At 52.0% G+C, this 55992-nt stretch carries 63 protein-coding genes and 3 riboswitches (1 of these 66 only partly in view); of the genes, 17 read left to right on the plus strand and 46 right to left on the minus strand.

All coding sequences use genetic code 11. The features are described from left to right. Together I4V53_RS13860 and I4V53_RS00250 are read left to right on the plus strand one after the other, a co-directional pair. The coding region (locus I4V53_RS13860) for a hypothetical protein (protein WP_207747799.1) at positions 1-187 on the plus strand (187 nt) is incomplete at its 5' end. A gap of 245 nt (positions 188-432) precedes the next feature. Then, the gene (locus tag I4V53_RS00250; protein WP_195983434.1) at positions 433-885 is read left to right on the plus strand and encodes a tyrosine-type recombinase/integrase; all 453 of its coding nucleotides are present in this window, start codon (positions 433-435) and stop codon (positions 883-885) included. Here I4V53_RS00250 and I4V53_RS00255 read toward each other — a convergent pair. After that, positions 855-1094, minus strand: coding sequence for a hypothetical protein (locus tag I4V53_RS00255; protein WP_195983435.1), 240 nt, complete (start codon positions 1092-1094; stop codon positions 855-857). The genes I4V53_RS00250 and I4V53_RS00255 overlap by 31 nt on opposite strands. Next, on the minus strand, positions 1094-1975 hold the full coding sequence (locus I4V53_RS00260) for a protein rep (protein ID WP_195983436.1): 882 nt from the start codon (positions 1973-1975) through the stop codon (positions 1094-1096). Before I4V53_RS00260 ends, I4V53_RS00255 begins: the two co-directional genes overlap by 1 nt. Positions 1976-3112: 1137 nt before the next feature. On the opposite strand from I4V53_RS00260, the gene I4V53_RS00265 reads away from it, so the two are divergent. Continuing rightward, positions 3113-3541: a hypothetical protein gene (locus tag I4V53_RS00265; RefSeq protein WP_195983437.1), complete on the plus strand. Its 429-nt coding sequence runs from the start codon at positions 3113-3115 to the stop codon at positions 3539-3541. A gap of 275 nt (positions 3542-3816) precedes the next feature. On the opposite strand, the gene I4V53_RS00270 is transcribed toward I4V53_RS00265, so the two are convergent. From I4V53_RS00270 to I4V53_RS00290, 5 genes are all read right to left on the minus strand, one after another. Further along, complete coding sequence (locus tag I4V53_RS00270; RefSeq protein ID WP_195983438.1) at positions 3817-3975, minus strand: hypothetical protein; 159 nt, start codon at positions 3973-3975, stop codon at positions 3817-3819. 56 nt (positions 3976-4031) lie between these two features. Beyond that, a complete protein-coding gene (locus I4V53_RS00275) occupies positions 4032-5216 on the minus strand; it encodes an ABC transporter permease (protein WP_195983439.1) in 1185 nt (394 codons plus the stop codon). Continuing rightward, positions 5209-6198, minus strand: a complete 990-nt coding sequence (locus tag I4V53_RS00280; protein WP_195983440.1) for an efflux RND transporter periplasmic adaptor subunit — start codon at positions 6196-6198, stop codon at positions 5209-5211. Before I4V53_RS00280 ends, I4V53_RS00275 begins: the two co-directional genes overlap by 8 nt. Before the next feature lie 321 nt (positions 6199-6519). Next, entirely contained in the window at positions 6520-7890 is a 1371-nt protein-coding gene (radA, locus tag I4V53_RS00285) for a DNA repair protein RadA (RefSeq protein WP_195983441.1), read from the minus strand. A 72-nt stretch (positions 7891-7962) separates the two neighbouring features. After that, positions 7963-8694, minus strand: a complete 732-nt coding sequence (locus tag I4V53_RS00290; protein WP_502709346.1) for an N-acetylmuramoyl-L-alanine amidase — start codon at positions 8692-8694, stop codon at positions 7963-7965. A gap of 410 nt (positions 8695-9104) precedes the next feature. Here I4V53_RS00290 and I4V53_RS00295 point away from each other — a divergent pair, with 410 nt between their 5' ends. Both I4V53_RS00295 and I4V53_RS00300 read left to right on the plus strand, forming a co-directional pair. Then, complete coding sequence (locus tag I4V53_RS00295; protein ID WP_195983442.1) at positions 9105-9668, plus strand: RNA polymerase sigma factor; 564 nt, start codon at positions 9105-9107, stop codon at positions 9666-9668. A 55-nt stretch (positions 9669-9723) separates the two neighbouring features. Further along, complete coding sequence (locus tag I4V53_RS00300) at positions 9724-11025, plus strand: anti-sigma-I factor RsgI family protein (RefSeq protein WP_195983443.1); 1302 nt, start codon at positions 9724-9726, stop codon at positions 11023-11025. 185 nt (positions 11026-11210) lie between these two features. Here I4V53_RS00300 and I4V53_RS00305 read toward each other — a convergent pair whose 3' ends face one another. Then, positions 11211-12593 (minus strand): sodium-dependent transporter, encoded by a 1383-nt coding sequence (locus tag I4V53_RS00305; RefSeq protein ID WP_195983444.1) that lies wholly within the window; start codon positions 12591-12593, stop codon positions 11211-11213. Between the two features lie 213 nt (positions 12594-12806). Here I4V53_RS00305 and I4V53_RS00310 point away from each other — a divergent pair, with 213 nt between their 5' ends. From I4V53_RS00310 to I4V53_RS00330, 5 genes are all read left to right on the plus strand, one after another. After that, a complete protein-coding gene (locus tag I4V53_RS00310; protein ID WP_195983445.1) occupies positions 12807-13250 on the plus strand; it encodes an RrF2 family transcriptional regulator in 444 nt (147 codons plus the stop codon). Between the two features lie 292 nt (positions 13251-13542). Further along, positions 13543-14829 (plus strand): O-acetylhomoserine aminocarboxypropyltransferase/cysteine synthase family protein, encoded by a 1287-nt coding sequence (locus I4V53_RS00315; protein ID WP_195983446.1) that lies wholly within the window; start codon positions 13543-13545, stop codon positions 14827-14829. A gap of 192 nt (positions 14830-15021) precedes the next feature. Next, positions 15022-15900 carry a methylenetetrahydrofolate reductase [NAD(P)H] gene (gene metF / locus I4V53_RS00320; RefSeq protein ID WP_195983447.1) on the plus strand — a complete coding sequence of 293 codons (879 nt, stop codon included), beginning with the start codon at positions 15022-15024 and terminating at the stop codon, positions 15898-15900. After that, entirely contained in the window at positions 15897-16541 is a 645-nt protein-coding gene (locus I4V53_RS00325; RefSeq protein ID WP_195983448.1) for a vitamin B12 dependent-methionine synthase activation domain-containing protein, read from the plus strand. Before metF ends, I4V53_RS00325 begins: the two co-directional genes overlap by 4 nt. A gap of 4 nt (positions 16542-16545) precedes the next feature. Continuing rightward, on the plus strand, positions 16546-18927 hold the full coding sequence (locus I4V53_RS00330) for a homocysteine S-methyltransferase family protein (protein WP_195983449.1): 2382 nt from the start codon (positions 16546-16548) through the stop codon (positions 18925-18927). 82 nt (positions 18928-19009) lie between these two features. Here I4V53_RS00330 and I4V53_RS00335 read toward each other — a convergent pair whose 3' ends face one another. The 15 genes from I4V53_RS00335 to I4V53_RS00405 all read right to left on the minus strand — a co-directional run bounded on the left by I4V53_RS00335 (position 19010) and on the right by I4V53_RS00405 (position 34768). Next, the gene (locus I4V53_RS00335; RefSeq protein ID WP_195983450.1) at positions 19010-20035 is read right to left on the minus strand and encodes a rod shape-determining protein; all 1026 of its coding nucleotides are present in this window, start codon (positions 20033-20035) and stop codon (positions 19010-19012) included. 108 nt (positions 20036-20143) lie between these two features. Then, complete coding sequence (locus I4V53_RS14105) at positions 20144-20836, minus strand: ComF family protein (protein ID WP_195983451.1); 693 nt, start codon at positions 20834-20836, stop codon at positions 20144-20146. Then, entirely contained in the window at positions 20833-23064 is a 2232-nt protein-coding gene (gene recD2, locus I4V53_RS00345; RefSeq protein ID WP_195983452.1) for an SF1B family DNA helicase RecD2, read from the minus strand. Before recD2 ends, I4V53_RS14105 begins: the two co-directional genes overlap by 4 nt. Before the next feature lie 89 nt (positions 23065-23153). Further along, positions 23154-23507 (minus strand): hypothetical protein, encoded by a 354-nt coding sequence (locus tag I4V53_RS00350; protein WP_195983453.1) that lies wholly within the window; start codon positions 23505-23507, stop codon positions 23154-23156. 66 nt (positions 23508-23573) lie between these two features. Continuing rightward, positions 23574-24758 (minus strand): methionine adenosyltransferase, encoded by a 1185-nt coding sequence (metK, locus tag I4V53_RS00355; RefSeq protein WP_195983454.1) that lies wholly within the window; start codon positions 24756-24758, stop codon positions 23574-23576. Between the two features lie 101 nt (positions 24759-24859). Beyond that, positions 24860-24958, minus strand: a riboswitch (SAM riboswitch). Between the two features lie 107 nt (positions 24959-25065). After that, complete coding sequence (locus tag I4V53_RS00360) at positions 25066-25635, minus strand: ECF transporter S component (protein ID WP_195983455.1); 570 nt, start codon at positions 25633-25635, stop codon at positions 25066-25068. A 79-nt stretch (positions 25636-25714) separates the two neighbouring features. Continuing rightward, positions 25715-25844: riboswitch (FMN riboswitch) on the minus strand. A gap of 39 nt (positions 25845-25883) precedes the next feature. Then, positions 25884-27164 (minus strand): CapA family protein, encoded by a 1281-nt coding sequence (locus tag I4V53_RS00365; RefSeq protein ID WP_195983456.1) that lies wholly within the window; start codon positions 27162-27164, stop codon positions 25884-25886. 253 nt (positions 27165-27417) lie between these two features. Further along, entirely contained in the window at positions 27418-27876 is a 459-nt protein-coding gene (locus tag I4V53_RS00370; RefSeq protein WP_195983457.1) for an S-ribosylhomocysteine lyase, read from the minus strand. Between the two features lie 20 nt (positions 27877-27896). Then, positions 27897-28781, minus strand: coding sequence for a zinc dependent phospholipase C family protein (locus tag I4V53_RS00375; RefSeq protein ID WP_195983458.1), 885 nt, complete (start codon positions 28779-28781; stop codon positions 27897-27899). 82 nt (positions 28782-28863) lie between these two features. Continuing rightward, positions 28864-29598: an amino acid ABC transporter ATP-binding protein gene (locus tag I4V53_RS00380; protein ID WP_195983459.1), complete on the minus strand. Its 735-nt coding sequence runs from the start codon at positions 29596-29598 to the stop codon at positions 28864-28866. Then, positions 29585-30310, minus strand: coding sequence for an amino acid ABC transporter permease (locus tag I4V53_RS00385; RefSeq protein ID WP_195983460.1), 726 nt, complete (start codon positions 30308-30310; stop codon positions 29585-29587). The genes I4V53_RS00380 and I4V53_RS00385 overlap by 14 nt, the downstream gene beginning before the upstream one ends. Before the next feature lie 73 nt (positions 30311-30383). Beyond that, positions 30384-31169: a transporter substrate-binding domain-containing protein gene (locus I4V53_RS00390; RefSeq protein ID WP_195983461.1), complete on the minus strand. Its 786-nt coding sequence runs from the start codon at positions 31167-31169 to the stop codon at positions 30384-30386. Between the two features lie 113 nt (positions 31170-31282). Further along, a complete protein-coding gene (locus I4V53_RS00395; RefSeq protein WP_195983462.1) occupies positions 31283-32188 on the minus strand; it encodes an RluA family pseudouridine synthase in 906 nt (301 codons plus the stop codon). A 67-nt stretch (positions 32189-32255) separates the two neighbouring features. Then, positions 32256-33326 carry a branched-chain amino acid aminotransferase gene (locus tag I4V53_RS00400; RefSeq protein WP_195983463.1) on the minus strand — a complete coding sequence of 357 codons (1071 nt, stop codon included), beginning with the start codon at positions 33324-33326 and terminating at the stop codon, positions 32256-32258. A 104-nt stretch (positions 33327-33430) separates the two neighbouring features. Next, the gene (locus tag I4V53_RS00405; protein WP_286166965.1) at positions 33431-34768 is read right to left on the minus strand and encodes an RsmB/NOP family class I SAM-dependent RNA methyltransferase; all 1338 of its coding nucleotides are present in this window, start codon (positions 34766-34768) and stop codon (positions 33431-33433) included. Between the two features lie 76 nt (positions 34769-34844). Between I4V53_RS00405 and I4V53_RS00410 the strand changes: the two genes are divergently transcribed. Continuing rightward, positions 34845-35096 carry a hypothetical protein gene (locus I4V53_RS00410; protein WP_195983465.1) on the plus strand — a complete coding sequence of 84 codons (252 nt, stop codon included), beginning with the start codon at positions 34845-34847 and terminating at the stop codon, positions 35094-35096. Between the two features lie 157 nt (positions 35097-35253). On the opposite strand, the gene I4V53_RS00415 is transcribed toward I4V53_RS00410, so the two are convergent. From I4V53_RS00415 to spoIIIAA, 19 genes are all read right to left on the minus strand, one after another. Further along, positions 35254-36192 carry a YitT family protein gene (locus I4V53_RS00415; protein ID WP_286166966.1) on the minus strand — a complete coding sequence of 313 codons (939 nt, stop codon included), beginning with the start codon at positions 36190-36192 and terminating at the stop codon, positions 35254-35256. A gap of 30 nt (positions 36193-36222) precedes the next feature. Further along, a complete protein-coding gene (locus I4V53_RS00420) occupies positions 36223-36621 on the minus strand; it encodes a Mini-ribonuclease 3 (protein WP_195983466.1) in 399 nt (132 codons plus the stop codon). 5 nt (positions 36622-36626) lie between these two features. Then, the gene (obgE, locus tag I4V53_RS00425) at positions 36627-37898 is read right to left on the minus strand and encodes a GTPase ObgE (RefSeq protein WP_195983467.1); all 1272 of its coding nucleotides are present in this window, start codon (positions 37896-37898) and stop codon (positions 36627-36629) included. A 127-nt stretch (positions 37899-38025) separates the two neighbouring features. Continuing rightward, positions 38026-38310 (minus strand): 50S ribosomal protein L27, encoded by a 285-nt coding sequence (gene rpmA / locus I4V53_RS00430; protein WP_050698087.1) that lies wholly within the window; start codon positions 38308-38310, stop codon positions 38026-38028. Between the two features lie 3 nt (positions 38311-38313). After that, positions 38314-38634: a ribosomal-processing cysteine protease Prp gene (locus I4V53_RS00435; protein ID WP_050698086.1), complete on the minus strand. Its 321-nt coding sequence runs from the start codon at positions 38632-38634 to the stop codon at positions 38314-38316. Continuing rightward, positions 38634-38942 carry a 50S ribosomal protein L21 gene (gene rplU, locus I4V53_RS00440; RefSeq protein ID WP_195983468.1) on the minus strand — a complete coding sequence of 103 codons (309 nt, stop codon included), beginning with the start codon at positions 38940-38942 and terminating at the stop codon, positions 38634-38636. The genes I4V53_RS00435 and rplU overlap by 1 nt, the downstream gene beginning before the upstream one ends. Before the next feature lie 123 nt (positions 38943-39065). After that, positions 39066-39944: a polyprenyl synthetase family protein gene (locus tag I4V53_RS00445; RefSeq protein WP_195983469.1), complete on the minus strand. Its 879-nt coding sequence runs from the start codon at positions 39942-39944 to the stop codon at positions 39066-39068. After that, a complete protein-coding gene (locus tag I4V53_RS00450) occupies positions 39941-40150 on the minus strand; it encodes an exodeoxyribonuclease VII small subunit (protein WP_050698083.1) in 210 nt (69 codons plus the stop codon). Before I4V53_RS00450 ends, I4V53_RS00445 begins: the two co-directional genes overlap by 4 nt. Further along, complete coding sequence (gene xseA, locus I4V53_RS00455) at positions 40125-41387, minus strand: exodeoxyribonuclease VII large subunit (protein WP_195983470.1); 1263 nt, start codon at positions 41385-41387, stop codon at positions 40125-40127. Before xseA ends, I4V53_RS00450 begins: the two co-directional genes overlap by 26 nt. Before the next feature lie 11 nt (positions 41388-41398). Beyond that, the gene (locus I4V53_RS00460) at positions 41399-42325 is read right to left on the minus strand and encodes a tRNA (adenosine(37)-N6)-threonylcarbamoyltransferase complex transferase subunit TsaD (RefSeq protein WP_195983471.1); all 927 of its coding nucleotides are present in this window, start codon (positions 42323-42325) and stop codon (positions 41399-41401) included. Further along, on the minus strand, positions 42318-42725 hold the full coding sequence (gene nusB / locus I4V53_RS00465) for a transcription antitermination factor NusB (protein WP_195983472.1): 408 nt from the start codon (positions 42723-42725) through the stop codon (positions 42318-42320). The genes I4V53_RS00460 and nusB overlap by 8 nt, the downstream gene beginning before the upstream one ends. Positions 42726-42892: 167 nt before the next feature. Then, complete coding sequence (locus I4V53_RS00470) at positions 42893-43477, minus strand: SpoIIIAH-like family protein (protein WP_195983473.1); 585 nt, start codon at positions 43475-43477, stop codon at positions 42893-42895. 102 nt (positions 43478-43579) lie between these two features. Further along, complete coding sequence (locus tag I4V53_RS00475) at positions 43580-44137, minus strand: SpoIIIAG-related protein (protein ID WP_195983474.1); 558 nt, start codon at positions 44135-44137, stop codon at positions 43580-43582. Beyond that, a complete protein-coding gene (locus I4V53_RS00480; protein ID WP_195983475.1) occupies positions 44118-44606 on the minus strand; it encodes a stage III sporulation protein AF in 489 nt (162 codons plus the stop codon). The genes I4V53_RS00475 and I4V53_RS00480 overlap by 20 nt, the downstream gene beginning before the upstream one ends. Beyond that, positions 44606-45745: a stage III sporulation protein AE gene (locus I4V53_RS00485; protein ID WP_195983476.1), complete on the minus strand. Its 1140-nt coding sequence runs from the start codon at positions 45743-45745 to the stop codon at positions 44606-44608. Before I4V53_RS00485 ends, I4V53_RS00480 begins: the two co-directional genes overlap by 1 nt. A 30-nt stretch (positions 45746-45775) precedes the next feature. Then, positions 45776-46165 (minus strand): SpoIIIAC/SpoIIIAD family protein, encoded by a 390-nt coding sequence (locus I4V53_RS00490; protein ID WP_195983477.1) that lies wholly within the window; start codon positions 46163-46165, stop codon positions 45776-45778. Between the two features lie 30 nt (positions 46166-46195). Next, positions 46196-46390: a stage III sporulation protein AC gene (gene spoIIIAC / locus I4V53_RS00495; protein WP_050698074.1), complete on the minus strand. Its 195-nt coding sequence runs from the start codon at positions 46388-46390 to the stop codon at positions 46196-46198. A 182-nt stretch (positions 46391-46572) separates the two neighbouring features. Next, positions 46573-47013 (minus strand): stage III sporulation protein AB, encoded by a 441-nt coding sequence (locus I4V53_RS00500; RefSeq protein WP_242846280.1) that lies wholly within the window; start codon positions 47011-47013, stop codon positions 46573-46575. Continuing rightward, positions 47000-48019 carry a stage III sporulation protein AA gene (spoIIIAA, locus tag I4V53_RS00505; RefSeq protein WP_195983478.1) on the minus strand — a complete coding sequence of 340 codons (1020 nt, stop codon included), beginning with the start codon at positions 48017-48019 and terminating at the stop codon, positions 47000-47002. Before spoIIIAA ends, I4V53_RS00500 begins: the two co-directional genes overlap by 14 nt. Before the next feature lie 151 nt (positions 48020-48170). On the opposite strand from spoIIIAA, the gene I4V53_RS00510 reads away from it, so the two are divergent. From I4V53_RS00510 to I4V53_RS00530, 5 genes are read left to right on the plus strand one after another with little or no spacing between them, the layout of a single operon-like run. After that, positions 48171-48815: a TetR/AcrR family transcriptional regulator gene (locus I4V53_RS00510; RefSeq protein ID WP_286166967.1), complete on the plus strand. Its 645-nt coding sequence runs from the start codon at positions 48171-48173 to the stop codon at positions 48813-48815. Continuing rightward, the gene (locus tag I4V53_RS00515; protein WP_195983480.1) at positions 48815-49294 is read left to right on the plus strand and encodes a flavodoxin domain-containing protein; all 480 of its coding nucleotides are present in this window, start codon (positions 48815-48817) and stop codon (positions 49292-49294) included. The genes I4V53_RS00510 and I4V53_RS00515 overlap by 1 nt, the downstream gene beginning before the upstream one ends. A gap of 50 nt (positions 49295-49344) precedes the next feature. Then, positions 49345-50115, plus strand: coding sequence for a MerR family transcriptional regulator (locus I4V53_RS00520; protein WP_195983481.1), 771 nt, complete (start codon positions 49345-49347; stop codon positions 50113-50115). A 42-nt stretch (positions 50116-50157) separates the two neighbouring features. Beyond that, the gene (locus I4V53_RS00525; protein ID WP_195983482.1) at positions 50158-50871 is read left to right on the plus strand and encodes an ABC transporter ATP-binding protein; all 714 of its coding nucleotides are present in this window, start codon (positions 50158-50160) and stop codon (positions 50869-50871) included. A gap of 3 nt (positions 50872-50874) precedes the next feature. Further along, positions 50875-51618 (plus strand): ABC transporter permease, encoded by a 744-nt coding sequence (locus tag I4V53_RS00530; protein WP_195983483.1) that lies wholly within the window; start codon positions 50875-50877, stop codon positions 51616-51618. A gap of 100 nt (positions 51619-51718) precedes the next feature. Here I4V53_RS00530 and I4V53_RS00535 read toward each other — a convergent pair whose 3' ends face one another. The 3 genes from I4V53_RS00535 to thiD are packed head-to-tail and all read right to left on the minus strand — an operon-like array spanning position 51719 to position 54543. Next, positions 51719-52360 carry an HAD family hydrolase gene (locus tag I4V53_RS00535; protein WP_195983484.1) on the minus strand — a complete coding sequence of 214 codons (642 nt, stop codon included), beginning with the start codon at positions 52358-52360 and terminating at the stop codon, positions 51719-51721. Between the two features lie 14 nt (positions 52361-52374). Beyond that, on the minus strand, positions 52375-53697 hold the full coding sequence (gene thiC / locus I4V53_RS00540) for a phosphomethylpyrimidine synthase ThiC (RefSeq protein ID WP_195983485.1): 1323 nt from the start codon (positions 53695-53697) through the stop codon (positions 52375-52377). A 30-nt stretch (positions 53698-53727) separates the two neighbouring features. Then, positions 53728-54543: a bifunctional hydroxymethylpyrimidine kinase/phosphomethylpyrimidine kinase gene (thiD, locus tag I4V53_RS00545; protein ID WP_195983486.1), complete on the minus strand. Its 816-nt coding sequence runs from the start codon at positions 54541-54543 to the stop codon at positions 53728-53730. Between the two features lie 72 nt (positions 54544-54615). After that, positions 54616-54715: riboswitch (TPP riboswitch) on the minus strand. Positions 54716-54862: 147 nt separating this feature from the next. Here thiD and I4V53_RS00550 point away from each other — a divergent pair. Next, positions 54863-55822 carry an RluA family pseudouridine synthase gene (locus I4V53_RS00550; RefSeq protein WP_195983487.1) on the plus strand — a complete coding sequence of 320 codons (960 nt, stop codon included), beginning with the start codon at positions 54863-54865 and terminating at the stop codon, positions 55820-55822. A 58-nt stretch (positions 55823-55880) separates the two neighbouring features. Here I4V53_RS00550 and secF read toward each other — a convergent pair whose 3' ends face one another. Next, positions 55881-55992: the 3' portion of a protein translocase subunit SecF gene (secF, locus tag I4V53_RS00555; RefSeq protein ID WP_195983488.1), read on the minus strand. The gene runs 860 nt beyond the window's last position; only the last 112 of its 972 coding nucleotides appear in the window; its start codon lies beyond the right edge, outside the window; its stop codon occupies positions 55881-55883.

A 55992-nucleotide genomic window follows, 5' to 3' on the forward strand; every position in this document is an offset into this window, starting at 1 on the left:
TTTATTTTGTCTAATTGTCTTCCTTACAAAAAACAGGGGCCCTTCGGGGCTCCTTTCCTTTTGCTCCGTTTCCGGCGCTTCCGCCGCCCGGCATGGCCGACAATTTCCGCTGCGCAGACAAAATAATCGTTTTGCACAATCCGACGCTGCCTTCCTCCTCTCCATCAGAATTGCAGCATCTGGTTAAGAGCTTATCAGAAACCCGCAATCACATGCAAAAAATACCACCATTTGGTTGCGCTCATTTTTTCTTCCTGCGCACCTCCAGCTGGTCCGCCATGGCGTACAGCATTGTCACGGCTTCGTCGTCATGGTTCAGCAGCTCCTTCACGCGCTCTCTGTTGGCAAAAAAAGCAGCGCGTACACCCCTCAGGTAGACGGAGTTTACTTTTTGGGGATTGGAGACTGAACAGAAAAATGAGATCAGGCTGGATGGAAACATCAGAATTTGAACATGTACTCGCGGCTCTGACGCCGCCAAACCGCCTTGCCTGCGAGCTGAGCGCCTGCACCGGGCTGCGTATCTCCGACGTGCTGAATCTGCGCTCTGAGAGGCTTCAGGAGCGCATGACCGTAAGAGAGCTGAAAACGGGTAAAACGCGCCGGATTCGTGTCCCTAAGACGCTGTTGGACCGCCTTACGGCGCAAAAAGGCAAGATTTACGTTTTTGAGAATCGGCTCGACTACCGCAAGCCCAGGACGCGGCAGGCTGTTTATAAAGACCTGCGCCGGGCGGCGAAGCTGTTCCGGGTGACGGAAACTCATTTGAGCCCGCACAGCGCCCGCAAGATTTACGCAGTTTCTGCGTACCGGCAGACCGGCAGCTTGCAGCGGCATACTCAATACAAAAAACCTCAGTGGAGCGCTGTCCATTTCTGCCAGTAGGCGGCGTCGCCGCGCGTGCTGGCCATCAGATCGTGCAGCGCGCCGAAGATCGTGCACCCCTTGCCCATGGCTTCGTGTCCGTCGAGGAAGCGCACCGTAATCAGCGCGCAGACCTCATAGACGCCCGCGGTGCAGTCGTACGTCAGGCTGACTGTCGAGACGGGCCTGCGGGCCGCCGAAAGGATGTACAGCACCAATTCCGAGCTCATCAAAACACCTCCCTGTATTGGCCGTCCACATAGCTGAATTTGCGGGTCGGCCCCTGTGATACCGCAGCTTCCTGATCGTCGTTGAGGTTGATGCGCAGCTGTCTGGCGGCGTCCGCGAACACGCCAAACAGCTGGATCAACCGCCGCCCGGCCATGGCCTCATGGAGCACGGGCAGCACTTTCTTATAGCCTTCGATGTCCAAATCCATGTGAAAAGGTTTCACCGCATACTTGGCAACCTCCGCGACCGCGTTGTTGCGTTCGCCCTCCTTGATGCGGGAAACGTAGACCTGCCAGAGGCCGTCGGGCGGATCCCCGAACATTCCGGCGCTGTAGCCGGTCCAGAGCAGGCGCAGCGTCTCCTGCGAAACGTAGTCCCGGCTCTTGAAGTAGGACGGGCGGACCGCCACCAGACAATGCAGATGCGGGTGATAGTCGTCGCGGTCGGGGTTGTAGGTGATTTCAAGGCTGCGCAGCACGCCCTTGAAGCTCCGCTTGAAATGGCAGAATCTGGAAAGCTGGTCGGTCTTCCCATAGAGCCGGTCGGAGAACAGGGCGGCGCTGCGCCAGAAGAGCCATTTGCATTGGGCCTTGAGATCGGCGGCGGAACAGTTTGGAATCGTCAGCGTCAGATGCAGATATGCCAGACCCTGCGGTTCCAGAAAGGAGAGAATTTTCTGCGTCTGCCCATAGACGCGGAGACTGCGCCGCCACTGGCACATGGGGCAGAACCGTTCGCGGCAAAGGTTGGATTTGACGACGTGACCTTCCTCATCCAGCTCCAGATAGGTGCCGCACTCAAGCAGGTGCCGGGCTTTGGACTCCCAGCCGGGAAGCTCCTGCATGGCCGTAGCCACAAGGAACGCGTATTCTTTGTGCATGCCATATCTTACAAGGATACTATTTTCTATTTTATTATTATTTTCAACGGTTTCAACAGGTTTTGAACACACGTTCGGTTTACAGGCCGATTCCCGGAAAACCCAGGCCCCATGCGGATTTTCAGCGTTTTTTGTTCTGAGAGCTGTTTCTATAGTATCAAGATAAGGAAGGGACGCCGTCAGCCGGGTGCGAAGCTTTGGAAGGAGCGCAGCACTTGCGCGGTCCCCTCGGCCCACCCCCGCTTGGCCGGGTGCGGATCAAAAGGCCGGGCGCAGCACGCCGCGTCGGGGGCGCTCGCGTTCCGCGTTGTGTGCTTGCCGCCGCAAAGGGAAAGGCAAACCGCTGCGGCGGCGGCGGGATACGCCGTCCTTCCCCTGTGCGTCGGTCGCGCACACTTCTTCGGTATGCGCCCAAGGCGTCGCGGGCCCTGCAGGTCCGCCAAACGGGGCCCCATCCCCATTTGTCGTCCCCTCCGGCCCCTTGCGCTGGGCGCCCGCTCACGCTCGGCACGGCCAGTGCCCCCCCGCCTTAGCACAGCCCATCGTCAGGGGCAAGGGCCTGCGGCCGCTGCTGCGGCGGCGGGGTTCGCCGCCCTTGCCCCCTCCTCGGCCTACCGTCGGCGGTCCTCTCCCGCGCAGGTCCCGGCAGCCGGGCAGCCCCGCCTCCGGTGCCGGGTTCGCTCCGCGGCGGGGGGGCTTTCGCGCCGGCCTGCGGGCCGTCGCTCCCGGTGTCGTTGGCGCACCCCCCGCCGTGCTCCGTCCGGGCTTGCTGCCCCTTGTCCTCCGCTCCCTCCGGTCGCCCGCTCCGTCCGGCTGCGCCTCCCGTCCCGGCTTCCCTCCGCCCTCCCGGGCGCGGGGCCTCCCTCGGGCTCCGTCCGGCTGCGCCGTCCTCCGCCCTCCGGGCAGCTCCCCACCCTGCCGCCGTTTCGGTCTCCCCATGGTAGCGCCTTGTCAAGGACGGCTGCGCCGCCGCCTGTGGCGGTCAAGGCTCGGTAAGCGCGCGCTTTGGAGCGCGTGCCAACCTCCCCTAAATCCTTGACCGGCGGCGCTGTCGCCAGACCGCCAAAACGCGCGGAAGCGCCCCCATCGCCAAACAGAGCCGCTCCGCGCCAAACACACAGAAAGGAAGTACCAACCATGACACAAGCCGAAACCAACGCCATCCTGAACGAGCGCCGCCACATCGCGGCAATCATCGCGCGCAACCAGCAGAAGCTCCACGACCAGATGGGCCTGTCCCGCGCCGACTGGTCGCGCTGGGCCCTTGCCAACCAGTGGCTGGCGCTGGAAAAACAGCGCCTCCAAATCCTCGGCAACCCAGACTACCGCGAAACCGCCCTTGACAACTACCACGCCCACAAATTCCCGCCCCCGCCGGAAGAAGAACCTCTCGGCAACCTCCCCAACTTCAAAGACCTCCAGCCAGAACCACCCAAACCCAAGCGGGGCCGTCCTCCCAAAGCTCGCCCCACCCAGCCGGCAAAAACTGCGCCCCAGCCCAGCGCCTCTCCGGCCGATGCTGCACAGCAGCCCTCAACCCCCAAGGCACAAAAAAAGACGCGGTGAAAATCCACCGCGTCGAAATTATCCAAAACTTTTATTTATTTTGTCTAATTGTCTTCCTTACAAAAAACAGGGGCCCTTCGGGGCTCCTTTCCTTTTGCTCCGTTTCCGGCGCTTCCGCCGCCCGGCATGGCCGACAATTTCCGCTGCGCAGACAAAATAAACGTTTTGCACAATCCGACGCTGCCTTCCTCCTCTCCATCAGAATTGCAGCATCTGGTTAAGAGCTTATCAGAAACCCGCAATCACATGCAAAAAATACCACCATTTGGTTGCGCTCATTTTTTCTTCCTGCGCACCTCCAGCTGGTCCGCCATGGCGTACAGCATTGTCACGGCTTCGTCGTCATGGTTCAGCAGCTCCTTCACGCGCTGCAAGCTGCCGGTCTGCCGGTACGCAGAAACCGAAAAAGGAACCCATGTGGGCTCCTTTTTCATAATTTTATTATTACTTTTAGAAAAAGGAGCTTCCTGCTGATGCTATCTCCTAAAATCTATTCCATGCGCAATGCGTCCACCGGCTTTAGAGCCGATGCCTTAATCGCAGGATAAACGCCGAAAATAGTACCCGTACTCAATGAGAATATTATGGACAACACAAAGATATCCCAGCGCGTTCCCAATGCAATTCCAAAAAGTGAAGCGCCAGTATAGGAAATTCCATAGCCCAGTACAATTCCGATGACACAACCAAAGATAGAAATGAAAATGGCTTCCAGCATAAATTCCAACATGATATCTTTTCTCTTGGCTCCTATAGCCTTTTTAATGCCGATCTCCCGTGTACGTTCGCTGACAGAAACCAGCATAACCGTCATAATACTTAAACTTGCCACAAGCAAAGAAATGGCGCCCACTGCGGATAATATCAGCGTTACAATGTTCAGGATGTTATCCAAGCCATCCTTTTGCTCGGCCAAATTATTGGATACAAACGTATCTGTTGTCCCATTATTTTGATTTAACGTGGCAACAATGGCTTTACCGGTACTGTCTAAATCACTGGAGGAAGCAATCTTTACTGCTATCTGGTCAAAGCTGCTCCTGCCGGAGGCGGTCTGCATGGTTGTATATGGAACATAAACAAATGTGGGAATATAATTTCCCAGCATGTTTTGCAGCAGCCCGCTGCCTGTCTTAATTACTCCAATAACTTCAAAATCTTCCAAAGTACCACCGCATTGAACAGAAACATGCTTTCCGATAATATTGCTTCTCATATAGGCATTTCTGGAAAACGATTCATCCACAAGGCAAACATTTGCATTGGTACTGATATCTTTGCTGGTAAACATCCTGCCGTAAAGAATTTGTATGGAAACAATTTGGCTGGCCGTCGTATCTATTCCCCAAACCAGTGCTTTCGTCTCTGTCTCCCGCGCGGAAACCGTAGTGCTTTGCATCAAGAGAGGGGTAGCCTGATCCACCCCATCGCAACTTTTCACTAGGTTTAAATCCGTATCCTTTAAAGTAATGCTTGATCCAGCCTGACAGGATATGGATAATCCATTCAGTCCCAAACTATCCAACTCGTTAGTCAAAGCATTTGAACCGCATTGGCTGATGTTTCCAATCAGGATAACCGAGGCAACTCCTATGGTAATGCCCAAAATCGTCAAAACTGTCCTTCCTTTTTTTCTCCCCAAATTATGATATGCGGACCGGATTACATCAATCATCGGAGCGTTCCTCCTCCCCCTGAGGAATCACTCTTGTTCCATTGGATACGGAGTCCGGATTGACTACAATTTTATCGTTATTGCTTAGCCCCATCTGCACTTCAAACCCGTCTTCATATTCGCCGCTCGTTTGAATCGGGGTTTTTATAACTTTTTGCCCTTCCAATTTATATACATATTCTGAGCCGTCTTTTTCCGCCCGCACGGCTTCATAGGGAGCAATCAAGACGTTATCATTCTGCTCTGTAATAATTTTAGCTTTTGCGGAAAAACCAGGTTTAATATCGTCACCGGGACTGTCGACACTGACGACTACCTCCACGACTGTTTCCTGCCCTGTTGCAGAAATCAGCTGTTTTGCCTCAGAGGAAATACTTTTTACAGTTCCAGTATAAACGGAATTTTTAAAGCCAACCCCGGTTATTTCCGCTTGTTGTCCGACCTGTATTTCGGAAATCTGAGACTCGTTAACAGACAGCCGAACCTGAAGTCCTTCATCACTGGCGATCGTCACCGCTGGTTTGCCAAACTCCAAGGTCCCCTGGCTGGAAACAGAGACAGCAGTAATCTCACCGGAAATAGGCGCCGTTAAAACCTGTTCTTCCTCTTCTTCCACATCGCCAACCGCTGGAACCTCTCCCTGTGTCGTGTATCCGCTGAGAAGAGCGGCATAAGTTTCCTGAAGAGATGTAGTATCCGGAACGACAGGTGTAGACACAATGCTCAGCAAAGGAGAACCTGCCTCCACTTTATCTCCTACTTTTACATATGTCTCCTTTACAGCCGCTGCAGTAGGCGGATATACGCTTCTTACAGCGACGCGTTCTACCTTGCCAGTACATGTAACAGAGCTTTCGACTGTAAGTGGTTTTACCTTTACAACAGTAGCCTTTACCGCACTATTCCTGATAATTCCGCCTATTAACCCAATTGCTGCGATCAGTACACATGTAAAGGTAACTAACTGTACATATTTCTTCATGCTGATTCCCCCATTCCGTTCTATTCTGTGAACGGGACGGAGAATTATACCTGTGAAACAGATGCATTTCCGGCGATTATTTTTCCATGATTCCTTCAACTGATCATGTATATTTCTATCAGGATTCACCAAAGATAATCCCAGTTTAAGCAAAGGAAGGGTGTAAAAATATTATGAGCATTATTCAATGCGACGTAGACTGCATCTATCAGCACGATGGTTATTGCAGCCTGGAAATGCCTTCGGCAATTACCAATTATAAGGGGGACGGCTGCGTTCATTGTATCAAGGTAACGCCCCGTGTTTATCCAGAGCAAACCGTTATTCCGCCAACGCCTCAAATGCCTCTTTAATGTTTTTTACCCCAATCAGCTGCATTCCACTGTGGTTGCTGCGGACCTGCTTTAAATTATGATGCGGCAGAATACACTTTTGAAAACCGAGTCGGAACGCCTCACTGATCCTGGCATCCGCGCTGGAAACCGACCGTAATTCTCCTGCCAGTCCCACTTCTCCAAATACAACGGCGTCTTCACTGAGAGGAACATCTTTCAAGCTGGAAACCAGTGCCATTGCTACTGCAAGATCTGCGGCAGGCTCGTCCAGCCGCAACCCGCCAACGACATTCAGATATGCGTCTAAGTTAGAAAAATAGTAACCGGCACGTTTTTCCAGAACGGCCAACAGCAAAGACATTCGGTTATAATCAAAGCCAGTCGCCATCCTGCGCGGATTTCCAAACCCGGTGGTGGAAGCCAATCCCTGGATTTCTGCGAGAATGGGGCGTGAACCCTCTATGACGCAGGTGACGCAGGTTCCGGATACGTGGATCGGCCGGCCGGACAACATTGCCAGGGACGGGTTGTCCACCTGCTGCAACCCGCTGTCTCCCATATCAAACACACCGATTTCATTCGTTGATCCATACCGGTTTTTTACTGCCCTTAAAATACGATATGGCATTTGACGGTCCCCTTCGAAGTACAGGACTGCATCGACGATATGCTCCAGGACCTTTGGGCCTGCAATCGCTCCATCTTTGTTTACATGGCCTACTAATATAGTGGGAATCTCAAGAGCCTTAGCCGTGTGCATCAATGCATTGGTACATTCCCTCACCTGTGTGACGCTTCCCGGGGAAGAATTCAAATCAGTAAAATTCATAGTTTGTATGGAGTCGATCATTACCAGGTCCGGTTTATCGCAGCGAATTTGCTCCATGACATTCTGCACGTCGGTTTCCGTTAAAATGTAAAGGTTTTCGCTGTTTACTCCCAGGCGGGTCGCGCGCAGCTTAATTTGCCGGCTGGATTCCTCTCCCGATACATATAAAATACGCAGGGATTGTCCCAGATATTCGCAGATTTGCAACAGAATGGTCGATTTACCAATGCCCGGTTCACCGCTGATTAAAATAAGGGAACCTTTGACAATACCGCCGCCCAGCACACGATCCAGCTCTGTCAGCCCGGTGTGATACCGGGCTTCTTCCGTTGTATCTATATTGTTAATTGCCACTGGCCGGATAGAGCTTTGATTCGATGCGGAAAGGCCGCTTCTTTGTGGAACTGCCTCTTTGATTTCCTCTGTCATACAATTCCACTGGCCACAACCCGGACATTTTCCATACCACTTAGCCGATTCAAACCCACATTCCGTACATCTATATACATTTTTGATTTTTTGTGCCATTTTGTCTGCCTCGTTCCCTATGTATTTCTTTACATTATACGGGAGGCTGACTGTGAAAACAAGACAAAGGTTCTAGTGAATCGATTGATAGTAGTCTAAAAATCCGTTATATATAGCAAAAGCCATTTGTTCCTGGTATTGCGGATCATTTAAACGCTGTGCTTCACTTTCGTTTGAGAGGAAACCACACTCCACCAAAACAGCGGGAACCTTTGTATTCCAAAGTAAATAGATGGAACTGGTCGCCGGTTTGCACTCCCGGGTATTTTCAGGTTGTAAAAGAGGAACTACTCTTGCCCGGATATTCTCCGCCAGCGTTTTGCTGTCCGGATGGTGGTTGGAATAAAACACCTGTGTGCCGTAATACCGGCTGCTGGTAAAATGATTCTGATGAATGCTCAGAAATATGCAGTCGCCTTGTTCTTCAATCACCTTCAGCCGGTTGTGAATATCAGAAACTTTACGTTCTTTTACCGTATCCAGTGCAGTGTCGCCAATCGAAACGTCTTCATCGCGGGTCATTACCACACGAAAGCCCGACAATTCAAACATCTTTTGCAGCTTCAAGGAAATTGCGAGGTTGATGTCCTTTTCCAACATTTTGGATACGCCTTCCGCGCCGCCGTCCTCCCCGCCATGGCCTGGATCCAGAACAATGACCGGCTGTTCTTTTGCCGCAAGATTAGACGCCATTTCGTCAATCTTCTGGTAGGATAAATAAGATAGCAGCAGAAAAATCAGGCAGCAGATAATTAAAACCGCGACCGGGGCAAAATATCCTTTACGTCCCTCCAATGTAATCACCTCACATGGAATATATATGTGAAGCAAAACATTGTATGCCTTGGGATAGAAAAACGGCGTTATAATTCATATAAAGTTTTATATTTTAGCCTTGATTTTTTTGTATTTGTATAAACTGCTCGCTTACTTTAATAGAAAAAGCCAGTTGGTGTAATGATTAGATAAAAATTGTCTGCAAATTTATCACTTTGTTTTTCATAAGGGCCTTCCCAAACAGGACAACTTCTTATATAATAGAATAGAATGTTTCCGCATCTGAGCATGAATTTGAACGGAGCAAATGGAGGCCCGACGGCTTATTTTCTAAGTCGCAGCCCTATTTTTTTGCAGTTTCAAAGTTTTTTTTAATTTTTTTAAAATGGATGCAATAAAAACAATGAGTTTTTCATTATGTTGATAGAGGGATGAAAATGTTGGTTCCAGGAAACCGGGACAACAGGAAAAAGGAACAGCTGACAGACACGCTCATGCGTGAGGTCGCAAACGGTGACAGGACCGCTTTTGAAGAACTGTACCGCATGACGCAAAATTCTGTTTACTGTTATCTTTTGTCCATTGTCAAAAGCCACTCGACTGCGGAGGATTTGATGCAGGATACCTATCTCTCCATCCGTAAGTCGATACAACATTATATTCCTCAAGGAAAGCCCCTGGCGTGGATTTTTACGATTGCTAAAAATCTGGCCTATATGGAGCTTCGCCGGGTCCAAAAGCAGGAGACCTCCGATTTTTCTGACGAGGAAAATCAAATCGGAGTCGACGTGATTTCCAGCACTGTAGACAATCTGGTATTGAAGAAGGCGCTGGAGATCCTGAATGAACAGGAACGGAAAATTGTTCTGTTACACGTAACCCAAGGGTTTAAGTTCAGAGAAGTTTCCTCCCTGCTTGCGATTCCGCTTGGCACAGTTCTTTCCTGTTACAACAGAGCGATTAAAAAGCTTAATAAAGCAGTAAATGAAAGCTCTGGCTGATTTTTGGATCTTGGTCTAAGCACTGTCTACAAGGAATGTAGGTGCGTATGAGACTATGACAAGAAAAGAAATGAAGCAATCCTTGAAGAATGCCGTTCTGACAGCTACTCCCGATGTACTGGGCGAGATCCTGGCAGTACAAAATGATTACGCTGTTGTGGAGTTTAAAAAGGAGAGCAAACCCAAATCGCATATCTCCTTTAGAATGGCTAGTTGTGCGATTGCTGCGGCGTTTATGTTGATTATCGGTATCTTCTATATAGTACAGCCTACAGTAGATTCCATCGTCAGCATCGACGTTAACCCTGGTATTGAGCTATCTGTGGATCCTCAGGATACGGTGGTGAAATACAGGGCGCTGAATGAAGACGCCGTAAAAGTTTTGGACGGTATGAACCTGCAAGGGACTGAGTTGGGAGTTGCCACGGATGAAATTATCGATTCGATGATTCACAAAGGGTATTTGTCCCCAGAAAGTCCAGAAAACACAATTCTGATCTCTGTAGCCAATGATGATGCCCAAAAGGCGCAGCGGTTGCAAAACAAGCTTACCACCAGTGTTGACAGCACTTTGAAGCGGAACAATGCGAAAGCAACGATTCTGCAGCAAAATGAATCCTTGACAGACGATGTCAAATCCCTTGCCAAGGAAAACAACATTTCGGTAGGAAAAGCAGATTTTGTAAAAAAACTTGCGGCAACGGACGAAAGTCTGAATACCCAGGACCTCGCTGCCATGTCCATCAAAGAGCTCACCTCTCTGGTAGATATTCATCAGATTGAACTAAGCGGTGTTGTTACAACAGATACCTCTTCTGAAGAGCCGGCGGATAATGATTTTGTATCGGATGGCGACGATATCATTGTCAAAGATCCTCCCCCATCGGAACCGGAATCTGATAACAGCTCGAGCAGTTCTTCTCCGGATAAAAAGCCGGATAAGAAGCCGGGTAGTGACAACGACGACACGGTCAAGGACAGCGGTATCCCTCCGGTAACACCTCCAGAAAGCAGCGAGCCTGCCGAGGAAGAGCCGTCGGAGAACAGCAGTTCGGCAGTAACCAGTGATCCAACAGGTGCCCCCCCTATCGGTGATCCGGATCAAAACGTACTCATAGAGGAAGGCAATATCGGCCCCTATTGTGAGTATTGTGGAAACTTGCTTTCCATCTGTGAAGGCAAATGTGACCAGTCCGAAGGAAAACAGTTTTGTCAAAATTGTGGTCAATTACTTTCTGTTTGCAATGGCGCCTGTACTGAGGCGGTAGAGCCTGTACAGCCATCGTCAGTTGCGGAAGGCAATTTGGGCAAGAATCCTGGCAGCATCGAAGGTGCAGTAATGCAAAAGGGTACATAAAGTACCTCCATAAAGAAGAAGCTATGGTAAGTTTCCATAGCTTCTTCTTTTTTGTACCAAAATCAACAAATGTGGTAATACGATTCCGGCTGAAATCAATGGGTATAGAATTTCAGTTTACAACTAAGGTAATATAAAAACGGGCTCTTCCGCTATGAATCGGAAGAGCTCGTTTTCTGTTTCACTTACCCAAACAGATTTGGGAAAAACTTTGCAAGATATCCCTGAACAAAGATAGCTAGAACGATCAGCGGCAGAATAAACGTCACATAAAAACGAATCCATTTGGGGAACTTCATACCTTTGCCTGTATTGGCCTCTGTAAGGAAATTCTTCCAACCCCAGCCGCCTTTGGATACGCAGAAAAGCAGATACACAAGCGATCCCAATGGAAGCAGGTTATTGCTGACAATAAAATCTTCAATATCCATGATATTACTTCCCGGCCCCATCGGCTGGATACCGCTTAACAGATTGAAGCCCAGAACGCAGGGCAGCGAGAAGATAATGACAATTACAATATTAACCAAAACCGCTTTTTTACGGCTCCAGTTCCACAAATCCAGCGCATAGGAAATAATGTTTTCGAAGACGGCGATGATGGTGGACAGCGCGGCAAAAGACATAAATACAAAGAAGAAGGAACCCCAAATCCTGCCCCCTGCCATGGAGTTAAACACGTTGGGAAGCGTTATGAAAATCAGATTTGGACCGCTGTCCGGGCTCACGCCGAACGCAAAACAGGCGGGAAAAATGATTAATCCGGCAACCAGAGCCACGCCGGTATCCAACAGCGTTACATTGATTGCTTCACCGGCCAGCGACCGTTCTTTTCCGATGTAGCTTCCAAAAATTGCAATGGAACCGATTCCAAGGCTCAATGTAAAGAATGCTTGTCCCATCGCCGCAAAGATCGTATTGGATATACCGTTCTCTGCAAGCTTTCCAAAGTCCGGATACAGATAGAAACGCAAGCCCTCTTGCGCGCCGGGCAGTGTAACCGACCGAATCGCCAACAGGATCATAATGATAAACAAGCTGACCATCATGACCTTGGTTACCTTTTCAACGCCCTTCTGCAGACCAAACGAGCAAATTCCAAAACAAAGTACAACCACAAAGATCATTGCAATTGTCATAATACCAGGGCTCTGTGTGATCTGTTGGAACGCGCCTTGCACTTGGTCTTTATTTAATCCTTCAAAATCTCCGCGCAGCATTTTAATAAAATAAATAAACATCCATCCGCCAATAGTGGTATAGAACATCATTAAAAGATAGTTGCCAAACATTGCAAAGTATTTATGAAGATGCCACTTTGTACCTTTTGGTTCCAATACATCAAACGAAAGCGCCGCACTTTTCTGGCTTGCACGTCCTACGGAAAATTCCATTACCATGATGGGTAAGCCCAGTATTAATAGAAAGAACAAATAAATCAGAACAAAAGCCGCGCCTCCATACTGTCCTGTCACATATGGGAACCTCCAAACGTTTCCCAACCCGATTGCGCAGCCTGCGGATATCAACAGAAATCCAAGCCGCGAAGAGAACTTTTCACGCTGCATGTTAAAACTCCTTTACGCTCCTCATTTTCCCCATTAACCGCATATTCTATGTATCGTCACATTCCGCATCTGCACATGGGGAATTTTATTATATACAATCTTCCCAATGTTATTTTACGAAACAAGCAACTATCTTGTTTCTATACAAAATTTTTCATTGAAGTTTACTATATTACTATGTTACAATAGAGGTAATCTGAGAGGAGGATTCCCATGAAAATATCGACCAAAGGACGTTATGCGCTGCGCTTGATGTTGGAACTGGCAGAGCAGTACGACGCATCCTATATATCCATAAAAGACATTTCCACCCGGCAGGCAATATCCGGTAAATATCTGGAGCAAATCATCGGTCAGCTGACGAAAGCCGGTTATGTCAAAAGTGCAAGAGGCGCTAACGGCGGGTATCACCTGACCAAACCGCCAGAAGCCTATACCGTCGGCATGATTCTAAGACTGGCGGAAGGCAGCCTTTCCCCCGTCGCCTGTCTGGATACACCGGAAAATCCCTGTGCCCGCGCAGATACCTGTGTGACGCTGGAGGTCTGGATGAAGCTGAAGGATGCCATTGACAACGTGGTAGATCACATTACCCTGCAAGACCTTCTGGATCGGAAACATGCGATTGCAGAAAAAGAAAATTGCAGGGACTCTTGACAAATCCTGTAATCTGCGTATAATAGCATTATCCAATAAATTCCTATTATTTTTATAGGATTACTATGTTAAGGAGGGATGCAGCGTGACGACTTATTCTGTAAGGCGACTGCTATGCAGTCGTATGGTGCTGGCTCGAATGTGCCGCTGCATTTCTTTCTGTACTTTTATATGAAAACAGTTGCGTTTTTCCAGTCTCTGAGCGATTTCCGATTGACCTTGCAGAAAATTTTTCTGTTGCGTTCAGAGGTAGAAAATTTGGATTAAATTTAAGAACGAAAGAGTGATTGCAATGAGCCGCACCGATCATAAATGGAAATTTGAAACCTTACAATTGCACGCCGGGCAGGAAACGCCCGATCCGGCGACAGGCGCGCGTTGTGTGCCGATTTATCAGACAACCTCCTATGTATTTCAGGACTCCGCACAGGCTGAAGCGCGCTTTGCTTTAAGCGATCCCGGCAACATTTACTCCCGAATCACCAATCCCACCACCGACGTTTTTGAGCGGCGTATTGCCGCACTGGAAGGCGGCGCCGCAGCCTTGGCAACGGCCTCTGGAGCCGCCGCAATTACATATGCGGTGCAAAACATTGCACAAGCGGGTGACCATATTGTCGCTGCAAACACGCTTTATGGCGGTACTTACAACCTGTTTGCCCACACCCTTCCCTCATTCGGTATTACTACGACCTTTGTCAACCCGGATCAGATTGAAAATTTTGAGCGGGTAATTCAGCCCAACACCAAGGCGTTTTATTTGGAAACCCTGGGCAACCCCAATTGCAGTCTGATTGACATAGAAGCGGTTGCAGCTCTTGCCCACCGCAATGGAGTACCGCTCATTGTAGATAATACCTTTGCAACTCCGTACTTATTCCGCCCCATTGAGCACGGCGCGGATGTTGTAGTCCACTCCGCCACCAAATTCATCGGCGGTCACGGTACATCTGTTGGCGGCGCGATCATCGATTCCGGCCGGTTCGACTGGACCGCCTCGGGGAAATTTCCGTGCCTGACGGAGCCTGATCCCAGTTACCACGGCATTCGTTTTACGGAAGCCTGCGGTTCCGCTGCATATATTACCCGCATTCGTACGGTACTGCTGCGTGATACCGGCGCAACGCTCAGCCCGTTTCATTCCTTCCTGTTTTTGCAGGGACTGGAGACGCTCTCTTTACGTGTGGAACGGCATGTGGAAAACACGGTTCGTGTAGTCGAAGCGCTGCAGAAGCATCCAAAGATTGAACGCGTCAATCATCCCTCTCTGCCGGAAAGCCCTTATCATGCGCTGTACCAGAAGTATTTTCCAAACGGCGGCGGTTCTATCTTTACGGTAGAGATAAAGGGCGGCGCGGAGGAAGCCAAACAGTTTATAGACCGATTGCAGGTTTTCTCTCTGCTGGCCAATGTTGCAGACGTCAAATCCCTGGTCATTCACCCCGCCAGCACCACGCATGCACAGTTGACGGAGGAGGCGCTGCAGCAGTCCGGAATCAAGCCGAACACGGTCCGTCTTTCCATTGGAACGGAGCATATCGACGATTTATTGTACGATTTGGAGCAGGCGTTATCTTGATTTTCCAAAACCTCTGACATAAGATGAAGTGAAATCCGTCGATTCCATGCGGATTTTATTTCATCTTATCTTTATGTATGTTATAATAATTTCATCTGTCTACGAAGCCTGTACAGCTGCAAACGAGACTCTTACAGGCCGAGCGTTCGGTACATAGCTTGATAAACCGTTAAAGAAAGGATGTATTCCATCTTGAAAATAAAAGAATTGCTGCAAAGCGACCGGGTTACCGTATCCTGTGAAATCTTTCCACCTAAAGCTGGCGCGGACATCAGCCGGATTGATGCGGTCGTCCAGAAAATTGCCTCTCTTCATCCGGATTTCATCAGCGTCACCTATGGCGCCGGAGGAAGCACCTCCAAACGCACTCTGGAAATCGCCACAAAAATACAGAGCACCTATCACATTCCGGCACTGGCGCATTTGACCTGCGTGTCCTCCACAAAAGAAGATATTTCCTCCATGCTTGGCACAATGAAAGAAAGTGGGATTGAAAACATCCTGGCACTGCGCGGCGACATTCCTCAGGATTCCGATTTTCCCTCTCCGGCGCAGTATCATTACGCCAGCGAACTGATCCAGGATATCAAAGCGCAGGGGGATTTCTGCATTGGCGGAGCCTGCTACCCGGAGGGCCATGTGGAATGTGAACACAAGGAAGACGACATTGATTTTTTAAAGCGCAAGGTCGACTGCGGCTGCGATTTTCTGACGACGCAGATGTTCTTTGACAACAATGTGCTTTACAATTTTTTATACCGTGTCCTTTCCAAGAAGATCAACGTACCAATTGTCGCGGGCGTTATGCCGGTGATCAACAGCCGGCAGATCAAGCGCTCGTGCGAGTTGTCCGGTACGGCGCTTCCCCCGCGTTTTAAGGCGATCGCCGATAAATTTTCGGACAAACCCAAAGCGATGAAACAGGCCGGAATTGCTTACGCGACGGAACAGATCATCGACCTGATTTCCAACGGCGTCAACCATATCCACCTCTACACCATGAATAATCCGGAAATTGCCGCAGAGATTATGGGCAACCTCTCCGCCATTATCAGGGACGAGGAAGCATGAACATCGACCGGCAGGAAGTCCTGCGATATTTGGGGTATCGTAACACTGATCCGGGCCCGGAGGTGCTGCATCACATCGCGGACTGCACGGAGGAACTGTTGCAGGTGTGCACGCCGCATCACATTTTTCACCGGGAGACTCTGCAGCTTGCCGCACCGGATACGGTGTTGTTCTCCGGAATCACCGTACACAGCAGGAGTTTATACCAGCATCTGACGGGATGTACGGAGATTATCCTCTTCGCCGCCACACTGGGGGCCCCTGTTGATCTGCGGCTGGAGCGCTGCTCCAAGCTCTCGATGAGCCGGGCCGTGATTATGCAGGCGTGTGCGGCGTCCCTGATCGAGTCCTTCTGTGACGAATGCCAGGAACCGATTGCGTCGGAAGCCGCCGCCAAAGGGCTATATCTGCGGCCGCGTTACAGTCCCGGCTACGGGGATTTTGATATTTCGCACCAGCATGATTTTCTGGCGATTCTGGACTGTCCAAAACGCATCGGCCTGACGATGACGGACAGCTTCATGCTGGCCCCTTCCAAATCCGTGACGGCAGTAATCGGTTTAACGGCGGAACAGCAAAGCTGTCACATCGCCAAGTGTATGACCTGCCAGGCAAAAAACTGTCCATTCAGAAAGGGTTGAACCTATGGGAATTTTCGATCAGTTGGGTAAACGTATGCTGTTCTTTGATGGCGCAATGGGAACCATCCTGCAGGAAAACGGGCTGGGCGCCGGAGCGTTGCCAGAGCTTTGGAATCTGCAGAGACCGGAATTGATCCAACAAATCCACCGCTCCTACCTGGAGGCCGGCGCGGATATCATAAAAACCAATACCTTTGGCGCGAACGCAGTAAAACTGCGCGGCTGTGGACATTCCGTTCAGGAAATAATAGAAAGCGCGGTAAACGCCGCAAAAAAGGCTGTGCAAGCCAATGACGGCACAGGGCTGATCGCTTTGGACATCGGCCCTACCGGAAAGCTCCTCCGGCCGCTGGGAGACCTCTCCTTTGAAGACGCATACGCGGCATTTCAGGAAGCTGCTGTCTGCGGGGAGCGCGCGGGAGCGGACCTCATCCTGATTGAGACCATGAGCGACACATATGAAGCGAAAGCGGCACTTCTGGCAGCAAAGGAAAACACATCCCTTCCGGTCTTTGTCACCCTGATATTCGACGAACAGGGAAAGCTGTTGACCGGCGGTAATATTGCGGCTGCAACCGCAACCCTGGAAGGGTTGGGCGCCGACGCGATTGGATTCAATTGTGGCCTCGGCCCGGAACAAATCAAAGAGCTGCTGCCGCAGATGAAATCCTGCTGTTCCATCCCCATGATTGTCAATCCGAATGCAGGGCTTCCCCGCTGTGTCGACGGCAAAACGATTTTTGACGTATCGCCAAATGCATTTGCATCATCCATGGCGGAGCTCGCTTCCATGGGGGCTTGGATCGTCGGCGGATGCTGTGGAACCACGCCAGCTCATATTGCGGCGACTGTACAGGCCTGCAGGGAAATTCCGCCCACGCCGCTGGAAGCACACGAGCTTACAGTGGTTTCTTCCTACTCGCGGGCTGTTTCATTCGGAAATCGTCCCATCCTGATCGGTGAACGCATCAATCCCACGGGAAAATCCCGTTTTAAGCAGGCTCTTCGGGAAAACGACATGGACTATATCCTGCGGGAGGGTATCGCGCAGCAGCAGAGCGGCGCGCATATTCTGGACGTCAACGTGGGTCTGCCGGAAATCAACGAGACCGAAATGATGTGCCGCGCTGTCACAGAGCTGCAAAGCATCATCGATCTTCCCCTGCAGATCGACACCGCCAGCGCAGAGACGATGGAACAGGCGATGCGGATATACAACGGAAAGCCGTTGATCAACTCCGTAAACGGCAAACAGGAGAGCATGCATGCCATTTTCCCATTGGTTAAAAAATACGGCGGCGTTGTAATCGCCCTTACGCTGGATGAAAGCGGCATTCCGGAAACGGCGGAAGGACGCTTGGCAATCGCTCAAAAAATTGTCGATACCGCCGCGTCTTATGGAATCAAGAAAAAGGACATTATTGTGGACGTGCTCGCTATGACGATCAGTGCGGGGCAAGGGGCCGCCGCCGTCACGCTGGATTCCCTGCGCCTGGTGCGTGAGCGGCTGGGGCTGTACACCTCCCTGGGCGTATCCAATATTTCCTTTGGTTTACCACAGCGGGAAACCATTAATGCGGCGTTTTTTACAATGGCGCTGCAAAACGGTCTGAGCGCCGCTATCATTAATCCAAATTCCCAGGCGATGCGAAGGTCGTACGACGCATATTGTGCGCTCAGCGGCTGCGATGCGCAATGTATGGACTATATTGCCCGCTATTCTCAGCAGCCTGCAGAAACAGCCCCCAAAACCGCAGCACAGATGACATTATCGCAGGCAATTGTCAGCGGCCTGAAGGAAAGCGCGCACAGTGCGGCACAGGAGCTGCTGCAAACAAAAGAGCCGCTTGTTATCATCAGCGAGGAGCTGATTCCGGCGCTCGATCGGGTGGGGAAAGATTTTGAAAAGGGAACGCTGTTCCTCCCCCAGCTTTTAATGAGCGCAGATGCGGCAAAAGCCGCATTTGAGGTCATCCGGGCACAGATGGATTCGTCCGGTTCCGAATCGCAAGTAAAAAGGGATAAAATTGTTTTGGCAACCGTCAAGGGGGACATCCACGACATCGGCAAGAATATCGTGAAGGTTTTGCTGGAAAACTACAGCTACGACATCATCGACCTTGGCAAAGATGTGCCGCCTGAAAAAGTAGTAGAAGCGGTAAAGGAACACCGCGTCAAGCTGGTGGGCCTCAGCGCCCTGATGACGACCACCGTGGTAAGCATGGAGGAAACCATCCGGATACTGCGGAAGGAAACGCCCTCCTGCAAAGTCATGGTCGGCGGCGCGGTGTTGACGCAGGAATATGCAGATATGATCCATGCGGACCGCTATGTGAAAGACGCGATGGATTCGGTACGCTATGCACATGAGCTCTTTGGGGAATAAATAAAGCCGCCGGCTTCCGCCAGAGGCTTTCTATCAGAAAAACCGTCTGATCGGTAGATCAGGCGGTTTTTCTTTTCTCTATTTAATAGGCCGCGCTTAATGGGTTTAACACACCATACGCTTTGTTTTCTATATCTTCAATGTAGGGGATTGCTTTTCCCGCCCCAAGCGCCACGCAAATATCCGGCTCATCTGCAATGTGGACCGGCATCTTCGCCTTTTTGGAAATCAGACGGTCAAATCCGTAGAGCTGTGAAGAGCCGCCCGACAGGATAATACCGTCCGTGTAGACGTCGCCCATCAGTTCCGGCGGCGTTTTCTCCAGCATTTCCTGTACCGTCCGGATAATGGCCATGGCAGGCTCAATCAGCGCCTCCAGCATCTCGTCGCAGGAAATGTCCGCCCACTGCGGCAGGCCCGTCATTGCGTTCCGGCCCTTGACACGGTGTTTAACCATTTCCTTGCGCGGATACACGCAGCCAATCGCAATTTTTACTTCCTCCGCCATGCGTTTGCCAATAATCAGGTTATACTTCCTGCGGATATATTTTATGATTGCTTCATCAAACGTATTGCCAGCCGTTTTGATGGAGCGGGAAATTGCAATACCGCTGAGGGAAAGCACCGCCATATCCGTCGTACCGCCGCCAATATCCACAATCAGTGTTCCGTGCGGCGTTGAAATATCCACGCCCGCTCCCATCGCCGCCGCAACCGGTTCTTCGATCAGGCAGATTTTTCGCACGCCTGCGGCACTGATCACATCCACGACCGCACGCTTTTCCACCTCTGTAATCAGCGAAGGGACGCTGACCACCACGCGTGGCATAAACACCTTGCTGCCGCTGATTTTTTTAATGTAATGGCCGATCAGGTATTGCGCCATGTCAAAATTTGAAATGACGCCGTTACAGAGCGGCTGCACAACATCGATGCGGTCCGAGGTACGCCCCACCATTGCATAAGCTTCTTTGCCAATGGCAACCACTTCTTCGGTTTCCACATTAAACGCGACTGCGGAGGGCTCTTTTAAAATAATCCCTTTTCCATCCAGATAGATTTTTGTTGTGGATGTTCCCAGGTCTATTGCAATGTCTGTTCCAAGCATTAACAATCACTTCCAATCAAAATCCCATATATTCTATACCCCTACTGACTATTGTACACGAGTAGGCTTTTATTATAATGCATCCGTAAAAAGTTTTCAACAAACATCTTATTGCACCACGGCGATTACCGCACATAAGACAGACGCCGCTCCATGGCACAGCAGAACATCCGCACATTCCTGCAACGTCGCTCCGGTCGTCATAATGTCGTCGATCAAAAGGATCCGCTTTCCCGTTATTTCTTCGCCCGGCAGAAACCGATACACACCACGGACGTTCTTCGCCCTGTTCCGGCGGTCCAGCTCGTGTTGAATCCTGTTTTCTTTATACTTTTCCAGTATGACCCGATATGGCAGTTTCAAAAGCTGTGCGGCCTCTTTTGCCACCAGCGCGGACTGGTTGTAGCCCCGCGCACGCATGCGGCGTTTGGAAAGCGGCACCGCTGTTACCACATCTACCCGGCTCAAAAACTTCTGTTCCGCCAGTTCCTCACAGATTCCTTTTGCATAGACCGGCGCATGCTCCCGGCATCCGTAAAATTTAAAGCGCAGGATAGATTCCCGAACTTTTCCCTCATAGAGATACGGCGCCACGCACCACATGGCCTTTCCGCCGGCGCTTTCATTCAAACGGCTGAGCCTGTGGACGCGCTGGACTTCCCTGGCACACGCTTCACAGATCGGACAGCCGGGATACGTCACCTCGTCACAAAACACACAGTGTGGTGGAAACAGCATATGGAGCAGCATGGAAAAGAACGACCCATGTCCTGTTTTCTTCGCATTTTTAAAGTGTTTCACAGGATCAACCCTTGTTGCAGCTCCTCTTCACCGGTGAGGAAGGAAAGCAGCCCAGAATACCGTCTGGTTTTCCGGGCATTTGCCACCATTGCCTGTACCGTTCTCTGCGTGCCAACCAATACCAACAGGGTTTTGGCGCGCGTAATGGCAGTATAAAGCAGGTTGCGGTAACAAAGCTGCGGCGGCCCGGAAAACATGGGGATTACCACAGCCGGAAACTCGTTGCCCTGGCTTTTGTGCACCGTCATCGCATAGGCCAGCTCCAGTTCGGCCGCCGCCTCAAACTCATATAAAACCAGACGGTCGTCGTCCATCAGGACCGTGAGTACGGAAGCGTTGCGGTCAATATCATATAGAATTCCCATATCGCCATTGAATACGCCCTCCCCCGTGGTTCCGTCCGATTTGTTCCAGGTAAGATCGTAATTGTTCTTAACCTGCATGACCTTATCGCCCTCCCGGAACAGGACGCCGTTGATCATCGCCTCTTTTTTCTTTTTATCCGGCGGATTCAGCACCGCCTGTAACCGCCGGTTCATCTCGTTGGTGCCCAGCTCTCCCTTCCTGCCCGGGCACAGGACCTGGATGTCCGTCATGGGGGAATAGCCGTAGCTGGCGGGAAGACGGCGGTTGCACAGGTCCACAATGGTGGATGAAATCTCCTGCGCGTCGTTGAACGGAAGGAAAAAGAAATCGCTGGAATGCACGCGAAGCTCCGGCATCTCCCCGGATACGATCCGATGCGCATTGGTCACGATCAGGCTCTCCATGGACTGCCGGAAAATCTCATTCAGGCGCACCACCGGGAACCGCTCGGAAGCGATCAAATCGCCCAGGATATTGCCGGGGCCCACACTCGGCAGCTGGTCGCTGTCCCCCACCAGAATCAGACGGCAGCCCAGCGGCAAAGCCCGCAAAACCGCTTCAAAAACCGTGACGTCCACCATGGAAAGCTCGTCTATTACCAGGACGTCGCAGTCCAGCGCGTTTTTCTCGTTGCGGGAAAAGACGGGGACGTCGTTGTCGTCCCACTCCACCTGCAGCAAACGGTGCAGTGTCTTGGCTTCTTTTCCGGTCAAATCCGCCATTCGTTTTGCCGCGCGCCCCGTGGGGGCCGCCAGCAAAACCTTTTCACCCTTCATTTCCAGAATCCGGATAATTGCGTGCAGCGTGGTTGTTTTACCCGTGCCGGGACCGCCCGTCAAAATCAGCATGCCCTTGGACAGCGCCTCTTTGATTGCCAGCTTTTGCAGCGCGGCGTATTGGATCCCGCACTCCCGTTCCATAGCGGAAACATATTGGTCGATTCCCACAATCGGCGGCGCGGGATAGCATAGCAGCATCTGCATCCGTCCCGCGATATACACCTCTGAACGGTGCAGTTTCGGGATGAAAATAAACTCCTTGCCCTTAAGCGGCTGAGACAGCACGGAGCCGTCCTGCTTGAGCTGCTCCAGCGCCTCTTCCGTCAGGGAAACTTCCACTCCCAGCATGCCGGAAGCCGCTGTAATCAACTTTTCCGCAGGCAGGCAGGTATGTCCATTATTGACGTTGTGTTTTAAAACAAATACAATCCCCGCGCGCAGGCGGCACAGATCATCCTGCGGACGCTCCATAGACGCCGCAATGTCGTCCACCCGGCTGAATTCAATATTTAACCCTTCTTCGCAGAGGCAGTACGGGTTTTCCTGCACGCGGTCCGCAGCCTGAGCGCCGAACTGCTTCCAGATGCGCACCGCCTCCTCCGGCGTAATGCCATAACTGCTGAAATAAAGCATCATTTCCCGGATACCGTGCGCGCGCTGAAACTCCTCTCCGATTTTCAGGGCCTTGGACTTTGTAATTCCTTTGATCGTACACAGGCGCTGCGGTTCGTTTTCCAAAATGTGCAGCGTGTTGTCCCCAAAGGTATCGACAATGCGGGCGGCAGTTGCCGCCCCCACGCCCTTGATTGCGCCGGAAGACAGATATTTCAACATGGCGGCCGCTGTGGCCGGCTTGGAACGCTCGAACGTCTCCACCTTAAACTGCGTGCCAAAGGTGGGATGGCTGCTCCAATTGCCGATCACGCGCAGCTCTTCGCCTGCGCTGACCCACGGCATGGTCCCCACCACGGTGACCAGCTCTTCCCCGTTGTTCATTTCCAAAACGGTATATCCATTCTTTTCATTTCGGAAGACAATCCGGTCGATCGACCCGGTCATCTCCAAAAGCGTCTCTTTATGCATCCTCAAAATCCTTCCGGCGCAGCGGGCTCCTGCCTGATACGTCCCCATGTTTTTATAAGGTTCTCTAAAACTTTAGTATAATCGATTTTCTATGTATTTGCAAACTCTTGTGCGATCCTCTCCGCAGCTTCTTCTGGCTGATACAGTTCCATGCCGGGGATTTCCTCACAGATCATCGTGCAAATTTCTTTTGTTTCCTCATCCATTCCCCGGTCAATGCAGACAACTTCTTTTTCCTGTGTTCCACCGAACCACCGCAATTTTTCAACTGCATTTTTCAGCGCGATTTCTGCTTCTTCATCATGTCCTTTGAAGGAGAGTACCCAGTAAATCTTTCCGCTGTTCTTAGTGCGGAGCAGCCAGAAGAAAAAGGACCGGAACAGCTCCATGACGCCGACAATCGCCAGCAGAACCAATATAACTTTGAAAAACAGTCCCCACATAAAAAATCACCTCACCACATTCTATGTGGCAAGGTGATTTCCGCGCATGAAATTTATAAACAAACCTTATTGTAGCGCCGCTTTCAGCGCATCCACCTTGTCCCTCTGTTCCCAGGGCAGGTTCAGCTCTTCGCGGCCGATCTGTCCATAGTTGGCAATCTGCCGGTAAATCGGCCTGCAGAGGTCAAAATTGCGGATGATCGCCGCAGGACGCAGATCGAATACCTTGCGCACCGCATTCTCCAGCTGCTCGCTGGTATAAGCGGACGTTCCGTAGGTATCCACTGCGATGGAGATCGGATGCGCTACGCCGATCGCATAGGCCAGCTGTACCTCGCACTTTTTCGCCAGGCCCGCCGCAACGATATTTTTCGCCACATAGCGCGCCGCATAAGCGCCGGAGCGGTCCACCTTGGTCGGATCCTTGCCGGAGAACGCGCCGCCGCCGTGACGTCCATAGCCGCCGTACGTGTCCACGATGATCTTCCTGCCGGTCAAGCCCGTATCGCCAGCCGGTCCGCCTACCACAAAGCGCCCTGTGGGGTTAATATAATACTTGGTGCGCTCATCCAGCCATTTTTCCGGAATGGCTTTTTTAATCACATGTTCCAGCACATCTGCACGGATCACTTCCAGAGAAACGTCCGGGCTGTGCTGGGTAGAAAGAACAACCGTGTCGACGCGCACTGGGGCGCCGTCTTCGTATTCGATCGTCACCTGAGCCTTGCCGTCGGGACGCAGGTACGGAAATTGGCCGTTCTTCCGCACTTCGCTCAGACGCTTGCAGACCTTGTGTGCCAATGAGATCGCCAGCGGCATCAGCTCCGGCGTTTCATCGCACGCAAAACCAAACATCATCCCCTGGTCCCCCGCGCCGATCTGGTCGAACTCGTCCTGCCCTTCACCGTTTTGCACCTCATAGGACGCATTAACGCCCATTGCAATATCCGGAGACTGCACGTCGATAGACGTGATTACGCCGCAGGTATTGCCGTCAAAACCATAACGGTTGCTTTTGTATCCCACATCGATCGCCACCTCGCGCGCAATCGACGCGATGTCCACGTAACAGTCGGTGGAAATTTCCCCCATAATGTGCAGCATCCCCGTGGTGGCGGTTACCTCACAGGCCACATGCGCCTTTGGGTCTTTCTCCAGAATTGCATCCAGAACCGCATCGGAAATCTGGTCGCACAGCTTGTCCGGATGTCCTTCCGTCACCGATTCGGATGAAAAGAAATATTTTGCCATACTATAAAACCTCCTGATATTCTGCCATATGTCCCAGCTGAGTTCCTAAATTGACTTCTGCATCTAAAAAAGCCGCCCGGAAACCGAGCGGCTTATCAGCAACCTCATCTTTCGGTTTACCCGCAGGATTTAGCACCTTGCCGTTACAGCAGGTTGCCGGACATCACAGGGCCTGTTCCCTCCGTCGCTCTTGATAAGGACATATTCAGTTGATGGTATTTACTATAACATAAACGATCATCCGTGTAAATGTGCAAATGTAGGAAATATTCCTATTCCATTCGACAAAAAATCAGATGCTTTGCACTTACTGCTGCCCGACCATACTTTTATTCCGGCGTACAAACGGCTGCAGCGCCTTAAACAAAACACCCGTGATCACACAGTTCAGAGACGCTTTGATCAGATTAAACGGGATAATTACCGGAAGGATCATATCTATGATTGCCTGCATCGGGACGCCCTGGAAATACCCGGTCAGCAGCAAGTTCATCGGGATCATCATGGCGGTCATCCCCAGGGTTCCCAGTACCATCCCCAGAATCGTTTCACCGGTTTTATGATGCCAGCGCGAGAACTGCCCGACCAATACCACCAATACGCCGGAAGCTACAACATGCATAACGAGGCCCACCCAACCGTCGCCGCCCAGCAGAAACGCCTGCACGAGGGAAACGACAAACAGGATCACCAACCCCGGGATGGTACCGAACAGCAAGGTACCCATCAGAATCGGGACGTCTGCCATATCATATTTCATAAACGGTGCCGCCGGAATGAGCGGAAACTGCGTCACCGTGACGAGGACCAGCGCAATGGCCGCTAACATGCCCATCTGCGCCATACGGACAATTTGCGATTTGGTGTTTGTTTTCATAGAAACCTCTCCTTTTGTTGGGCTGTCTACGAAAAAAGCCCCGTGACAAATCATCACGGGGCAGTATACGCAAAAATGCGCGGTTCTTCTTCCATCCGGACTATACCGTCGGCTTTGGGATCTCACCAAAATCAGCTTACGCTCGCGGGCTCATCGGCTGACGCCGTATTACCGCCGGTGGGGAATCTCACCCCGCCCCGAAGACAGCTCTTAAATTGTTAATATTATAACATGCACGATTTTTCCTGTCAATCGTTTGTCAAATATTTTTTAGGGATATTGTGGTCTACGATATTCTGAATGTATGAAAGGCTGAAATTGGGCGTATTTGCCTTTACTCCATGGGAAGAAGCCAGCTCCTCCGTATATACGGAGAGCGGATAGATTGTAATATTCTGAAAATTTTTGCCGTAATGTGTTACAATGGGCTCAAAGTGCATATCGGTAAATACCGTCTTCCCTGTTTCAAAATCCTTGGTCATCGTGACGCGCAGCATGCCTGCGACCATGTTCAGCCCGTCCGCCTGTGCGGAAACGAAATTTCCCAGGGCATAAACAACCGGACACTCCGTCCCGTCCGCACGCTTCAAAACCGTGAGCGGTTGGAGCGTATGTGCGTGGTTGCCAAAAATGATATCGGCGCCCCAATCCACCATTTGCTGTGCCAGATCTGTTTGCTTCTGGGTCGGCTTATGCGTATATTCGTTTCCCCAATGGACGGAAACAACGACGACGTCCGCCATAGATTTTGCTTTTTTTATCATGCTTTCCAGAAGTTCTGTTTCACTCGTCAAGAGGATATGGTATGGGGTCTCCTTCGGAAGCTGGAGGCCGTTGGTCATTTCAGTTACGCCAATGTGCGCCGTCTTAATGCCGTTCACCTCCACCAACCGGATATTTTCCATATCCGCGTCGCTTTGGTAGGCGCCGACCACTGGAATGCTTTTGGAGTTCCAATAGTCCAGTGTCGCTTTGACGCCTTGTTCCCCTTTATCCAGTATATGATTGTTCGCGTGGTTGATCACATCAAAGCCAATTTTAATCAACTCGTCTCCCACTTCGGTCGGCGAATTAAAGCGGGGATAACCGGAGGGAGTCAAAATGTCACCGGCCAGCGGCGTTTCCTGATTGATGACAGCAATATCCGCTTCTTGTATGTACGGGGCCACGTGCTGGTACACCGGGGAAAAATCATACCCCTTTCCCCCTGTCCGTTTTGCCGCCTGTTTATAAATCCCGTCGTGAATCAGGTTGTCCCCCACGCCCAAAATCGTAATAGTGGCCGGCGGGACTTTTTCTGGCGGCGAGGATGAGATTGCCTCCGGTACGGAGGAAGCGGCCTCTGAGGATTCTGTTAGAGAGCTGCTGGGCGCCTCGTCAGTGTTCCGAACCTGCAGAGTTCCAGCCAAAGAATAAACGGACAGTGCACAGAAAAGCAGCGCCAGCCCCGCAACAAAAACATGCAGTAAAATGGAAGGTACCCGTTTTTTCATCGGGACTTTTTTGTATCTTCTTGCTTTTTTCATCATGGATCCCTCGTTTAATCTCTTTATCCTAAGTAAATTATTTTTAGTATACTATAAAACATTCTTTTTTTCTATATTAGTAACAGAACTGTAAAAATGCCGTTTCCTTTACATATTTAAAAGCGAGCTGTCTCACAATTGGCAGAAAACACAAAAATCAGCTAAATAAGAGTCATTCCCTCCGCCGGAGACGGAGGGAATGACTCTTATTCTGTCAACATTTTCAAAAAAGCGCATTACAATATAGCCATCTCGCTCAGCACGGATACTTTAAGTTTTCTTCCGTCCAACCGGCAATCACGGGCAGGAATTCCTGCGCTTCTTTTTTGGCGCCGGCAAGGTCATGTTCCAGATAATTGCCGCACTCTACGGCAGTAGTTCCGGGAACTACCCCTTCAAAATCCGCAATTTGCTGAAACACCTGCTGGATCAGCAGGATCACGTCCGATTCTTTCATGTCTCGAACCAAAAAATAACAGCCGGTGCGGCAGCCCATCGGCCCAAAATAAATAACATGGTCTTTCCACTGGGAATTGCGCGCAAAGGTTGCAAAGAGGTGTTCCAACGTGTGCAGTGCCGCGTTCTCCAAAAATGGCGGCACATTGGGGCGTCGCATCCGAATATCGTACGTCACGATGTCCCCATCGATTCGGGAAACATAAATCCCAGGTACCAGTTTGTCGTGATCAATGCAAAAGCTTGCAATTCGATCCATGATGATTCACTCCTCGTTTCTTATTCAAACGGTATATTTTCCGTCATTACTATCGGGTCGGCACCTGCCAGAAAGTCGGCGATCAGCTTTTGCGCATCCAGCACCGACTGTTCGTACAAATCAAAAAAGCTTTCCTTACGGACCGCTTCGCTGTGCTGCGGCCAGCTCCAATCCTGAAGCAGCACATTCGCATAGTCAAAGGTATCCCCTTCACTGACCGGCCGCATATGACAGGAATAGGTATGTTTCCCACCGTGCCTTCTTTCCCAGCGCTCCACCAGCGACTTTTTTAAGCTTGTCCTGTCGTTCAGCCAGCCAAAGACAGCTCTGGCGTCGTCGGCAGCCTGAATCAAAAGGGATTCCTTGCCGGAAATCCCGTAGAGTCTTTCCAGCAAAAACGCATAAAGCTCCGCAATTTTTCGCTGTACGGACGGATTCTTAGGCAATGCTTTTTTCAGATTAAATTCCATTGGCAGGGAAGCCGCCTCATAGCGCAGAATAATACTGTCCAGCGCCGATTCCACCTGATGGTGGGCAATTTCCAGATCCTGTCCCGGTTCTATTTTAAGCAGCCGTTCCGCTTGACAGTAAATGAAGGGATGGCATATACAATCTGCCGCATAATGGCAAAGAAACCCCATGCAATAAGCGGCAATAGCCGCGTCATGATGTAGTTTGCAATACTCCTGCAAACAGGTAAAAATATGGGCAGGCGGCTCCTGATGCAGCTTTTCGCCGTACTCCGCCAAGGAGTCCCCTTTCTTCCAGAGCAGTCCCCTGTGGCAGAACAGAAAATCCGGTCCCTGCGCTCCCCACAAAAAGGCGTCTTCCGGTATCTCCTGCTTTGGTTTGGCTTCTTCCAAAGCCCGTTTCGCATGGTAGTAATGCGTAATTGCAGCTGGCATACGGTTCCACTCCTTCGATACCATTGGGCAAAAAATAAGAGATACTTGCGTATCTCTTATTTTAACACAGCAGTATTTCGTTTTAAAGCACCTTGGACAAAAAGTCTCTCAGGCGCGGGTTTTTGGGATTGTCAAAAAATTCGGCCGGCTTGGCTTCTTCCAGAACCTGTCCATCGTCCATGAACAAGATGCGGGTGGCAACCTCGCGCGCAAAATTCATTTCGTGCGTGACAACCACCATGGTCATCCCCTCGTTGGCCAGTTCCTTCATCACCTGCAGAACTTCTCCGACCATTTCGGGATCCAACGCGCTGGTCGGCTCATCAAAGAGCATCACGTCCGGTTCCATCGCCAGCGCGCGCACAATGGCAATGCGCTGCTTCTGGCCGCCGGAAAGCTGCGCCGGATACGCCTGCGCCTTATCCGCCAGTCCAATCCGGTTTAGAAGCTGAATGGCTTTTTCATCCGCCTCTTTTTGCGTCTTGAGCTTCAACGTGATCGGGGCCAGAGTAATGTTCTGCTGCACCGTGAGATGCGGAAACAAATTGAAATGCTGGAATACCATTCCCATCTTCCGGCGGAGCTGGTCCACGTTGCAGGCAGGCGCGTTGATCTGTCTTCCTTCAAACCAGACCTCGCCGCCGGTCGGCATCTCCAACAAATTCAGGCAGCGCAGAAACGTACTTTTTCCGGAACCTGAGGGGCCAACCACAACGACCTTTTCGCCCTTCTGAATCTCCTGGTTGATTCCCTTGAGGACCAGAATATCTCCTCCCTCGGTATGGAAGGTTTTCTCCAGATTCTTAACGCTTATCACTCTTGCGCAGCCTCCTTTCCAAGCCGGACAGGCAGGAAGTCAACAGAATTACCAGAACCAGATAAATGCCCGCTACCAGGAACAGCGGCAGGAACGCGTCATATGTAATACTGCGAATAATGTCTCCGCCCTTGGTCAGATCCTGCACGCCGACATAACCGGCGATGGATGTTTCTTTTAAAAGAGCAATAAACTCGTTAAAAATGGCAGGTGCGACATTTTTCAGCGCCTGTGGAAAAACAATCTTAATCATTGTGGTGCGGTTGCTCAGGCCAAGCGAGCGGCCCGCCTCAATCTGCCCGCGATCCACCGACTGGATACCGCTGCGGATTACCTCCGCAACATATGCGCCCGAGTTGATACCGAACGCCAGCATCGCCACCAGCAGCGTCTCGCCGCTGGAAAGAATCAGGTACACCATAATCATCAACTGTACGACGACAGGCGTGCCGCGGATGACGGTCAGGTACAGCCCGCAAATCCCATTTAAAACGCGCAGCTTCTTAGGATTATTCTGGTGTGTGATGCGAACCAACGCGACCACTGTTCCCAGCACAACGCCGATCACTACTGCGACCAGCGTCAGCAAAACGGTATTGCCCAAACCGCGGATGATGTACTGGTAGCGGTCCTTCAGGATAAAGTCGTCGTAAAACTGCTGCCCCAGGTCCGAGAAAAAGGACAGCGGAACCGATGCAAAAAGCGTATTCATGCAAGCCTCCCCGTGATATAGAAACAGGCAGGAAGGCGCAAAAGCCCTCCTGCTCTCTGTTTATCGTTCCGTATTATTCTTCAGCGATGTATTTACTGACGATCTCGTCCAGTTCGCCGCTTTCCTTCATCTCGCTGATAACAGCGTTGATTTCCTTCTGCAGATCCGCACTGCCCTTGGGCATTGCAATCGCATATTCCTCTTCCGTCAGAGATTCATCCAGCTTCTGAATTTTATCGGCGTTTTTCTCCACCAGCTTCTTGGCCGGGAAGTCGTCGATGACAACCGCGTCGATACGGCCCGCGATCAAGTCGGAAACCGCTTCCATGCCCTTGCTGTAACGCTTAACCTCCGCTACCTCGATGTCGTTCGCACCGTCTTCGTTGGTGCAATACTTATCGCCTGTTGTGCCCAGCTGTACGCCCACTTTCTTGCCGTTGAGATCACCACGGGAAACAATGCCGCTGTCATTCATGACAATAATTGCCTGAGAAGCATTGAAATACGGACTGGAGAAGTCAACGTTCTTTCTTCTGTCCTCATCCGCCGTCATACCCGCGGCAACAATATCTGCCTTGCCGGACTGAAGCGCTGTGATCAGCGTGTCAAACGCGATGTCGCTGATTTCCAGCTCCACGCCGAGACGGTCCGCTATCTTCTGGGAAATTTCAACGTCGATGCCAACAACAGCGTCGCCGTCCTTAAACTCAAACGGTTCAAACTCCGCGTTGGTCGCCATGACCAGCTTGCCGGATTTCTGGATGTCGCCAACGGATTTGACTTTGTTGCCGCAGGCTGCCATTGGGACCATCATTGCGGCCACCAACAAAAAGGCCACGAGTTTCTTCATTTTTTTCATGATTCTTACCCCCATCATTATATTTCACGATGCAATATCTGTATTGTACCGTATGAATATACAAAATTCAAGTATATTTATACAATACAATAAAGTTTATGAAAGCTTCCAATTTAAATTGATTTACCGAAAAACGCTTGTGCATCCTGCGGACAAAAATCGACAAGCAACCGCCTCATGTCCTCCGGAAGCGGTGCAAAAAGGCGATACTTCTCACCGGTGACCGGGTGACAAAAAGCTATTTCCCCACAGTGAAGCGCCTGGCGCTGAATGCGCTCCAGACTGCCCCCATACATATCATCCCCTGCGAGCGGATGCTGCAGGTGCGCCATATGGACACGGATCTGATGTGTACGGCCTGTTTCAATCCGCACCTTTAAAAGCGTGTGTGTTTCACTGTTTGAAATGGCTTTCCAGTGCGTCATAGCCGGTACTCCGTCCGGAACGATGGCGCGCTGGATGGAATGTCCTGGACACAGGCCGATAGGCCCGATCTCTGTTGCATTGCCATGTAAAACACCCTCACAGACGGCAAAGTACACTTTATGCACACCCTTCGCCAGCCGGGCCGCAGCAAAAGCGTTCTTTGCCAACAGCATTACGCCGGTCGTGTCCTTATCCAGCCGGTAAACCGGGCGGATCGAAACCCGTTCTCCTTTGCCCTGGAAATAAGCTGCAACCGCATTGGCCAAACTGTCGCGATCGTGCCCCGGCGACGGATGAACCGGCATACCGGCAGGTTTATCCACAACCAGGAGATCTGCGTCCTCATATAGAAGCCGAAGCGGAATTTCTGCCGGCGGCAGTTCCTTCCTGTCCTCCGGAAGCCGGAGCTTTACGACGTCTCCCATATGCAGTGTTTCCAGCACAGTTGCACGCGTGTCATTGACTGTAATCCCATGCGGCTCCTTTTTCAGCGCTGTTAAAAGCCGCGCTGAAACGCTGCAATATCCGCGCAAAAAACCCTTTAGACGAACGCCGTTGTATCCTTCCGGAACGGTAAACTGTAATTCTCTCATTTGTTTCACCGCATAAAAAGGGCGGCTGCGCAAAGTCTTGTGTACGCAGCCGCATCCATTCAGCGACTTATTTTACTTCGACCGTCCAGCCGAACGTATCCGGGATCTTGCCCCACTGGATACCGGTCAGCGTGTCATAGAGACGCTGAGACAGTGCGCCGATTTCTCCGTTGTTGATGTTCATAATGTCGTCGCCCCATTTCAGATGGCCGATCGGAGAGACGACCGCCGCCGTACCGGTGCCGAACGCTTCCTTCAACCGTCCATCTTTAGCGGCCGCTGCGATCTCATCGATGGAAATACGGCGTTCCGTTACCTTAACACCCCAGGACTGCAGCAATTCAATGCAGGACATGCGGGTGATTCCGGGCAGAATGGAGCCCTGCAACTCCGGTGTGACCACTTCGTCGTCAATCATGAAGAATACGTTCATTGTGCCGACTTCTTCCACATATTTGCGCTCTACGCCGTCCAGCCAAAGCACCTGCGTATAATCCTGCTTTTCCGCCTCATCCTGCGCTTTCAGGGAAGCCGCATAGTTACCCGCGGTTTTCGTGTAGCCCATGCCGCCGCGCACTGCGCGCACATAATTCTTCTCTACGTAAATTTTAACCGGATCGAGTCCTTCCGGATAATACGCGCCAACCGGGCAGCAGATGACCATAAACAGCAGATGCTGCGCCGGGTGCACGCCGATGTGCGGATCGACGCCGATGATAAACGGACGGATGTACAGAGAGGTGCCCTCTTCCGCAGGAACCCAATCCTTTTCCACAGAGACAAGCTTTTCAATTGCCTGTTCCGCAAGTTCTTCGTCGATCAGCGGGATGCACAGACGGTCGTTGGAGGTGTTCAGACGAGCCATATTTTTATCCGGGCGGAACAGCAAAATGCGGCCGTCCTGCGCACGGTAAGCCTTCATGCCCTCAAAAACGGATTGGCCATAATGCAAACACATTGCCGCCGGTTCCATCTCAATCGGACCATACGGAACGATGCGCGGATCGTGCCATCCCTGGCCCTCGTCGTAATTCATCAGGAACATGTGGTCGGTAAACATGGTGCCGAACGGCAGCGGCGCTCCCGGAGCCGGTTTCTGTTTGGGGTTCTTCGTTTGTTCTACTCTGATTTCCTGCATTTGAAAGCCCTCTTTCTGATTATTCCCGTCTATTGTATCATCATTTATTTCCCATTTCAAGCTGTTACCCTTCTAAAGTGACTGCAAACTTCGACAAACTTCCCTTAATGGTTCCGCAATCCTTTGGGATAGCGATTTTTCAGTCGGCCGTTTGAGCATTTGCCAAAACCGGTCAAAACACCGTCGATTGCCACCCCGGTATAACCTTTACAGGACTCCGGCGCCTCCAGCTCTTCCCCGTGCAAAAAGGCGGCGGCTTCTTTGGAATCATGCGGAAACGACAGTACAGATACAAGTTCAGCCGGCTTTGCCGCCATAAACGCCGCGTGTGCCGGTTCCACCCGCTGTTTCTTTTCTCCCAGCAAAACGCCGGCCCGGAGCACATTCAGCCCTTCCGTACAGGGCAGTCCTTCCGGCATCAGGAGCAAGTTGGCGTTGATCTGCTGAACAATTCCCTCCGGCGGTTTTTTAAAAATCCATTTGCTGCACTCCAACGCATCTTTTGATTCTTTTTGATACAAGTAGCCAGGAGGTGCACAATCGTTTGCAGACAACCGACGCAGACGGGCGACAAAGTGCCCCTCTCCGCCATCCATGGGAAAAATCCGCCGCGTTTGCGGAAGCGTGCCGGGCCTTCCAAAGGAGGCACCGCAATCCAGCAGTTCAAAATCACGATTTTGCTGTAAAAAGGCGGTGACAACGTCTTCGTTCTCCTCCTGCGAAAATGTACAGGTGGAATAAACCAAAATCCCGCCCTCTTTTAAAGCCTGTGAAGCACTGTTCAAAATGGCAAGCTGGCGGGCGGCGCAGGAAGCCACATGCTCTGGACTCCACTCTTCAACGGCGCGTGTATCCCGGCGGAACATGCCCTCCCCAGAGCAGGGCGCATCCACCAAAACCTTGTCAAAAAACCCCGCAAGCCGTTCGCAAAGCACGTCCGGGCGGCACGAAGAAACCGCCACATTACGCACGCCCATCCGCTCAATATTGGATAGCAGGACATTTGCCCGACTTTTTATAATCTCATTGCTCCACAACAGCCCCTTTCCCATCAACAGGGCGGCGATTTGTGTGGATTTCCCGCCTGGAGCCGCACATAGATCCAGCACGCGTTCTCCCGGCAGAGGATCCAGAACCGTCACTGCGGAAGCTGCGGAAGGCTCTTGCGAATAGAAAGCGCCTGCGTGGTGCATCGGCAGTACCCCCAGCTTGTCCACGCCCTCTGGCGCATAATAGGAAAGCCTGGAAAACGGCGTGGGTAAAACCGCAAACGGCAAAGAGCGCAGCAGCGTTGCCTCGTCGCATTTCAATGGGTTTAAACGTACGCCACGCAAATGCGATTTTCCGTAACAAGCTAAAAACAATGCATATTCTTTTCCTAAAAAGGATTCCATCCTCGATAAAAACGCTTGTGGTAAAGCTGTCAAAGCGAAATCCTCCATTTTAAAAATTTCATTTGTATTTCGAATAACGGGACAATCTATGTGCAATAATAAAATTGCAAAGGGGGTGAATACATTGAGTTATAACAATAACACAAATAATTCCAACAGCCAGAACCGTTCCAGCAACTCCAACAGCCAGAACAGCACCAATAATTCCAACAGCCAGAATCGTTCCAGCAATTCTAACAGCCAGAATAGCTCCAACAATTCTAACAGCCAGAATCGTTCCAGCAATTCTAACAGTCAGAATAGCTCTAACAATTCTAACAGCCAGAACTGCAAAAATCAGTGCAGCAACAAGAACAGCACAAACAGCCAGAACTAAGTATTCTTACTGATGTGCACAAAACAGGCGGCTTTGTCTGACAAGGCCGCCTGTTTTTTTATTGCATCAAGAAAATCACCAGATTTTCCTACTCTGAACATAAAAAACCTTTTTCACCAAATCAGCAGAAAAGACCTCAGATAATGGAAAAACTTAACTATTTTTTACCGGACAAATGTTTTTTCCCCTCTGCCAAAATCTCCTTCAACGGTTTATCCTCCGGCTTTACTTCCCGGAAGCCCTCGCCGGTAATTTCTCCTGCTTCTCCCACAATAATAAATGCGTTGGGGTCTGCGGAATGCACAATGTCGTTCACTTTACATACCTCATACCGCCGGACCGCGCATAACAGAACCTCTCCCTCTCGTCCGCTGTAGACGCCGCGGGACTTCAGAGCTGTCACGCCGCGGTCGAGATCCCGCAAGATTGTCTGGGCAATCTCCTTGTTTTTCTCGGACATGATAAACAGGACCTTGCCGTTCCCCATGTCCGTACCATACAGGATAGAATCGATCAAACGGGTAGAAACAAAAATAGTCAGCATCGCGTAGAGCGCGCTTTCCATGCTGCGGAATGCAAACCCGGAGAACACGATGACCAGGAAATCTACACCCAGCATAAGCTTCCCCATGGATAGATGGCGGAAATGCCGCCCTAAGAGCCGCGCAACCATATCCGTGCCGCCGGTAGTACCGCCGCGCATAAAAACCAATGACAGGCCGACTCCCTCCAGTACGCCTCCAAAAATCGCGGCCAGCATAGGGTTTCCTTCATAGGGAGGGATAATAACCCCCAGCATATCGATTGCCAGTGATGAAAGCAATGTGGCGACAAATGTTTTTGCCACCAGCTTGTAGCCAATCTCGATAATTGCCCAGATAAAAATTGGAATATTGATGATAAAAGCCATCGTACCGATCGGGGTTCCAAACAGGTAGTTCAACACGATCGACACGCCGGTGACGCCGCCGGACGCAATATGATTCGGTGCGGTAAACATCTTTACCGACACAGAATATACCAAGCTGCCTGCAAGGAAGAAAAGCAAGTCCTTCGCCAGCTCTTCCGTCCGTTTTCTGGTCAGTTTCCGCAGCAAACGCAACACCTCCAATGAAGAATGGATCGACTATGCGTTCGCTTCACATACTAACTGAAAAAGCTCCCGCAGCCGCTCGATATTACCCGTCAAATACACATAGCCAAACAGCGCCTCAAAGGCTGTGGCCGCATGATAATCCGCAATCTGCGCATTTTTAGGCACATGTCCAACATGTGCATTTCTGCCCCGGTTATACACTGCCGCTTCTTCTTCCGTTAAAATTGGCAGCAGCTTCTGCGCTGCCAGCGCCTGCGCACCGCAGCATACCTGTGCGACCGTGTTTTTATGAAGCTTGTTGACCGGGCAGTTCCCCTTGCAAACCAAGCGTTCCCGCACGAACAACTCAAACACGCCGTCGCCGATAAAAGCCAGCGTCAGCGGGCTGAGCAGTTTTGGATTGCAGTCCGCATTAAATAACCGTCCCAAAGCGATCACTCCACAAAATCAAATTCAATGTCATAAATGCTGACGGTATCGCCTTCCTCGATCCCTGCCTCGCGCAGAGCGTCGATCACACCGGTCTGAATCAGAACGCGCTGGAAATACTGCAGCGACTCGTAATCATCAAAGTTGACGGAATTGATCACCTGAAGCAGCCATTCGCCCTCTACCAGATAAATACGATCCTGATTTGTAATTTTGACCTGATTTTTCTCAAACGCGTCTACAGGCTTTTGCGGTTCCGGCTCCGGTTCATAGTGCAGCACCGGCGGAAGTTTACTCAGCAGCTCAGAAATCCGATTTAAAAGCGGATCGACATCGTAACGGATCGCCGCCATGATGGGGAAAAATTCATATCCCTGAGATGTAACGAACGACTTAAATTCCGCGATCTGCTCATCGGTCGCAAGGTCGCATTTATTGCCTGCCACCAGCATGGGGCGGTCCGCCAGATCGGGATTAAATTTTTTCAGCTCCGCGTTGATAATGACGAAATCCTCCTTGGGATCCCGCCCTTCACTCCCGGCCACATCGACGATGTGTACCAACAAGCGGCAGCGGTCTACATGGCGTAAAAACTGGTGTCCCAATCCGACGCCTTCTCCCGCGCCTTCAATCAGGCCGGGAATATCCGCCATAACAAAGGACCGCCCGTCTTTTGCACGCACGACGCCAAGTACCGGTGTGATCGTCGTAAAATGATAGTTGGCGATTGTCGGTTTCGCCTCGCTGACTACGGAAACCAGCGTGGATTTTCCCACGTTGGGGAAACCTACCAAACCAACGTCTGCCAAAAGCTTCAGCTCCAAAATGAGCTCAAAGCTTTCGCCCGGCAAGCCGGGCTTGGCAAAACGTGGCGTCTGGCGGGTTGGGGTGGCAAAATGCACATTGCCCCAGCCCCCTTTTCCGCCCTTGGCGATCACCTGCGGCTCGTCAGTGGAAAGGTCCGCGAGCAGACGCCCCGTCTGGGCATCTTTTACAAGGGTGCCGCGCGGCACCCGGATCACCAGGTCTTTGGCGCTTTTGCCGTTACAACGCGCGCCGCGTCCGTTTTCTCCGTTTTCCGCCGCATATTTGCGCTTATAGCGGAAGTCTGCCAGCGTGGAAAGATTGTCATCCACCACAAAGACGACGCTGCCGCCACGCCCGCCGTCGCCACCGTCAGGACCACCGTTTGCGACAAATTTTTCCCGGTGAAACGCCACCGCCCCCGCGCCGCCGTTTCCGGCCTTTACCATAATTTTTGCATAATCTATAAACATCGCTCTACTCCAATTCCGCTCAAATGTAGTTTTCTTCGCCAAATCAGTATATCATATCTTGCGGAGAAAAGCTAAAAAAATCCCTGCCGAATGGCTCCGGCAGGGATTTTGTATGGTTTGTCAAAAATTACTGCTCGACTGCGTAGACGCTGACCTTTTTGCGGTCACGGCCCAGGCGCTCAAACTTCACGCGGCCATCTACCAGAGCAAACAGGGAATCGTCGGAACCTCTGCCCACATTCTCACCCGGATGGATGTGTGTGCCGCGCTGCTTGACAAGAATATTGCCAGCCAGAACAAACTGACCGTCAGCGCGCTTCACACCAAGACGCTTGGACTCGGAGTCACGGCCGTTTTTGGTGGAACCCATTCCCTTTTTATGTGCGAACAACTGAATGTTTATCTTCAACATACCTTACACCTCCACATAACTAACATTGATATTTTCCGGATATTGTTCTTCAAGCCCCAGCATATGGAGCTTAAAGCCCGCAAACAAAGTGCGGCAGTCCTTGGCCAGCTCAGCTGGAACCCGCACAAGCATGTAGCCTTCCTCGGCATGTACCTCCGCGTCGACGCGCAGGATTTCCGTGATGGTATTGGCCGTCATATACGCAACGGAGGAAACCGCCGCGCAGATAATGTCCGTACCCTCATCCCCACAGCCGGAATGGCCGCTGATGCGAAACCCAACCAAATCGCCCTTCGGCTTGGTTAAGAACTCAGCACAAATCATTATGCGTTGATCGCTTCGATCTGCACCTTGGTGTAGGGCTGTCTGTGGCCCATCTTGCGCTTCTCACCCTTCTTGGGCTTATAGGTGAAAACGGTGATTTTCTTGGCTTTGCCGTTTTTCAGGATTTTTCCTGTAACGGATGCACCCTCCACATAAGGAGTGCCAAATTTGAATGCGCCGTCGTTCTCAAGCATAACGACCTTGAAATCAACGGTTGCATCTGCTTCCGCTGCAAGCTTTTCCACAAAGATCGTGTCTCCACTCTGTACTTTGTACTGCTTGCCGCCTGTTTCAATCACTGCAAACATGAATAGAAGTTCCTGCCTTTTCTTTAGTCTCGCTACTATCGGGCGGGGAAACCCACTTAAAGCCCGTAATATGCGGCTTATCAATGTTAGCACATTGTGTCAAAAAAGTCAATATATTTTGCTTTAATTCTGGCGCGCCGCAAGGTCTCTGGCAAACCCGGCCAGATACTTTGCCTCCGGGCCGAACGGTTCCAGCGCTCTCACCGCCTCAGCGGTCAAATCGTGGACGGCCTGCTGCGCTTTTTCCAGCCCCATCAGCGCAACATAGGTCGCTTTCTTGTTATCCGCATCGCTGCCGGTGGGCTTTCCCAGCGCCCTGGCGTCTCCGGTGACATCCAGAATATCGTCCATGATCTGGAAGGACAGCCCAACCGCCTGTGCGTAGCGGGCCGCCGCGCCGCGCTGGAGTTCGTTTGCGCCTGCGATGGCGCAGCCCATCCGCGCCGCCGCAAGGATCAGCGCGCCGGTCTTCTGCTCATCCATCCGGTGCAGCGTCTCCAATGAGATCTCCTGTCCTTCAGAAGCCAGATCGATCACCTGCCCGCCGACCATGCCCCGCATTCCTGCGGCGGATGCAAGGATAAACGCCGCTTCGGCCGCCCGATCCGGGCCGGCCAGCGCCACGCTGTCGGGCGAAAGCATCGTTTCAAACGCCATGGTCAGGAGCGCATCGCCGGCAAGCAGCGCGGTATCCTCCCCGTAGGCTTTATGGTTGGACGGCTTTCCGCGCCGCATGTCGTCGTTATCCATGCAGGGAAGGTCGTCATGAATCAGTGAATACGTGTGCACCATTTCCACAGCGCAGGCGTACGGAAGAGCCGCTTCCATCGAACCGCCGCAAATCCGGCAGAACTCCAGCAGAAGGGTGGGCCGCACCCGTTTGCCGCCATCCAAAAGGCTGTAGCGCATGGAATCCACCAGACGCTCATAAAGACTGGTCTCCTGCGGAAGCAGTTCCTCCAGCATTCGCTCTACGATCGCCGGGTACTCGGATTGGTTCATTCCTGATTCTCCCCTTCCTCCTCTGTCAATTGCGTAATCTTCTGTTCCGCGGTATGCAGTTCATCGTAACAATAAGATGCCAGGGCAGTGCCCTCTTCAAACAGTTTCATGGAATTGTCCAGCGATTCATTGCCATTCTCCAGCAGGCGCACGATCTCATTGAGCCGAAGAACCGCTGCCTCAAACGTCAGATTTTCCGTGTCCATTTGTGGTTTCCTCCTTGGCTGTTCCACTTGTTTTTTTAATCTGTTCCACTATACAGGATAAACTTCCATCCGTCAAACGCAGGAAAAGCGTTTCGCCTTCCCGGACCGACGCAACGCGGGAAACGGTTTTTCCCGCCCCGTCGCTTGCAATCGCATAGCCGCGCGCAAGCACCGCCAGCGGACTGAGCGCATGCAGCTTTCCACTGCTTTCCGCCAGTTGCTGATTCGCCTGCATAAGCTTCTGTTTCATACTGTTCTGCATCTGTGACGTAAGCGTGTCCACCTGCATCCGCCGCAGGGCAAGCTGCTCCTGTGGCATGCGCATGACGCGGCTGGAGGTCAGCGCGTTTAACTGCTGATATAAGGCCTGTATTTTGCCTGACAGCAGGCTTTTCATCCTTGCCTGCTGTGCCTGCACGCCCAGCATAAACTCCGTATGGTCCGGCACAGCCAGTTCCGCCGCGGCCGACGGCGTGGGCGCGCGCAGGTCCGCCGCAAAATCGCAGATGGTAAAATCCGTTTCGTGCCCTACGGCGGAGATCACCGGGACATCCGAGGATGCGACCGCGCGGGCCAGGGACTCCTCATTGAAGGGCCACAGGTCCTCCAGCGATCCGCCACCCCGGCCCAGAATGATCACATCGGCGCTGCGCTGCCGGTTCATCCGCTGCAGCGCGTCGATCAGCTGCGGGGCCGCGCCGTCTCCCTGCACCAGCACCGGGCAGAAAACAACCTCCGCAAGCGGCCAGCGGCGCGCTAAGATCGTCAAAATATCGTGGACCGCCGCGCCGGTCGGAGAGGTAATCACGCCGACACGCCTGGGAAACGGCGGCAGAGGCTTTTTGCGCTCCGCGCTGAACAGCCCTTCCGCGCTCAGCTTTTCCTTTAACTGTTCATAGGCCAGATTCAGCGCACCCACGCCATCCGGCTGCATGTCCTCAATATAAAGCTGATACTGCCCGGACGGCTCATAAATGCTCACATGCCCGCGCACAATTACCTTCATGCCGTCCTGCGGCTGGAAGCGGATACGCCGGGCGTACTGTGCAAACATCACGGACTTAATCACGCACTTTTCATCCTTCAAGGACAGATAATAGTGTCCGGAACGGTAGTGATTGGTAAAATTGGAGATTTCCCCGCTGACAAACACGCTCGTCAGGTTGGGATCCCCATCCAGCATGGATTTAATATAGGTATTTAACTGGGTCACTGTGAGCATGGCCGGTGTACGCATGACGTTACTCCTTATCGCCTCAGAGAGGCCAACACCGCGATTCCCGCCGCATTGTCGCTGGAGAAAGCAGGCTCCGCGAACAACGCGCCGTATTTTTCTGTCAATGCATTGCGAATGATTCCGTTGGACATGACGCCGCCCGCAAACAGCAGGGGAATATCTCCATATTCCCCGCGCAGTTTCGCCGCCATTCCGTCCAGCGCGGCCAAAATTGAAAGCAGGCAGAAGCGCGCCACATCCTCTTTGAGCGCGCCTTTTTCCAGCAAACCACGGCATTGGTTTTCAATGCCGGAGAGCGAGCAGTCCGCCCCCTTCATGCTGGGCCGGATCGAAAATTTTGTGTTCGACTGCACAGCCAACTCCTCCAGATATTTGCCGGAAGGAAACGGCAGCCCCAGCATCGCGCCGACGCGGTCGACCGCCTGTCCTCCCTTCAGATCAAGGGAAGAAGCCACTATCTGCGCCTGAAACAGCCGATCGCCGTCCGGCGTCACCAACACTGCTTCCGTAGTCCCGCCGGAGACATGGAACGCCAGGAAACGTTCTTTTAACAAGTCAAGCCGCCCCGCCGAATAAAGCGCGGCGGCGATATGCCCCTCCTGGTGGGAAAAATAGTGTACCGGCACACGCAGCGCCAACGCAATTGACCGTGCCGTGCCCATACCGACTGTAAAGCAGGGCATATAGGAGCCCTCCTGATTCCGCGGACGGCTCGACACGCCCACCGCGGCAATCTCTCTGCCGTTTATCCGGTCGTACAGTTTTTCCAGCACCTGCGGCAGCTGCTGCACATGATGGAACACCGCGTCGCTCTGACGGAGCCCCAGCTCTCCCGGACGCACCGGCAGCAGCATCTTTTCCTGTACGACAGTCCCGTTAAAGCAGCAGGCGGCGGACGTCGTATAGTTGCTGGTATCTATTCCCAGATAATCAGGCATCCGAACCACCAAGCTCTTTGGCGACGGAACCGAGGACGCCGTTGACAAACGGCGCGTCATCTTCCCCGCCGTATTTCTTCGCCAGGTCCACCGCCTCATTGATGGACACGCTGACCGGAATGTCCTTCTCAAACTGCATCTCATAAATCGCCAGACGCAGCAGAGAAAGCGACACCTTGGAAAGGCGGCTCATCTTCCATCCGCGGATGTTCTTTTCGATCTTTTCGTCGATTTCCGCCTCGTGCTGCTCCGCGCCTTCTGCAATCCGCTCTGCAAAGTCGTCCACAATCAGGTCCTTGGACATGCCGGCCGCGTCGATGATATGGCTGATGGTATCTTTATTGATAGTCCTCTCAAACGTCAGGATAAAGGCCTGCTCTCTGGCATCGCTTCTTTTCATATGGTTCCTCCGCGCCGTATAAATTTGCCCGGCGCCCACAAAAAAACCCTCCACTTCTGTGGAGGGTTAAAAGCGCCGGTTTGATTTTCAAACTTCCACGCGGTTATTATACCACAAAGAGTCGGAAAAGCAAACAGAACAGCGGGCAAAATGGCGGGGCGAACCCGCTATTTGTTTTCTACGATTTTAATTTTGTCATAGGATACGCCGGACTGGCCCGCTACGATATCCTTAATCACGACCGCCGTATTGGCGGAGGATTCCTCTACCTTGACAACCACGCTGCATTCGCCGCTCTGTAAAAACACGACGCAGTCCTCAAACCCCTTGGCCTTAATCAGGTTTTCAATATTGCTCTCTTTCAGGACATTCTGCGCAATGACGGCGGCCTGTGCCACGGCGTCTTTCTTTGCCTCGTCGCTGGATTTTGCATCTCCGAGAACCTTCTCCAGCAGTTCTACCGCTTCATCCCTGGCTTTCTGCCGGTTTAAGCGCGCCTCCGTAAAATAGCTTGAACCGGTATCCGCCTGTGACGGTTCCGACGAGGCGTCCGCTCCGGAAGAAACCTCCGACATTGAAGAGGACGGCAGCGATGCGTTTACGAGCTGCGCTTCTCCCAGTTCCTTCTGCGAGGTGACGGTATTGGTCGCAAGCAGCTGGTTGTCGCCTGAGAACTGCCAGTTTAAATATACCGCCGCACCCAGCGCGACGACCAAAGCCGCAAGAACAAGCTGACGTTTTCCGATACCCATAGATATGTACTCCTCCTGTTTTAAATTTTCGCCAAACGTTGGCCCGATCTATACAAACCCGTCTGCTTTGCAGCAGCCGTTTTAAACCGGCAGAATCAACCGTCAGGCAGCTTTCACCACACATACGCGTACCGACGTGATATTTAGAGCCGTTGTGACTGCGTCGATGATGCGCTGCTGAACCGCCGGATTATCTCCGCCCGAACAGACCACCACCACTCCCTGCACCACCGGCTGCATCTCCGTCACTGCCAGGGCGCGCTGGGAACCGTCCGCATCCTTTATCAGAATATAATTAGTCTCTGTATTGTTGTTGGACCCCTGGTCCTGCGTCGTCTGCGTGCTTTTCTTTTCCTCCTGCGCGTAGACCTGTTGGGTCCCGCGTTCGAGCGTCACAAGTACCTTAACCTCACCTGCCCCTTGTATCCGTGCGACCAAATCGGTCAGGCTGGCTTCCAGCTCCCTGGCATAGGATTGTGCGCTCGTATTCTGCCCTGCCGCCGCTGGCGCTTCCCTTTTCTCTTTCCCCGGACTGAATAGGCCGGAAAGAAAAATCAGAACCATTCCAATAACGCCGATCCACAAAATGATTTTACGGTATTTCTCATTTCCGGCAATCTTCTCAAACAGGCCTTTTTCTTCACTGTCCTTCTCTGCCATGTGCAGATACCTCCACTTCCAGCCCAAGTGTTTCCCGCAAATGCGTTTGGGCACGGCCGCAGTCCGCGTCATAGCCTTCGGCCAATGTGACTTCGACCTTGTTAATACCTATGCTGTTGTCCTCGTTTGTATCCATCTTGACCGCAATTTTTTCGCTTTGAATGTCCAGCCGCCGCAGTTCCGCCACCACAAGGTTGGTAATGCTGGCCTGCGCGGCGGTCTGCATTTGGTTATCCACTGTGCTCTGCAGCTGGTCCGGCTCCTGGTGAAACTGCGTCTCCATCTGAAACGCCCACGCAATCTCCGCGCCCAAGTCCTTCAACGGCAGAATCAGTGCACAAATCACAAACGCGCCCACCACCAGCTTGATCATGCGCTCCATGGAGCCGCCCGGCGCCAAGCCCTGCAGCAATGTGGAAGCCAACGCCGCCAAACAGATCGCCATCGTCCAGCCCTGTACCGCGCCCATCAGTTTCCCCCTCCTCCGATTGCCAGCATGATTACGGTGGACACCGTCAGAATGGTCATGCAGCAGAGTACGATCGCCAAAATGATTTGCAGGGCTTTAGAAACGGCTTTCAGCAAAGAGGTAATCTCCTTCAGCTCAAAAATATCCCCAATGCCCTCACAGGCGGCAAGCGTCGCCATCCACAGGATGCATTGCAGAATCACCGGCAAAAAAATGAAGGCGCCCGCAAGCAGGCCGAAGGCGCCGATGCCGGACTTCAACATCTTGACGCAGCCTGTCACCGTCTGCAACGCTTCGCCCAGCGCGCTGCCAACCACCGGCACAAAGCTGCTGACCACAAATTTGGCGGCTTTCGCAGCGGTCCCGTCCAGGGAGGAAGCCACAATGCTGTGTACGGTCAACAGGCCGGTAAAAACAGTCATACACAGCCCCAGAATCCATTTGACCACTTTGTGGAATGCGTCGCAGATACCGCCCAAATTGACGCCGGGAGAAACCGCCGAGACAATGGACAACGCCAGAAAGATATTAAGAAGCGGTACCAGAACGCCCGCGGACACAATGGAAATGACATTGCCGGCCGCCATCATCAGCAGGTTATAGGACCCGGAGGAAACCGGCTGCCCCGCCGCCAGCATGATTCCTGTCAAAACCGGCACGCAGGCAAGAAGAAAACCAGCGGCGGCGTGGATGATGTCGGCGGTCTGCTGGATAAAACTGACAATCGGCGCCACCACAACGGCGCAGACGCAGAGCGCGCCGACCATACCGACCACGCCCCCGAGCTGCTTTTCTCCAAAGGACAGCTTCATACCACTGCACAGCGCGCAGAGCAGCATGACCGCCACAACCGATGCGGCTGCGTGCAGCGGCCCCTGTGAATGCTCCGCCGCCATGCTGCCGATCTCGGAAAAAATGCTTTCCGGCGTGATAGAGGTAAGCGCCTGCCAATCCACCCCGTCAATCCCCAGACTTTCCAGCGTCTCCCGCGTCTCCTGCGGCAGGGAATCCGGCAGGTCCTCCGCGCCGCTCTGCTGCATCTGTTCCGAGTAAAAATCCTCCACGCCCTCCGCATACGCGCAAGGCGCGCAGAACAGCGCCAGGAAGAGCAGAAATACCAGGCAAACCGTCCTTTTCAATCGACATCCATCCTTTTTACGCCGCAGGGCTTATCCGTTGATCAACCCAATCGCCGTCTGCGCAATATTTTCAAACAGCGGCAGGGACAACACCAAAATCGAGATTTTTCCCGCAAGCTCCACTTTTGAGGCCAAAGCGCTTTCCCCCGCGTCCCGGCAGGAATCCGCCGAAAACTGTGCAAGAAAGCAGATGCCCAGACTCTTGAACAAAATCATCGCATACTCGCTGGACAGCCCGGTACCAGACAGCAGGGTGGAGATTTGCTGGATCGCCGGAGTCAGATTCAACAGGATTTCCACCAAAATCACAACCCCGGCAATGATACTGATGATCACCGCGTATTCCTGATTGTAACGCTTGAGAGTAACCGCCAGAATCGCCGCTACCAGCGCGGTTCCCGCAATCCCGACAATGTTCATACGCGCACCTCCCCGCCGCCTTCAGGATTTTTAAAGTCCAAAGATGGATTTAATTGACCGGAACAGCACGTCAATCTGTTGAATAATCATCATCAGTACGACGATCAGCCCGGCCAACGTCGTCATCATCGCCTGTTCTTCCCGCCCGGAGCGCACCAAAAGCTGGTTCAGCACGGCGACAATGATGCCGATCGCGGCAATTTTAAAAATCAAATCCACATCCATCTTTTTTCCTCCCAGAGCAATATTAATAAATAAGGACAGCAAAGAAAGCGAGAACGGGGAATCTGCAGCAAGGCGGAGAACGCAGGCGAGTGAACGCCCGCAAGGAAGACAACGCTGCCACAAGCTTCCCAGACCGCTGAACTGCCGCTCTTATTTGCTGGAATTGCTCTTCTTTTCTGAACTCAGCATAATAACAGCGCGACCGTCACCCCGGAAAAGGAACCCAGCATAAAATACAGCTTTCCCTTCCGGTTTTTATCCTCACGGGCGCTCTCCAGGCTGTTGTTCACCAACTGCGCATACAGATCACAGTGAGAAAGCTGCCCCTCCAGGTCGCTGGCGCCAAACCCAGCGCCAAACCGGCGCAATACAGAAATATCTTTTTCCGTCAGGCCCGTCCCTTTTGCCCCGGAGCGCAGCCCCTCTTCCCAGGCGCTTTGAAAATCCCATCCGTCCCGGCAGCATTGCGCGCATTTCCGCAAAAAGCCAAGACCACTCCCATGCCGCTGCACAATCTGCGCGACGTCCACCGCTGAATATCGGATCTCCGTTTGGGCCGCCGTCAAAAAGCGCAGGAACCCTTCCAGCTGTTCCACCCGCTGCGCCAGCTTATGCGACTCCATATACCCCGCCAACGTCCCTGCAAGAATCAGAAGCAGCAGCCCCAATCCCTTGATCAAGCAAATCACCCGCCCTGTAAATTCCCGCGACCCGCCCCGGTTCCCGGCTGCCCTCCAACAGAACAACACTGGCAAACGCGCCGGTCTCCAGCAGACTGACCGCCTGCTTCCGTTTTAAAAGCTCCTGCACGCTGCCCGCGTGAATGCTGGCGATCATTCCGACGCCCGCATTCAGACCCTGCGCCGCCGCTTCCACGTCGGCAAAGCCGCCCAGTTCGTCGCAGATAATAAATTCCGGGGACAGTGAGCGAATCGCCTGTAAAATTCCTTCCCCCTTGGGATACCCGTCCAGCACGTCGCAGCTCATTCCCAGATCGTTCTGCGGAACCCCCTGATAGGTGCCGGCCAGCTCCCCGCGCTCATCCACCACGGCAACCTTCCGGACGTTTCCACAGAGCCCGGAGGCGAGCTGGCGCGCCATATCGCGCAGGATTGTTGTTTTCCCGCTGGAGGGCGTTCCAGCCAGCAGAACCCCCTGCGAAACCCGCTTTCCCAGCGTCCGCATAATGCCGTCCGCACAGCCGTACATCTGCCGTGCTATGCGGATATTGATCGAGCTGATGTCCCGCAGTCCGTTTACCGCACCGCCCACAATGACCGCTGTGCCGCAGATTCCCACGCGGTGCCCGCCGCTCAGAGTGACAAACCCGTTTTTTATCTCATTCTGGTGACTGTAAATTGAATAGCTGCACACATTGCGGAACGTTTCCTCCATATCCTCCCGGGAGGCGCAGAGGCCTTTTTCCTCCAAGCGGCAGGATAGCCTGCCGTTTTCATTCAAAAAGTAAACGCCGTTTGCGCAGCATATGGAAACCGGCCGGTTCACCCGGAGGCGAATTTCCTGTGCCTGTTCCTTGATATCCTGCGGCAAAAGCCGGAGGTATCTGCGCAGCCGGTCGCAAACGGCCTTGGACGCCGTATCAAATCTGCCGTTGTATGTATCATCCATTACTCTTGTCCTCCTTTCTTTACATATCTATGGACAACACCTCCCACTTAGAACAAATCTCTTACAAATTCCGGCTGCGGGTTGACAAGAGAACAATTGATAGCTAAAATAGAAAGCGAACGAACGATAGCCTATGGAAAGGAGATTGTATTTGGCAAAGAGAGATACCAAAAGCATCATTCTGGAATCGGCACTCCGGCTTTTTTCCGAGCAGGGCTTCCATGGAACCTCCATGCGCGATATTGCGCAGGCCGTCGGTATCCGGGAAAGCTCTATTTATAAGCATTTCAGCGGAAAACAGGATATTTTTCATTCTCTGGTAGCGGAGATGGACCGGCGTTACGAGGAAAAGGCTGCCTCCATTCCCCTGCCGCAGGGCGACTTTTTCTCGGCTGCGCGGCAGTACGACGCAGCCGGTTTGGAACTCATCAAGCAAAGCTCTCAGGCGCTTTTCCTATTCTATTTAAAGGATCCATATGCCGCACCGCTGCGCCGTATGCTGACCACAGAACAATTCCGGGATCCATCCGTTAAAGACGTTTTTCGAAAAATCTATATCGAAAGCGCGTTGCAAAATCAGTCCCATTTATTTGAAGCGATGATCCAGGTTGGCCATTTCAGAGAAGCGGACCCGGAAATGATGGCGCTGCAGTTTTTTTCTCCGATTTTCCTGCTGATGTACAAATACGACGGATACCCGGAACAGGAAGAGGAGGCCCTGCGGGAACTCAATCGCCACTTGGAACAATTTGAAAAAATTTACGCAAAATCTCCGACGGAAAGGAAGGAAATCTAATGAAAACAGTAATCGTATACGCGAGTAAATACGGTTGTACCGAACAATGCGTGTCCATCTTGGAACAGCATTTAAAAAGTGATGTTTCCGTCTGTGAGGCCAGCCAGGCTGGTAAGCTCGACCTGCAATCCTTTGACTGCATCATTGCGGGCGCATCTGTTTACGCATTAAAACTGCGCAAGGAGATGCAAGCTTTCTGCACCCAAAACGAATCGCTCCTGCTTCAAAAAAAGCTGGGGTTGTTTATCTGCTGTTCCACACCTTTAAAACAGGCTGACTACATCGACCACTTTTACGCCCCCGCTCTTCTGGAGCATGCAATTGCCAAGGCCAACTTTGGCGGAGAAATCCATTTGGAAAAGATGCGCTGGGGCGACCGGATGGTCATGAAACTGGTGGAGAAAAGCCCAGACTTTCAATACCCGCACATTTTAGAAAAGGAAATTCAGCAGTTTGCCTCTGTTATAAACAACCCATAAGGACCATTGGATCTGGACGGCGTAAAATAATTTAGAATGGAAGCAAAGCTGTGAAAACCTACAAAACCGCTGAAATCGCAAAAATGATTGGGATCCACCCCAATACAGTGCGCCTTTACGAGGAGTGGGGATTTATTCCAAAGCCGGAACGGCAAAAAAACGGCTACCGCGTTTTCACCGATCAGCACATCGCCCAATTCCGTCTCGCCCGGCTTGCCCTGCAAATGGAAGTGCTGCAAAATGGGCTGCGTAAAAAAATCATTGAAATGGTCAAGACAGCGGCAGTGGGCGACTTTGACCGGGCTATCACGATGACCGCCGAATACCAGTCCCAAGTACGGCAGGAGCAGAAAAACGCCGAAGAAGCCATTTATATCGTACAATGCCTTTTAGCCGGTAAACCGCAGGCGAAGTCTTCTATAATGAAGCGGAAAGAAGTTTCCGATTCCCTCGGCATCTCCATGGATGCGCTCCGCAATTGGGAAATGAATGGTTTGCTTACGATCAAGCGAAAAGAAAACGGCTACCGAGTCTACACAGAAGAGGACATTCTTCGCTTAAAGATCATTCGTGTCCTGCGCTGTGCCAACTACTCCCTGGAATCCATTTTGAGGCTGCTGCAATCCATTTCAGTCAATCCCCATGCGGATATGAAAGCTGTACTCAATACCCCCAAGCCGGACGACGATATCATTTCCGCATGTGACCGGTTGATTCTCTCCTTACAGACCGCGGAACAAAACGCACAAACCATACTGAGGATGCTGCAGGAAATGAAAAAACAGTTTGGCAAACCCTCCACTATACCACCAGTCTTTTGACTGGTGGTATTCTTTTTGCATCGAGACAAAGGAGGATAAAAAATGGATTGTGCAATTCAAGTCGAAAACCTCTCCAAAACCTATGGCGCGTTGGCTGCAGTCAAAAATCTGAGCCTGTGCGTGGAACGCGGTACAGTGTTTGGGCTGTTGGGTGCAAACGGTGCGGGCAAAAGTACGACCATCGAATGTATGCTGGGGACAAAGAAGCCGGATTGCGGGACCGTTCGCATTCTGGGACAGAACCCTTCCACTGACCGAAAAAAGCTGTTCGAGCGGGTAGGGATTCAGTTCCAGGAGGCCAACTACCAGGAAAAGATCACGGTCCGCGAACTCTGTGAAGTAACTGCATCGCTTTACCGGAATGCAGCCGATTTCCATCGTCTGCTTGCAGAATTCGGTCTTGCGGACAAAGAAAAAAGCCCGGTAAACAGCCTTTCCGGCGGACAGCGCCAGCGACTGTTTATCGTCCTGGCGCTTCTTCCCGATCCGGAGGTCGTCTTTTTAGACGAGCTGACCACAGGTCTTGACGCGCGGGCGCGGCGAGACGTCTGGAAAATTCTTTCTGAACTAAAGGCCAAAGGTCTGACCATTTTGCTTACCTCCCATTTTATGGACGAGGTGGAAGCACTCTGCGACCAAATCTGCATTTTAAAACATGGCCAGACTGTATTTCACGGTACTGTTGCGCAAGCAGTCAAGCAAAGTCCCTTTGAACAGTTTGAGGACGCCTATCTTTGGTATACGGAGGAGGAATAGCGTATGAAAACCTTTTGCACGATGCTGAAAACGGAGCTGAAACTTTCCCTGCGCGGGATGGACATGTTTATCTTTGCGATCTGCATGCCTCTCGTGGTACTGGTGATTCTCGGACTTCTCTATGGAGATCAACCGGCTTACACAGGAGCACCCTATACCTTTTTAGAACAGTCCTTCGGCGCGCTCGCCAGCATTTCCATCTGTGCCGGCGGCGTAATGGGACTGCCTCTGGTCGTTTCAGACTATCGGAACCGGAAAATTCTGAAGCGTCTTCAGGTCACACCGGTCAGCCCGGCCATGATATTGCTGGTACAGGTGGCAATTTACACGCTCTATGCGCTCGCTTCTCTCGTCCTGCTTTTCCTGGCGGCCTCCGTCTTCTTCGGCCTGCAAATCCGAGGCTCTCTTTTACTGTTCCTGTGCGGGTATCTGCTGGTGCTGCTCTCCATGTTCAGTATCGGCGTGATGGTGGGAGGCGTGGCGCCCAACACCAAAATCGCAGGCGTAATCGCCAGCGTGCTTTACTTCCCCATGCTGATCTTTTCCGGTGCGACGCTGCCCTATGAGGCCATGCCCTTCGCGTTGCAAAAAGCCGCGGATGTCTTGCCTTTGACACAGGGCATCAAACTGTTAAAAGCGGCTTCTCTCGGCCTTCCCATAGACGAAATATGGCTGCCAATCGTGATAATGGCGGCGATCGCAGTTGTCTGTATCGCAGTCGCACTTCGGTACTTTCGATGGGAATAAACGAAAGCTGACGAGAACATTGCGCAAACAAAAAGCCGCTGGAAGAATATTCTTCCAGCGGCTTTTTATGCACTTTCCCGTTTTCAGACAGATATTGATATCATAAAAGTTCTTTGAAATCACAGATGTATGCGTCGGACAGGCGGCGCATCTCTTCCTCCGAGCCTCCCGAACAGGCGTCGTAAACGCCTACGGTCTGCATACCTGCGGCAATAGCGCCCTGCAAACCCGGCAGAATATCTTCAAAAACAACGCAGTCCTCCGGGGATACGCCCAACTTTTCTGCTGTTCTCAAGTAGATATCCGGAAAACCCTTCCCCCTGCTGACCTCGTCGCCGGAGGTGATGGCCTGGAACCAGGAGAAAATACCGTTGTTCTCCAGCACAGGCGTATAGAGTTTCTTCGGCAATGCAGTCGCCACACCGAGTATGATTCCATCACGTTGCAGCTTTTGCAGATATTCCCGCGCATGGGGCTTCATCTTTACCTCGTTCCCATAAGCGTACGCCGCCATCTGATTCCATTCGCGGACGATCTCTTCCGCCGGCTCCGGAAAACCAAAAATTTGTTTGGCATACTGCGCCGCATCCATAAAGCCCATTGTCGCTATTTTTTCGCAGTAGCCCTCTGGCACCGCAAAACCGCGCTTGTTCAAAAATTCTTCGTCCAGCTTCTCCCAAACGTGCAGGGAATCGATCAAAGTTCCATCCAAATCAAAAATAGCCGCCCGGAAAGGGTTCATAAAATTGCCTCCTGTCAGGATTTCTTCCACTCATCCTGTAAAATTTCCACGCTCTCTCCGTTCAGAATCCGGTTCGTGGTCCGCATCGCGCACATTTTTCCGCACATGGAGCAACTGTGCTTGTCCGAGGCGGGTACGCTCTCATAATACGCCTTTGCTTTCTCCCCGTCAATCGCAAGCTGAAACATGGTATCCCAGTCGAAGCTCCGGCGCGCCTCGCTCATCCGATCATCTATTGCTCGCGCATTGCGGACCCCTTTGGCAATATCCGCCGCATGCGCGGCAATCCGGGACGCCACGATTCCTTCCCGCACATCAGAAAGATCCGGCAGGCGCAAGTGCTCCGCCGGCGTCACATAGCACAGGAAATCCGCGCCGTTCGCTGCGGCGATCGCACCGCCGATTGCAGAGGTGATATGGTCGTAACCCGGCGCGATGTCAGTTACCAGCGGACCAAGCACATAAAAGGGCGCGCCGTAGCAGAGGCGTTTTTCCAACTGCATGTTGGCGGCAATCTCTCCAAGCGCCATATGCCCGGGTCCTTCCACCATGACCTGCACGTCCTTGTCCCATGCGCGCCGGGTCAAATTTCCCAGCTCGATCAACTCTCCAATTTGTCCCGCGTCAGAGGAATCGTGGATACAGCCTGGACGGAGCGCGTCTCCCAGACTGATGGTCACATCGTATTCGCGCAGAATATCAAGCACGTCGTCATAATACTCGTAAAACGGGTTTTCATTGCCGGTCATTTTCATCCAGGCGAACAGAAGAGAGCCGCCGCGGGATACGATATTCGTAATCCGATGGGTCCGCTCAAACGCTTCCACCGCACGGCGGTCGATTCCCGCATGGATGGTCATGAAGTCCACGCCCTCTTCCGCATGGGAACGGACCACCTTGAGAAAATCCTGCGCGGTAATGTCCATCAGGTCCTTTTCCAGGTATCCAATCGCATCGTAAACCGGCACCGTCCCAATCATCGCCGGAGTATTCTCAATCAGCTTCTGCCGGAACTCCCTCGTTTTCCCGTAATTGCTCAGATCCATGATCGCTTCCGCGCCAAAGCGAACTGCCAACTGTACTTTCTGCATTTCCGCGCAGTAATCCGCACAGTCCCCGGAAATGCCCAGATTGACGTTTATTTTTGTGCGCAGCCCTTCCCCTACGCCGTTGGGATCCAGGGAGGTATGGCGGATATTGGCTGGTATAATCACGCGTCCCGCCGCTACAAGCGGCAGAAGCTCCTGTTCCGCATATCCCTCTTTTTCGGCTACCCGTTTCAGTTCCTTTGTAACGATTCCCTTTTTCGCTGCTTCCATCTGTGTTTTGTATTCCATACTGTTACCCCTTCCGGCCATGTGGCCTGCTCATTCGATTTCCGCTCCATTTGTCAAGCCGTGTAAATACAAATCATAAAAATGATTGGTCGGCCCATGGCCTTTTCCGAGCGCCAACGCGTGGCGAATCGCCGTAGTGACATACTGCTTTGCCCGCTCTACCGCCTGCGTCATCGACATCCCGAGCGCCAAATTGGCGGTAATCGCGGAGGAATAGGTGCACCCGGTCCCATGCGTGTTCTTTGTTGGAATCCGCTCCGCTCGATAGTGGTGGAACGTCTCGCCGTCATAGAGCACATCCACCGCGTCGCCCTCCGCATGCCCTCCCTTGACAAGTACATTCCGCGCGCCCATCCGGGAAATTTGTTTTGCCGCCGCCTCCATATCTGCAAGCGAACGAATGGACAAGCCAGTCATTTTTTCCGCCTCCGGAATGTTTGGCGTCAGAAGGTCCGCCAAGGGAACGATTTTTTCAATCAGCAGGTCGATCGCGCTAGGATCCATCAGCGGGCAGCCATTCTTTGCGTACATGACAGGATCAATTACAATATGCTGCGGACGATACTTATTAAGTCCTTCTGCAACCGCTTCCATACAATTGGGCCGGGACAGCATCCCAACCTTCACAGCGTCCGGCGGAATGTCCTCAAATACAGCATCCAGCTGCTTTCCAATCATATCGGGAGTTACGTCCTGAATGTCGATCACGCGGCTGGTATTTTCCGCCACAACGGAGACAATGACGCTCATCCCGAAGACGCCGTGCGCGGAAAAAGTCTTTAAGTCCGCCTGGATGCCTGCGCCGCCGCTGCAGTCCGAGCCTGCAATGGTCAAAGCTTTTTTCATTTTGTTGTCCTTTCCGGCAAGGGGTAAAACAAAAAAGCGCCAGCCCAAACCGGGCAAGCGCTTCCATTCCAAGTTGAAAGTAGTTTTGCTTCCCTACGACAGTGTTAACCGACAGGTTCTAAGGGTCAGGTTTTAACCTTCTCAACTGAAAACAGTCCCCCCGCAAAATAAGCCTATTCATTTTTACGGATTTTGCTGTGCTTGATTATAGCATTTTGTGCGCATCCTGTCAAATTCCGTCTGCTGTCCTTTTCTATGCCGAAGGTTCGTGCTATAATAAATTACTATCAAAAAACAAAATGACAGGAAGAGGACGCTTATGAAGCAAGTGACCATCGGCCCAAACGACGCAGGACAGCGTTTGGATAAATTTCTGACCAAAACCTACCCGAATCTGCCGCAGTCGATGCTGTATAAAAGTATTCGAAAAAAGGACATCAAACGCAATGGCAAGCGCTGTGAAATCTCCACCCGGCTGGTGCAGGGCGATGTGCTAACCATGTACCTGAAGGACGAATTTTTCCAGCAGGCGCCCGAAGAATACGATTTTCTGAAAGCGCCCAACAAACTCAACGTCCTGTATGAGGATGAGAACCTGATGCTGCTGGATAAAAAGCCGGGATTGATCGTGCATCCGGATGAACACTACCACTACGACTCTCTGATCGCACGCGTCCAGCATTATCTCTATGAAAAAGGAGAATATCAGCCGGCAAATGAGGCCTCTTTCGCCCCGGCGCTGATCAACCGGATCGACCGCAACACCGGCGGCATTGTGATGGCAGCCAAGAATGCAGAAACGCTTCGGATCATGAACGAGAAGGTGAAACACCGTGAGCTGACAAAGCTGTATCTTTGTATTGTACATGGGCACATGCCGAAAAATGAGGACACACTGGAGGCTTTTCTAGAAAAGAACGAGAGCCGCAACCGCGTGTATATCTCCAAAAAGCCAACCAGCGAGACTAAGAGCATTCGAACGCGCTACCGTGTCCTGGAGGAGCGCGGCGGCTACAGCCTGCTGGAAGTAGAGCTTTTAACCGGGCGGACACACCAGATCCGCGCCCATCTGGCCTACATCGGCCATCCCCTTGCCGGCGACGGAAAATATGGGACAAACGCGATCAATAAGGCCTGCGGCTTTAAATATCAGGCCTTGTACTCCTACAAACTGCGTTTAGACTTTACCACCTCTGCCGGACTTTTGGATTACCTCAACGGACAGACGTTTGAAGCAAAAGAAATCTGGTTCCTGAACGATTTTAAAAGCTGGAACTGACAACAGATACGCGCAAAAAAACACCGGTCAATTGACCGGTGTTTTCATTTGTTCAATCTTATTTTGTTTCAGCGGCCTGCGCACTCTCACGCTTCTTATCCTTATGATCGTGCCACGCTACATACAGCGGACCCGCAATAAAGATGGAAGAATAGCAGCCAACCACAACG

The organism is Clostridium sp. D33t1_170424_F3 (genome assembly GCF_015667585.1).
Taxonomy (GTDB): Bacteria; Bacillota; Clostridia; order Oscillospirales; family Acutalibacteraceae; genus Anaeromassilibacillus.

Excerpts from the sequence above, each read along its gene's own strand:
- metK (WP_195983454.1), bottom strand. The coding sequence starts at position 24,758 with ATGGCAAAATATTTCTTTTCATCCGAATCGGTGACGGAAGGACATCCG.
- I4V53_RS00375 (WP_195983458.1), bottom strand. The coding sequence starts at position 28,781 with ATGCCAGCTGCAATTACGCATTACTACCATGCGAAACGGGCTTTGGAA.
- I4V53_RS00400 (WP_195983463.1), bottom strand. The coding sequence starts at position 33,326 with ATGCAGGAAATCAGAGTAGAACAAACGAAGAACCCCAAACAGAAACCG.
- I4V53_RS00530 (WP_195983483.1), top strand. The coding sequence starts at position 50,875 with ATGAAAACCTTTTGCACGATGCTGAAAACGGAGCTGAAACTTTCCCTG.
- I4V53_RS00270 (WP_195983438.1), bottom strand. The coding sequence starts at position 3,975 with ATGAAAAAGGAGCCCACATGGGTTCCTTTTTCGGTTTCTGCGTACCGG.
- I4V53_RS00445 (WP_195983469.1), bottom strand. The coding sequence starts at position 39,944 with ATGAACCAATCCGAGTACCCGGCGATCGTAGAGCGAATGCTGGAGGAA.
- nusB (WP_195983472.1), bottom strand. The coding sequence starts at position 42,725 with ATGAAAAGAAGCGATGCCAGAGAGCAGGCCTTTATCCTGACGTTTGAG.
- I4V53_RS00305 (WP_195983444.1), bottom strand. The coding sequence starts at position 12,593 with ATGCAGCGTGAAAAGTTCTCTTCGCGGCTTGGATTTCTGTTGATATCC.
- I4V53_RS00500 (WP_242846280.1), bottom strand. The coding sequence starts at position 47,013 with ATGGAGTCGCATAAGCTGGCGCAGCGGGTGGAACAGCTGGAAGGGTTC.
- I4V53_RS00435 (WP_050698086.1), bottom strand. The coding sequence starts at position 38,634 with ATGATTTGTGCTGAGTTCTTAACCAAGCCGAAGGGCGATTTGGTTGGG.
- I4V53_RS00370 (WP_195983457.1), bottom strand. The coding sequence starts at position 27,876 with ATGGATCGAATTGCAAGCTTTTGCATTGATCACGACAAACTGGTACCT.
- I4V53_RS00390 (WP_195983461.1), bottom strand. The coding sequence starts at position 31,169 with ATGAAAAAAATGAAGAAACTCGTGGCCTTTTTGTTGGTGGCCGCAATG.
- I4V53_RS00275 (WP_195983439.1), bottom strand. The coding sequence starts at position 5,216 with ATGATTGATGTAATCCGGTCCGCATATCATAATTTGGGGAGAAAAAAA.
- I4V53_RS00395 (WP_195983462.1), bottom strand. The coding sequence starts at position 32,188 with ATGAGAGAATTACAGTTTACCGTTCCGGAAGGATACAACGGCGTTCGT.
- spoIIIAA (WP_195983478.1), bottom strand. The coding sequence starts at position 48,019 with ATGGATGATACATACAACGGCAGATTTGATACGGCGTCCAAGGCCGTT.
- I4V53_RS00490 (WP_195983477.1), bottom strand. The coding sequence starts at position 46,165 with ATGAACATTGTCGGGATTGCGGGAACCGCGCTGGTAGCGGCGATTCTG.
- I4V53_RS00475 (WP_195983474.1), bottom strand. The coding sequence starts at position 44,137 with ATGGCAGAGAAGGACAGTGAAGAAAAAGGCCTGTTTGAGAAGATTGCC.
- I4V53_RS00335 (WP_195983450.1), bottom strand. The coding sequence starts at position 20,035 with ATGCTTGGAACAGACATTGCAATAGACCTGGGAACATCCACAACAAAA.
- I4V53_RS00470 (WP_195983473.1), bottom strand. The coding sequence starts at position 43,477 with ATGGGTATCGGAAAACGTCAGCTTGTTCTTGCGGCTTTGGTCGTCGCG.
- I4V53_RS00405 (WP_286166965.1), bottom strand. The coding sequence starts at position 34,768 with ATGGAGGATTTCGCTTTGACAGCTTTACCACAAGCGTTTTTATCGAGG.
- I4V53_RS00310 (WP_195983445.1), top strand. The coding sequence starts at position 12,807 with ATGAAAATATCGACCAAAGGACGTTATGCGCTGCGCTTGATGTTGGAA.
- I4V53_RS00330 (WP_195983449.1), top strand. The coding sequence starts at position 16,546 with ATGGGAATTTTCGATCAGTTGGGTAAACGTATGCTGTTCTTTGATGGC.
- I4V53_RS00515 (WP_195983480.1), top strand. The coding sequence starts at position 48,815 with ATGAAAACAGTAATCGTATACGCGAGTAAATACGGTTGTACCGAACAA.
- radA (WP_195983441.1), bottom strand. The coding sequence starts at position 7,890 with ATGGCACAAAAAATCAAAAATGTATATAGATGTACGGAATGTGGGTTT.
- I4V53_RS00250 (WP_195983434.1), top strand. The coding sequence starts at position 433 with ATGGAAACATCAGAATTTGAACATGTACTCGCGGCTCTGACGCCGCCA.
- I4V53_RS00365 (WP_195983456.1), bottom strand. The coding sequence starts at position 27,164 with ATGATGAAAAAAGCAAGAAGATACAAAAAAGTCCCGATGAAAAAACGG.
- spoIIIAC (WP_050698074.1), bottom strand. The coding sequence starts at position 46,390 with ATGGATGTGGATTTGATTTTTAAAATTGCCGCGATCGGCATCATTGTC.
- rplU (WP_195983468.1), bottom strand. The coding sequence starts at position 38,942 with ATGTTTGCAGTGATTGAAACAGGCGGCAAGCAGTACAAAGTACAGAGT.
- I4V53_RS00550 (WP_195983487.1), top strand. The coding sequence starts at position 54,863 with ATGAAGCAAGTGACCATCGGCCCAAACGACGCAGGACAGCGTTTGGAT.
- rpmA (WP_050698087.1), bottom strand. The coding sequence starts at position 38,310 with ATGTTGAAGATAAACATTCAGTTGTTCGCACATAAAAAGGGAATGGGT.
- I4V53_RS00360 (WP_195983455.1), bottom strand. The coding sequence starts at position 25,635 with ATGAAAACAAACACCAAATCGCAAATTGTCCGTATGGCGCAGATGGGC.
- I4V53_RS00255 (WP_195983435.1), bottom strand. The coding sequence starts at position 1,094 with ATGAGCTCGGAATTGGTGCTGTACATCCTTTCGGCGGCCCGCAGGCCC.
- I4V53_RS00350 (WP_195983453.1), bottom strand. The coding sequence starts at position 23,507 with ATGTGGGGACTGTTTTTCAAAGTTATATTGGTTCTGCTGGCGATTGTC.
- xseA (WP_195983470.1), bottom strand. The coding sequence starts at position 41,387 with ATGCGTACACCGGCCATGCTCACAGTGACCCAGTTAAATACCTATATT.
- I4V53_RS00280 (WP_195983440.1), bottom strand. The coding sequence starts at position 6,198 with ATGAAGAAATATGTACAGTTAGTTACCTTTACATGTGTACTGATCGCA.
- thiD (WP_195983486.1), bottom strand. The coding sequence starts at position 54,543 with ATGAAAAAAGCTTTGACCATTGCAGGCTCGGACTGCAGCGGCGGCGCA.
- I4V53_RS00480 (WP_195983475.1), bottom strand. The coding sequence starts at position 44,606 with ATGGGCGCGGTACAGGGCTGGACGATGGCGATCTGTTTGGCGGCGTTG.
- I4V53_RS00315 (WP_195983446.1), top strand. The coding sequence starts at position 13,543 with ATGAGCCGCACCGATCATAAATGGAAATTTGAAACCTTACAATTGCAC.
- I4V53_RS00460 (WP_195983471.1), bottom strand. The coding sequence starts at position 42,325 with ATGCCTGATTATCTGGGAATAGATACCAGCAACTATACGACGTCCGCC.
- I4V53_RS00385 (WP_195983460.1), bottom strand. The coding sequence starts at position 30,310 with ATGAATACGCTTTTTGCATCGGTTCCGCTGTCCTTTTTCTCGGACCTG.
- I4V53_RS00535 (WP_195983484.1), bottom strand. The coding sequence starts at position 52,360 with ATGAACCCTTTCCGGGCGGCTATTTTTGATTTGGATGGAACTTTGATC.
- I4V53_RS00265 (WP_195983437.1), top strand. The coding sequence starts at position 3,113 with ATGACACAAGCCGAAACCAACGCCATCCTGAACGAGCGCCGCCACATC.
- recD2 (WP_195983452.1), bottom strand. The coding sequence starts at position 23,064 with ATGCATAAAGAGACGCTTTTGGAGATGACCGGGTCGATCGACCGGATT.
- I4V53_RS00295 (WP_195983442.1), top strand. The coding sequence starts at position 9,105 with ATGTTGGTTCCAGGAAACCGGGACAACAGGAAAAAGGAACAGCTGACA.
- I4V53_RS00525 (WP_195983482.1), top strand. The coding sequence starts at position 50,158 with ATGGATTGTGCAATTCAAGTCGAAAACCTCTCCAAAACCTATGGCGCG.
- obgE (WP_195983467.1), bottom strand. The coding sequence starts at position 37,898 with ATGTTTATAGATTATGCAAAAATTATGGTAAAGGCCGGAAACGGCGGC.
- I4V53_RS00450 (WP_050698083.1), bottom strand. The coding sequence starts at position 40,150 with ATGGACACGGAAAATCTGACGTTTGAGGCAGCGGTTCTTCGGCTCAAT.
- I4V53_RS00325 (WP_195983448.1), top strand. The coding sequence starts at position 15,897 with ATGAACATCGACCGGCAGGAAGTCCTGCGATATTTGGGGTATCGTAAC.
- thiC (WP_195983485.1), bottom strand. The coding sequence starts at position 53,697 with ATGGAATACAAAACACAGATGGAAGCAGCGAAAAAGGGAATCGTTACA.
- I4V53_RS00300 (WP_195983443.1), top strand. The coding sequence starts at position 9,724 with ATGACAAGAAAAGAAATGAAGCAATCCTTGAAGAATGCCGTTCTGACA.
- I4V53_RS00260 (WP_195983436.1), bottom strand. The coding sequence starts at position 1,975 with ATGCACAAAGAATACGCGTTCCTTGTGGCTACGGCCATGCAGGAGCTT.